The sequence below is a fragment of the Sphingobacterium sp. IITKGP-BTPF85 genome, from assembly GCF_001006065.1.
GTDB classification, from domain to species: domain Bacteria; phylum Bacteroidota; class Bacteroidia; order Sphingobacteriales; family Sphingobacteriaceae; genus Sphingobacterium; species Sphingobacterium anhuiense.
In genome coordinates this window covers 1-57,671 of sequence record NZ_ASZT02000010.1, presented here as the reverse complement: position 1 = coordinate 57,671, position 57,671 = coordinate 1, and the positions used below count along the sequence as shown (strand labels likewise).

The window sequence follows — 57,671 nt, the reverse complement described above, 5'->3', positions numbered from 1 at the left end:
AAACATACCGCTATGGCGTTGAGAAGAAGTTGGATGAGAAACAAAGAAACCAGGACAACTTTATCATCGCCACTTCGCAAAACCCGATCGTGGGAAGAACGGATGCTGAAGCGCATCAGAAATATATGGAGTTGGCTGTATTGAATCGGTATCAGCGAATTGCACCACCGCTTTTTTTAGGTTCTGCCGAAAGTGTAGCTGATGAAATTCAAGAATGGTACGAACAGGGAATAATGGATATGCTGATCATTAAACAGGATCATCCCTACGGTCTCCGAGATTTTATCGAACTGGTTGTTCCTATTTTACAAGAACGCGGAATTTTCCATACGGACTACGAAGAAACAACGCTGCGCGGAAACCTTGAGCTTCCAAAACCAGCATTCAGAAATTTTTAAAAGCATCAAGGGATTCAATTAAATCAAAAATTCAAAAACATGAAAAAACATATCGCTCATTCCATTTTAGAACTCGCCATCGTTTCAGAAGGCAGTACATTTGGGGAGACCTTACAGCATTCGCTAGAACTGGCTAAAGTGGCAGAAGCAAATAATTATAAACGTTATTGGTTTGCGGAACATCATAATTCGGCTTCGGTAGGCAGCAGTGCCACTTCGCTGCTCATACTTTATGTTGCCGAAAACACCAGTAAAATAAGAGTAGGGTCGGGTGGCATTATGCTCCCAAATCATTCGCCTTTGATCATCGCAGAGCAATTTGGGACATTGGCGCATCTTTATCCAAACCGGATTGATTTAGGTCTGGGAAGAGCTCCAGGTACAGATACGCTGACGGCTCAGGAGATCCGATCGGATTTTATGAAAGCTGCGCACTCATTTCCTGCAGAAATTGAGAAAATTGAACATTATTTTTCAAATTCCAACAGCACAGGTAAGGTTAGAGCACCGATCGCAGAAGGTGCGGATGTTCCCATTTACATTTTAGGATCGAGTACAGATAGCGCGCATCTAGCTGCTCGAAAAGGATTGCCTTATGCTTTTGCAAGCCATTTTGCCACCGATCATTTAATGTCGGCATTAAAATCTATCGGGAAGAGTTCCAACCTTCTGATATGATGGAAAAACCTTATTCGATTGCAGGTGTTAATGTGATTATTGCTGATACGGATGAAGAAGCACAAAAATTGTTTACATCACTGATCAGAATGTTTTTGGGTATTTTGACCGGGAATTCTCAACCGTTGCATCCACCAACAGAAATGACGGAGGATTTGGAAGACATTTTCCATCATCCAAGTGTACATCAGATGCTGAAATACTCATTTGTGGGCACTAAGGAAAGGGTAAAAGAACAGACGAAAGCATTTCTTGAACAAACGCAAGTGGATGAACTGATCGTCGTATCGACAATCTATGATTTCAAGGATCGAATCAAATCGACCGAATTGTTTGCTGAAGTCATGAGCGAAATCAATGCCGATGATAGCACGGATTAACATTAACCTAATCCGCTTTTCATTATATTTAAAACTAAAACAATGGCACAAAAAAAAGTTCACTGTGACTGTCTAGAAACCATAAGACCGGTGCGCGACACGTTGGATGTTATCAATGGTAAATGGAAAATACCTATTATTATATCCATCGGTGTCGGTAACGATCGTTTCACGGATATCCAGGAGAGTATTCCTGGGATCTCGCCCAAAGTTTTGGCTAAAGAACTGAAAGATCTTGAGCAGCATAAACTGCTCCGGAGAATTATTATTGAGGAGTATCCTGTAAAGATCTCGTACCAGCTGGAGGAATATGCAGATACGTTGACCCCAGTCATCTATGCACTGAAAGATTGGGGCATTAACCATAAGAAAAAGGTGTTGGAGTAAGTTGATTCTGAAGTCAAAAACGCTCAGGGCTATATTTCCGTTTTTAACAGGATTATAAAATTATAGTTTTACATTTGGAACTTGTACTTCAAACCTTACTATATGAACTCTAATTTATTGGCTTTGCTTTGCTGCTTTGCGCTGACCATCTTTATTCATCCTGCATTTTCTCAGGTTTCTGATCAGGATATCAAGAAAGAACAGCAAAATAAAAGTCTTAAGATCTTAGTGATATCGGATTTAAATGATAGCTATGGATCTACGACTTACAGTCAGGAAGTGTTGGATCTAGTGGGAAATGTTTCAACATTAAAGCCAGATCTTATTTTGTGCGGGGGAGACATGGTAGCAGGACAAAAGAAGACTTTAACGCGAGAGGCTATTCAGGCTATGTGGAAGGGATTTGATCAGGCTGTTCTGCAACCTATAAAGGCTTCTGGAGTACCATTTGGATTTACCATGGGCAATCATGATGCATCTCCCAATTTTGTGCTGGATCGTGAAGTTTCGGCATCATTTTGGGCCAATCATAAAGCTGATGTCAATCTTACTTTCATCGAAAGCAGTCATTTTCCGTATTACTTTTCTTATATAAAAAATAATGTGTTCATGATCTCCTGGGATGCATCATCATCTCAAATCCCAGCTGAAGTGAAAAGTTGGATGAAGGAGCAGTTGGATAGCCCTTTGGCTAAAGAGTCGAGATTTAAAATCGTATTAGGCCACCTGCCTTTATATGCACTCGTTGAAAGTAAAAATAAACCAGGAGAAGTTCTGGAGCATGCTGATGAGACCTTGCAGTTTTTGAAAGAAAATCAGGTAGACCTGTATTTATCGGGTCATCAACATGTGTATTACCCTGCTAAAAAGGACTCGGTGATTTTATATCACAGCGGTTGCCTGGGTGGAGGGCCTCGTTCTTTATTGGGGCATCATGAGGCTCCATATAAGTCCTATGGCTTTATTGAAATCCCGAAAAACATAAAAAATAAGGATGCGGTAAAAGTAAGTGCGATAAGAGCGGATGATAAGCATGAAGTTAAACTGGAAGATTTACCTGCTCAGGTTTCGGGGTTTAATGGAAACGTGCATAGAATCGATCTCGCGAAGTAGCCATGATCCATGTTTTTTATGCTGTTATTGTTTTAAGGGATTTTTTCGATAAGATGAAGGACTAATGCCTCTGGTGTTCTTATAAAAATGAGAGAAATGGCTTTCATCGTTGAATCCAAATTCGTTAGCAATCTGTCTAAAGGTAAATTGCCCTGACTCCAATCTTTTTTCAATCAATATCACTCTGTATTCATTGATATATTCGCGATAACCCATTTCAAAGTTTCGCTTAAAGTAACTGCTAAAATAAGTCGTAGCAATATTGAAATGTGATGCGATATGTTTAATTTTTAGTTGATTAGGCTGATAGATGTGTTGATGGATATAGGAAATCAAGTGCTCTTTTGCGGGGAATTGGTCTTTTCCAATTAAAGATATACCTCTCATCGATTCCTTGATCATGCCGAAGATGGAAAGAATCTGATGAAAAATTATCGGTGAAGATGCTATTTGTTTCGTGCTGTTGTACAGTAGCATGTTATCTATGGTCTGCCGTAAAATTTTTCGGATATCTGGAGCGAAATTCAATTTTAATTCTTTTAGAATCTTATTGTTCATGATATCCACTGGATCATTCGTCATATAATCCAATAACTTCCAGTGATTTTTACTACTGAAATAATCATCTGTGAATTTGATGGCGATAACTCTAGTTCGTTTTCCTATCTTAAAATTATGTTCGTCTTGTGGTGATATCACAAAAAGATCTCCTGAAGTATATGGAAAGCTATTGTGATTAATCTGATGGATACCCGAACCTTTATAGATGTATACGAGCTCATAATAGTTTTGCCCATGGACCGTTAGATGAAAATCCGATTCTTCAAAATCTAGTAATTGCAATGCGTCAAATTGCTTCAGTTTGGTCATATGCTAGCGATGAATTATTGTTTTTATGCGAAACCTTTTGATGCTTATATGTTAATCTGGCTATTCATGAGTAGAATCCAGTAATCGTTAGAAGCTTAGTTTTATGTTTTTATGACGTAAATATACATATTAATGTTGTTATTATACATGTGGTGAAATTGTGCATCAGGGTAATTTTGTCTGTATAAACAACAATGAACATGGACAATTTTGTCATGATAGCTTTTTGTATAGCTATGGGTATGATCTTCCGTTATGCAAAACTAATCCCTCAAGATGCACATAAGGGAATAAATACTTGGATCCTGTATCTTGCACTACCTGCGGTATCTTTTAAATATATCCCTCATATTGAATGGAGTAATCAGATGTTATTCCCTGCAATTTCCCCTATAATCGTATGGGCAGGAAGTTGGATATTTATGGAACTTATTGCCGATATAAAAATACGGACAGCGTACCCGAAGTACATTGGAATTGTCTAGTGCATATAGTAATACCTCTTTTATTGGTTTTCCATTGATTATAGCCTATTTTGGAGAGCAAAATTTGAGTATAGCCATTATTTGTGATCAGGTGATGTTTGTGCTTTTATCTACTATTGGTATCATTGCTGCGGTTAAAGGAAATCGTGCCGACACTGCTGGTATTAAGGCTTCTATGTTGGTAAAACGGCTGTTTACTTTTCCACCTTTTATTGGATGTGCCGGTGCACTTATCCTTTCCAGTTTCATGGATCTTAGTGTAGCGGAACCATTTTTCTCTAAAATGGCAGGCACAGTAGGTCCATTGGCATTGTTCTCGGTAGGTTTACAACTCAAATTTAAAGGATGGAAACAGGAAATCGCTCAACTTTCGATGACTATGTTATATAAATTGATGATCGCACCTCTTTTAGTTTTGCTTGTTGCCGTGCTCATCGGGATAAAAGGAGATATCGTGCGAATCAGTATTTTTGAAGCAGCAATGCCAACATTGATAACCTCCAGTATTATTGCAGAACAGTTTAAACTCAATGCTAGATTGACCAACTTGATTATCGGTATCAGCATTTTGGTGGGGTTCATTACAACTGCATTTTGGAAAGTTATCATGGATTATCTGGTGATTTAAGGGCGCACGCTGACCTTCCATGAAGCAGTTGTACTTTGACGTATATCTATAATGAACTTTTCTGGTATTGTTTACCTTGGTATTCTGATGATGATTGAAGTTAAAGTTTTTTTAAGGTTAACACACTTTTGTTTTTAATGTAACTGTGTCTAAATTGTGCTGACGATTTACATTTATTATAATAACATAAAAAACCTTTTCAGATGCTACTTGAAAAGGTTTTTTAATTAGCAATAATAGGTTTTATATGTTCTATTATAGCTATATAGCTGATGATATCTAAGGTAATAGTTCATATACACGAACGTAATCGATTTCAAAGACGTTCGGGAATATCTTTTCATCAACCCCATGTTTACCACCCCAATTTCCGCCGATGGCTAAATTGAGTATCCAGTGAAATTTTTGATCAAAGGGCCATTCTGCAAAGGTTTTATGCTCATTTTCAACGGAAAAAATCTCCTGATCATCGATAAATCCTTTGATATATTCCGGTGTCCAATCCACACGGTACAAATGAAAATCATCTGAAACACCTGCTACTTTTGTTGTTGCAGTTTTTTGGGTATTGATATTATGGTTATAAGCTTTGGTATGGGTCGAGATGTGGAGTACATCCTGATCGTAACCCACATGTTCCAAGATATCGATCTCACCCGAATTAGGCCAATTGCCATATTTGGATGCTGTCGGTAACATCCAGATCGCAGGCCAATTGCCGCGTCCCCGTGGTAATTTTGCACGGGCTTCAAAGCGACCGTAAAGGAAATCACCTTTGTCTTTGCTTACCAATCGGGCAGAAGTGTAAGGTTTACCGCCTTTGCTTTCCTTTAAAGCTTTGATTTTTAAGACCCCTTTACCGACAACGGAGTTTTTTAACGAAGATGCAACATAATACTGATCCTCATTATTGCCCCAGCCGTTATATTTTGAACCTACATCATACGACCATTTGGTCGTGTCGGGTAAGCCCTCGTAATTAAATTCGTCGGCCCAGACAGGTTCAGTCGAAAAGCGGTAAGCTTTTTTTGCGGCTGCGGCGCTGGTATTTGACTTATTAGTCGTTACATAAAAAGGGATATTGGCGGTAGCTACATTGTTGTGACCATCGGAAACGTAGACAAACAGGCGGTATGCGCCTTCTTCCGTAGGAGCTGTGAGCTGTGTGTGCTGTTCACCTTCAGCTGCAATACGTCCTAGAATAGCCTTCGGTCTTTCTTCACGGTCACCACCTTCTTTGAGGTCGGTACTTTCGTGCAGAAGTTCCCAGCGTGTCGTTAATGTGTCGCCATCCGGATCGTTTACAGACACGGCAATGGGATAAGTTTTCCCAGGTTCGACATAAACAAAGTCAGCCGCTTTTTTTCCATCTAACAGCAAAGACGTTACATGTGGAGACCGGTTTGCAGGCCATTTTTTTGACCAGAGGTATTCCATCACATCGACCACTTCGTTTTCTTCACCCGCTTCGGTGAACAGTCCGTACCAGGTCGGGGTGCGTTCTTGTTTCTGTCCCCATAAGAAGACATAAGACCCTAAGCAGTTCTTATCTGTGCCGATAGAGGCTTCATAACGGCTTTTGTAGACCGCCGCTTTTTCACTGCTGTTCTCCTCTATGGAAGCAGACCAGGGCGTCTGTGTGACTTCCCAGTGCCCTGTAGGACCCCATTCGGTCACGATATACGGTTTGGTCCAACCCACACTTTTAATCTGCTGGGGCACGGAAGCGAGTCCTCCATATACCTGAACAGCGATCAGATCGATAGCCGGGCATTTTTCCTGAATATAATCAAATTCCTTTTGGTTGATACCGGCCAACATGGTCGTCACCAAGTGATTGGGGTCAAGTTCATGAATCATTACTGCAATAGCATTGACCGCATCCCATACCTTTGGGTTACTGTAATGGAGGTTCAGTTCATTGCCGATTCCCCAGGCCAAGAGTGCAGGATGGTTACGGTATTGCAATACCGTTTTACGGATGCCCTCCAATTGTTGTGCTACCTGTTCGGGATTGTTGTAATCAAATCCATGCCTTTCGGCACGGACATCCAGTCCTAAGGTAACGGTGAGTCCCAAGCGATGGGCATCGTCCAATATTTTGCCTGCATTTTGTGGACTCCAAGTGCGTATGGAGTTGCCCCCATACGCTTTTAGACGATCCATATAATTGGTTCCACCAGCGCCTTTGATAAAATACGGCTGACCGTCACGCTTGATGGTATAACCACCATTTTCTTTAGCAATGACTGTTTTAACGGGTTTGTTATCTTGCGATACCGCCAGCTGTACGTTGAAAAGGAGGAGGGAACATAAAATTCCTGTTTTTATACGACTCATAATCTATCTGAAATTAGGGTTAGCATCGATTTGCGTTTGCGGTATAGGCAAAGATTCACTCACACCAGGAATAAATTTAGCACCAAATACTTCTTTTGCTTTACCGGTACGTACCAAGTCATTGAAACGCTCGCCCCACCACTCACAGGCAAATTCTGCTCTGCGCTCGTCCAAAATCTGGTTTAAAGTTACGTTTGCAATAGCACCCAATTTAGCCCTTTCGCGCACCAATCGGAACGGTTCGTCGCCATTTTGTCCTTTCCGTACTTTTGCTTCCGCATTTAAAAGCAAAACATCTGCATACCGTAAGATACGAACATTATTGTTTGCGCCATATTCCATACGTCCTTCGGTCATCTGTGCTTTTGGAAGGTAAGCTTTTCCATTGAAATATTTGATGCCGAATGGATTGCCATAGACCACATCACCGCTAGGAGTGGTTACGGAAGTCGCAGGATTTCCGTTTATGCCACAGTACTGAATGGTGTTTTTCAAGCGTTCATTATCGCCACGGTTCGTTAGGAAATCGACAATATTCTGAGATGGGGGTACCCAACCAGCTCCAGAAATAGCACTTCCTTTTTGATCGCCTGACGGTCCCTGCCATTTAAAGAACGTTCCCCAGTCTACTCCGGGACGAACAATATCGCCTGTACCTACACCAAAATCAGAATACTGCAATTCAAATAAAGATTCGTTGGCCAGTTTTCCGGGGAGCTTAAAGAGCTCATACAGGTTTGGATATAAGGAGAATTTATTGCTCGCAATGATCTTATTGGTCGCATCTAAGACTTCTTCCCAATGCGGACTGCTGTTGTCATTACCGGCAAGGTCTGCTGCTGCTTTGGCTTTTAGAAGCAGTGCAGTATACTTGGTCACGGCACCGATATGAATGGACTGATTCGGGCGTGCATCTTCCAGTGCTTCGATACATTCATTCATTTCGGCAATGATAAACTGTCTTACCTCCGCTGCTGTGCTCTTTTCGATGGTAGCCAGGCGTCCGATATTTTCACTGTCGATCAAGATAGGGACGTTTCCGAACAGGCGGGAAGCCATCAGGTGGGCGTATGCGCGCAGAAAACGCACCTCAGCTTTGTACTGCTTATTGAGATTGAGGTCTTTGCTGTTGCCAGCCGGTATTTTTGCAGCGAAGTTATCCAGTTCGATCAGGGCATTGTTGGCCGCGATGACCAGACTGTAGTAACTGATCCAAGATTGGTTCAGCCCCCAATACGACTGCACGGTTACATCATTCTGGAAGTTTTTGATGGCCATGAGTTCCGGATTATCATTGGGGCTGGGAGCAGCCTGCAGGTAATCATCATCACGCATACAGCGGATGGATAGATCGATCCAATGGACAAGATTGTCATCGGCTGCCGAACGGTATACGCCAGAAACGGGGCCATACATAAGCGCAGGGTTGCTGTAGTCAATTTCTTCCGAACGCTGCTGGTTTTCCAGTGGCTTGTCCAAAAACTTTTTGCAGCTCGTCATGGATAACGGTACTGCTATACAGCTTGCTATGAGGATATATTTAAAGGTATTCATAAGATTAAAAAGTAAGGGTTAAAAATTAAAAGGAAACTTTGACTCCTAGGCTGTACGTCGATGCAATTGGATACACATTGGCATCAAATCCCATTTCACCTACTTCCGGTGTAAAACCATTGTATTTGGTAAACATAAAAGGTCGATCTGCTGTGACGAAGATGCGTGTAGGCATTTTCGGGAAGTCAAAACTATAACCTAACTGTATGTTTTGTACGCGGAGGTAAGCGCCACTTTCAACAAAGAATGAACTTGCCTGAAGATTCCAGGAAGCCACCGAACCTGCTGCCGATGGATGGGTGTTGCTTGTTCCTTCTCCTGTCCACAGTTTATCAGCAAAGGCCGCATCCACATTCATCTGATTATATTTTCTGCGCATGGCCCGGTTGAGGTTATGGATTTTATTGCCGCTCACCCCTTGAAAGGCGACACTCAGGTCAAACTTTTTGTAATCAAATGCCAGGTTGAAACCATAGGTGATCTTTGGTAGGTAGTTTCCGAGGTTGATACGGTCGTTCTCATCCAGTTCGCCGTTATTATTCTGATCCTTATATTGGAGATAACCCGGTAAAATAGGGGCGTTTGGATTTTGCTGATTGTAAGCCTTTGCTATCGGATCGGCATCGATCTGCGCCTGATTTTGATAAACACCTGCTACTTCATAGCCATAGTAATAGTTGATGGGCTCGTTGATCTGGATTCTGGCCGGAAATTCCGCGGACCATTCCGGATAACCGTTCATGATGTTCTCGAGTCCACCCAGATTTTTAACGGTATTTTTCAATGTGGTTACATTTCCTGCAATGGAATAGCCCAATGCACCGACTTTATCTTTCCATTGAAGGGAAAGCTCCCATCCGCTGTTGGCTACACTGCCCCAGTTTCCGTATACGCGATCCCAAGAAAATGGAATTGGTCTGCTGAAAGCTAAATCATGCGTTGTCCTGTGGTAATAGTCTAATGTACCGCTCAGACGGTTGTTCAATAAGGCAAAATCTATACCGCCATCCCATTCTTCCACCACTTCCCAACGGACCTGTGAAAAGAACCTGCCGACACGGTATCCTGGGATCCGCGTTCCGTTTGTAGTGCCTTCACTGCCAAAGATACCCGAGAAATTATTGCCGGAATACACGGTTGCGTATCCTGCATTGGGCTGGATACCGTCATTCCCGAGTTTACCCCAGCTTCCACGGAGTTTCAGTTGATTGAAAAGCTTTTGGTTTTCCATAAACTTTTCTCTCGTCAGCACCCATCCTAAACCCACAGATGGGAAGTAACCCCATTTGGTCTGGTATTTGGAACTTCCGTCGGCACGGAAAGTAGCGGTCAATAGGTATTTGTTGTCATAATCGTACGTTCCTCTCGTAAAATAGGATATTCCTGCATTTCGGGAGCCTCTTTCACCATAACCTGTTGCCGAACCGATTCCTTGCGCACCAACGCCTACATACCAGAACTCTTCGGATTCAGGTACATCGTTGGCCTGCACCCAGGTCTCACGCCAGCGTTCCTCACGTGTAGACTGCCCCAATAGGACCGACCAGTGGTGTTTGCCCGCTTGATCTTTATAGGTCAGTAAATTATCTAAGATGTAGTTGTTGTTACGTGCCTGTGCCGAACGCAGAAAAGAGCGATCGTTTCGCTGGTCGTTATCGATGTAATAAATGGGATTATAGCCGATATTATGTGTTGATTGATAGCGCTGACTAAGCTGTGATTTGAATGTAATTTTATCTTTCCATAGTTCTGCTTCTACGTAAAAACTTGGCAGGATCTGAAATCCTTTTGTTTGATTGTTGTTATAAAAGGCTGTTGCGATTGGATTGTTATACCAGAATCCCGACTGCATACCAATTGCGGTACTGGAACCGAATTTTTCAGGTTTTGAAAGTTCGATCGACGGATCGTAAACAGGGTATAAAGGCGATGCAAAATAGGCCTGACGGAAAGCGGCATTATTAGGGTGGTAGGATTTAAAATTATTTAAATGTGCCATAAATCCAACTTTCAGCCAATCTGTAACCTTAGCATCGGCCTGCATGCGCATGTTAAACTTTTGGTTGTTGTTTTTAGCATCCATGATGCCTTCTTGTTTGACATAGTTGAGGCCAAAAGCATAGGTTATTTTTTCACTACCGCCCATGATATCCACATTGTGGTTGGTGATGAGTGCTTTTGATCGTAATAGTTCATCGAACCAGTCGGTATCCATAGCTGGATTGGTTTCGGTACCACCATACTTTTCAACTGATTTTTTCACAAAGGCACCATTTCCGGTGGCATTGGCATAATTGGCATACTGCTGCGCATTGGCCATCTTTAAGCTATTGGTCGGGGTCTGAAAACCTGCAAATCCATTGTAGGTGACACGCGATTTCATATTGATGCTTCCTTTTTTCGTTGTGACGAGGATGACCCCATTTGCGGCCCGAACCCCGTAGATGGCTGCTCCGGAGGCATCTTTTAAGATGGAGATATCGGCGATGTCGTTGGGGTTTAAGAAATCAATATTGTCCATAAACATCCCATCGACAACATACAGCGGACTTTCATTGTTGAATGAACCTACACCGCGGACGCGCACGGATGGTGTTGATCCCGGAGCTCCTGAGCTGACGACCTGTACACCTGCAACGGCACCCTGAAGGGCATCCATGGAATTGGAAACCGTACGCTTGGCCATATCCTGCATATTGACCGTAGCAATAGGGGCTGTAAGATCACCTTTTCGTTGTGTACCGTAACCGACGACCACGACTTCATCCAGATTAAAATCGGCATTAGCCTTTAATTGGATGTTGAAGGAATTGCCGGTGATGGTGACCGTTTTGGTTTCATAGCCCAAAGAAGAGACCGTTAAATAACTGGTGTTCTGGGGAATAGAGAGGGAGAAGTCTCCCTGCTCGTTGCTACTTGTTCCAATTTTGGAACCTCCTGATAAGGTAATACTTGCCACTAGCGGAATCCCCAGTTCATTTGTGACTTTACCTGTAATCGTTCTGTTCTGTGCATTTACCGTATGGGTAAGACAAGACAGAAGAGCAACACTTGCAATGATGCTGACATTATTTTTCATGCTTGATGAATTAAAAAATTTAGGAATGTTTATAATTAGCTCAAAATTAGATTTAGATGGGCATAAGTTAAATTTAAACACTACTTCATTACTACGTCATGTTGCGTTAATGCGGTTAAAATCGCTATATTTGGGGTACGTCAATTGTACGTCAACCATTATAAATAGTGTATATGAAGTATTTCGCAGTCCTTTATTTTTTCGTTTTTTTTATAATACCTATTGCATTATGTGGGCAAAATTTATTGGGATTACCACTGGTCAATAATTATAATAAAACCGTATATGGTGGCGGAAGCCGGACCTGGGATATTAAGCAAGATAGCAGGGGAATCTTGTATTTTGGAAACAGTGAAGGGCTGATTACTTTTGATGGCCGGTATTGGAAATCGTATGCGTTGCCCAACCATACCATTATCCGTTCGCTATGGATTGATCAGCATGACCGGATCTATGTGGGCGGTCAGGGAGATTTCGGATATTTCGAACCATCTGAACGGGGTGGTCTGACATATACATCACTGAAAACATTGATTCCAGAAGAGTACCGCAATTTTGCTGACATCTGGAATACCTTATCTTTTGGGCAGTCAGTTTTTTTTAGGGCGACCAATGTGATTTTGAGCTCAAAGGGCAAAAAATAACGGTACATCCCGCTGCTGCGGAATGGTATTTTATGGGTAAAGTGGGTGAATCGCTCTTTGCGCAAGATAAAAAAAATGGCTTATTGGTTTACCGTAATAACCACTGGTTACCTGTGCTGGCAACGTTGCCTTATCGCGAAATGAAAATCGCATCGATGCTTCCTTTGGGTAAAGACCGGATCGTTGTATCTACTTTAAATAACCAGAACTACTTCCTGAAAGACAGGGTGTTATTGCAGTTAAATAAGGAGCGATGGGATGATAGTTATACACCATCTGCCGCGCGTATCGATGACTCCACCTTTGTTGTCGGCAATGCAAAAGAGGGCTGTCATATCCGTGATCGCGATGGGAAAACGATTCAACGCATCGGCATTCGGGAAGGTTTGGTGAACAAGAATATTTCATCGGTATTTGTAGACCAGCAAAAAATATCTGGGTGGCCAGTGACAATGGGATTTCGGTGATTTCGTACGGATCTGCTGTACGGTATCTGCGTCCCAATCTTGAAAATGAGGTGACTGGGCTATCGTCGCTGATCTTTGATCATAAGCTTTATTTATCTTCATCCAACGGGGTATATGTGGCACCAATCAGCAAAGGACTGAAAGATCAGAGCCGTTCATTGAGTTCTTTTTCACTTTTTCCGAAAAGTGATGGTGGCGAGGCCTGGTTGCTGGAGGAACTGAACGGACGCTTATTACTGGGGCACAATAAAGGATTGTTTCAGATTCAGGATCAAGCTTTACTGCCACTGTCCAATCGCACAGGCACCTGGAATGTATTGCCGTTAAGTTCCGTTTATCCGGTAGAACAGGCTCTGGTGGGTACTTATCAGGGTTTAGAGCTGTTAAATTATCAAAACGGTATTTTTCAGTCCGGCGGTCAGTTGCGCGGGTTTGTGGATTCTTATCGCTTTTTAGAATTGGATGAGAAAAATACAATTTGGGCTTCACATCCTTATCGCGGTATTTACCGCATGCGACTGGCGGCAAACCGCCATGCTTACGATGCTGTTCTCTTAACGAAGAAGAATGGTTTACCATCAGACTATCAGAATTTTTTGTTCAAGATTAAGGATCAGATCGTTTTTGCCACAGAAAAGGGCCTGTACACCTACGATTATGCCAAAAATGCGTTTGTCAAGTCTGCTGATTATAAGGAATTTGATGGTCTGACGATTCGCTATTTAAAGGAGGATAAAGAGGGCAATATCTGGTACTGTACAGATAAATACGTCGGGGTAGCACAATATGACGCAAAAAATAAGACCTATCAGCTTATTAAATTTCCGGAAATTGAAGGCATGAATACTTCGGGATTTGATCATATCAATACGTTTGATAAAAATAATATCTATATCGGTGCTGAAAAAGGGATCATCCATATCAACTATGAAAAATATATTCAGGAAGCGCGGAAACCACTTGTGCTATTGTCGCAGGTAACGGCAAAATCAGCGCAGGACAGTATTCTATTTGCCGGGTATTTCACGAAAAACTCCACGGGCGCTTATGAACAGCTCCGTGCGGACCGGTTGGAGCTGGCTTCCAAATTCAATTCTTTTCAGTTTGCTTTCTCTTCGCCAAGTTTTGGTATCCATGAACATATGGAGTTCAGCTATCAACTGGTCGGTTATGATGAGAACTGGTCCACATGGGAGAATATTGCTGAAAAATCATATACCAACCTGCCAAGTGGAAAGTATCGTTTTCAGATTCGGGTTCGAAACAATTTAAACCAGATCTCCGAAACCGTTAGCTATGATTTTACGATTCTACCACCTTGGTATCTGAGTATCTGGGCAAAGCTGGTCTATATTCTATTGGGAGCATTGAGCATCTATCTCTTTTTTAAGGTGCAAAAGCAGGTCTGGAAAAAGCAACAGCTTCAATATGAGAAGAAAATGGCACAGCTCCGCTACATCCATCAGCTGGAAATCGAAAAGAGCGAAAAGGAAATTGTCAAGCTCAATAATGAAAAGCTGGAACAGGAAGTCCTGGTGAAAACGAAAGAGCTGGCCAGTGCGAGTATGCAGCTTTTGGAAAATTCGGGAACGCTTGTTAAAGTCCGTGATGAACTGGCAAAAATAGAAGGGAGTGAGGAAGAGGCTTCGGAATTAAAACGGATCAACAATTTACTGAAAGATGTGGAGAAAAATAGTGCCAACTGGGATCAGTTTGCGCTGCATTTTGATGAACTGAATGATGGCTTTTTGAATAAGCTGAAGTCCAATCATGAAGGGTTATCGCGGAATGATTTGAAAGTATGCGCTTACTTGAAATTGAATTTCACCACGAAGCAGATTGCGCAGTTGCAGAATATTACGGTCAGAGGAGTTGAAATACACCGGTACCGTTTACGTAAAAAACTACCAGTAGGAAAAGATCAGTCTTTAAGTGATTTTTTGAATGAAATTTGATAAACGATATGTTTAATGTTTATAAATGAAAACCGCTACTGCGCCGGGTGCTTAAAACTTTTTAGCATTGGTAAATTATATTTCACTGATTTTTTTTGGCGTCTTCATTTTTTTTGTGTTTGCTGTTTGTTTTCTTTGATTAAAACATAGGATAAGGTTAATAATGGGCGCTTTACCTAAATAGTAATACAAATTTTTACTTAAAAATTGTTCGTGAATACTGTATGATGAAGACAATTTATAGTATTAACTTTCTTTTGAGTAGTAGTGCGGGAAACAAATTATGATTTGTGCTGTTTATAGCAGTAGTGTCGTTTGTGCTTTTACAGGCTGACATCTTTTCAATTTCCTCAATAACTACTATAAACATGGCGAAGCAACAAGAAAACAAAAAGTGCAACAGATTCAAGAGCATACGATTGATAATGCCAATCGGGTTTTGACAACGAATGATGGAGTTCCGATCAATGATAACAACAACATGCTCAAAGCTGGAGAACGTGGTCCTGCACTCATAGAAGATTTTATTTTTCAAGATAAGCTGGCTCACTTTGACCGGGAGCGGATTCCGGAACGTGTGGTACATGCGAGAGGTTCTGGTGCTCACGGTGTTTTTGAAACGAAAGTGGATGTTTCCAAATATACACGTGCCGCTTTTTTAAAGAAGGGTACGGTAACACCTTTGTTTATCCGCTTTTCTACTGTTGCGGGCTTCAAAGGATCGACTGATCTGGCGCGCGATGTAAGGGGATTCTCGGTGAAGTTTTATACGGAGGAGGGTAATTATGACTTAGTGGGCAACAATATTCCGGTGTTTTTTATCCAGGATTCGATGAATTTCCCGGATCTGGTTCATGCGGTTAAGCCTGAACCGAATAACGAGATGCCTCAGGCAGCATCGGCTCATGATACATTTTGGGATTTTATTTCTTTGATGCCTGAATCTGCACATATGTTGATGTGGGCGATGTCGGACCGTGCTATTCCACGTTCTTTTAGAATGATGGAAGGTTTTGGTGTTCATACCTTCAAATTTGTCAACGCCGAAGGGAAAGGTACTTTTGTGAAGTTCCATTGGAAACCAAAATTAGGGGTGCACTCCGTGGCATGGAACGAGGCACAAAAATTATCGGGTTTTGATTCTGATTTCTTACGCCGCGACCTGTGGGAGAATATCGAAAAGGGTAATTTTCCGCAATGGGATCTGGGTGTACAGCTTGTACCGGAAGAGGATGAGCAGAAATATTCGTTCGATCTATTGGATGCAACGAAGATCATTCCGGAAGAATTGATCCCCGTGACGATCATCGGAACGATGACATTGAACCGCAATCCGGAGAATTTCTTTGCGGAAACAGAGCAGGTAGCCTTTGATCCTGGACGTTTGGTACCCGGTATTGACCTGACCAATGATCCTTTATTGCAGGGACGTATATTCTCTTACGCAGATACACAGAATTACCGATTGGGTGGTCCTAATTTTCATGAACTTCCGATCAATAGACCGGTGAACGGTAAATACAACAATCAAAAAGACGGCTTCGGAAGACAGGATATCCTGAAAGGAAACGTCAGCTATTTCCCAAATAGCTTGGGTGGCGGTTGCCCATACCAAGCGATGTTAAAAGGGGAAACGGGTTTTAAAAGCCATGAGGAAAAGGTGGATGGTTACAAGGTAAGACGCAGGTCTTCATCTTTTGCGGATCACTTCACGCAAGCGCGCTTGTTTTTTAATTCGCAGACAACGCCTGAGAAAGAACATATCATCAATGGTTATAGCTTTGAGTTGTCGAAAGTAAATTCGGTTGCTATCCGTAAACGGGAGCTGGCGATCTTAAATCAGATCGATCAAGTACTTGCAACAAGGGTAGGTGCCAACCTGGATTGACGCCGCCGGAGCAGCTGGATGAATTGACGTTACAGTTTGCGCGTCAGAACCACCCTGAATACCCTGTTAAAGCGGCTAAACCAGAGGTTGAAAAGTCTGCAGCATTGAGTATGGCTACAGCTCCGGGTGAAGGAACGATTGAAACTCGGAAAGTTGCTTTTCTGGTTGCAGATGGTGTGAGCAAAGCATCGGTCGATGTGATGAAAAAGCATTGGTGGCAGAGGGTGCTGAGGCAGTTCTGATCTCCACGCATACGGGTAGCGTGAAATTTAAGGAAGGTGGAGAGGCGGAAATCCAACATACCTATCTGACGGAGGCTTCGGTCTGTTATGATGCATTCTATACTCCAGATGGCGATTCGGTTGCAACATTGGAGGATGAGCCGGATTATATCCATTTCATCAACGAGGGATTTAGACATTGTAAGGCTTTGGCTTTTGCTAAGGGTGCTGAAAAATTAATCGCAGGATCGTATATCGCCAAGCAGGAAAAAGATGCCGGTGTGGTAATCGAATCAAAAAATAACCTGACGGCGGACTTTATCAAAGCGATGAAAGGTCACCGGGTATGGGATCGGGAGAAAGGACGAAAAGTTCCTGCTTAGTGCGGGAACTATCGATCTCATGCATATACAAAAAAAGTCATGCTTCTGATGGGAGCATGACTTTTTTATAAGGGTATATGTTGCTTATTTCGTCACAATGAACTGAAAATCTGCTTGGAATTTTACTTCGTCGCTCACCATCAATCCACCTGTTTCTAAAGCCGCGTTCCAAGTTAATCCGAAATCCTGACGGTTGATTTTACCGGTAGCGGTATAACCGATTTTTTCATTACCCCAAGGATCTTTTGCTACACCACCAAACTCCACGTCGAATGTAACGGATTTGGTAATGCCTTTGATCGTTAGATCGCCTGTTAATTTAATATCATCACCGTCTTTTTTACTGCTCGTAGCATGAAATGTAATGGTCGGGTTGGCCGCAACATCAAAAAAGTCTGCACTTTTCAAATGCTCGTCACGTTGTTCGTTTTTCGTGTTGATAGACGCTGTCTGAATGGTCAGGTCTATTTTGGCATTTTCTAAATGGTTTGAATCACTATCTACCGTAACGTCGAAATCTTGAAATTGACCTTTTACGTTAGTAATCATCATGTGTTTTACTTTAAACTCTATTTCACTGTGTGCTTTGTCTAAACTCCAATTTGCCATAACTTTAATGTTTAAATTTGTTTATAAATTTTTTTATTTTCTTCTCTAATATGATGCTACAAAAATAAAGATTAACACCGTTATAATTCTTGACCTAGATCAATATCGTACATGCGCTTTGCCTTCTGACATTAGGTAAACAAAGAGGCGCTCTATTGGTTTTGATTTATTTTTGCACATGGGTTCAGATCTAGTAAGGAACATTGAATTTTGTCAATCTCAGTACCACCTGCTGCATTTTGGGTAGAAAGATCAGGAGCATAATGACCAGTACGACTCCGGTAAGCATCAGGTCATAGTAATCGCGGCTTGCGCGGGCGAGGATCTGTTCTTTGAGCATGGTATTGAAAAAGGCATTGGCAGCCACCTGCGATTTTACACCATCATTACCTGCATTTTGATAGGTCTGTTCGATCTGCTGCAAGGTGAGGGGCAACTGCGGATTGATCTGGTTAACCGCATGGCGTACCTGATCCTGAACCGCGGCCCGGGTAAATAACTGCAGTTCGTTGTTAACCGCCATACTGCTGCAAAATCCTATAAATCGAGCCAGAATACCGATCATGGAGGCATTTATTGCGATTTTGGCTGGTGCATCAGATACAGTAAATGTGACAATAGGCACAAATAAAACTCCGGTCGCAATACCATAGATAAACATAGGCAGAATAAAGTCTGCTGTCGATCCGGTCACGGAAATAAAGAGCAGCATATAGGTATAATACAAGCCCATGATGATAAATCCGACGATGATCATCCGAATCAGATGGGTTCCCAATAGTATAAAGCGCGCTGTTATATACATACTGAGTACTGTTCCGGATATGACAGCCAACCAGATGGGGATGGTATGTAAAGGATCGGTTTTTAAGATCGTTTCCAGATGGCTGTAGGTCAGTCCTGTACTGCCTTTGAAGAGGTAAAATACAAAAAGCAGTAAAAGACCGATAACAAAGTTTTTCGCTTTGAAAATCCGCAGATTAATCAACGGACGTTTTAACCGCATTTCCCTGATGATAAAAAGTATAAGGATGCATACTGCGGCCAGAACCAGCTGGCAGATCACGGTACTGCTGAACCAGCCCAGCTGCCTGCCGTAAATGAGGATATAGCCCAAGAGCAGTACAAAACTGGTATAGAAGAGGTAGCCGATCCAGTCCACCTGATAGAGCGGTATCTTTTGATGCAATCTTGCTTTGGCATCCATCGTGATCAATACGGTAGCGGTGAGCAGCAGCAGTAAGATATTGGCTCCGTAAAACAACCAGTTGAAATCCAGATAATGAAGCACCATGCTGCAGTAGATGGAATAAAGTGGAATAGAAATCTGAATGCCGGCATAGAGGATGGTGTACCCGATGACTCTGGCCCGGGTGCTATGCAGTCTGGGAAACACCAGATGGAGTACAATACCCGATAGCAGTGCGCAGGTGATGCCCTGTGCAAATTGACAGACGAGAAAGAGGGGCCAGCTTTTACTATGGAAGCAGATCAGTGTACAGATACCATTGGTCGCTAATCCGATCAAGAGGTATTTGCGTGAGGTGAAGTATTTCACAATACGGGAATCGAGGGCCAGAAATGTGACCGTCGATCCATAGATGAGTACCATGGCATATTGTACATCTGTGGGTGCTACACCATAATAGCCCATCACGGTTACAGGACTGCTGTAGAGGGCAAAACTGAATAAGCAGGTCATCAGGATGGCGAAGATAACCGATCTGGCCAGCCACTCGGATACCCAGTGTTTAAATAAAGGAATTTTATGTGCTTGCATCTTTAGTTTTTTACCACATATACATGTGCGTTCATGCCGGCAGCGAGTTTGGCTAGCCCTTGGCTTTCGTTTAGTTTAATGCGGACAGGCATGCGCTGGATGATCTTCACGAAATTACCGGTGGCATTATCGGGAGGTAACAGGGAGTAGCGCGATCCGGTAGTGGGGGAAATGGACTGGATGGTTCCGGTGAATTGCTCTCCGGGAAAGGCATCGACTTCAATATTGACCGTATTTCCGATATGTAGGTTGCGGATCTGGGTTTCCATAAAATTGGCCACGACCCATTTCTCTTCGGTATCATTGGTGAGAAATGCTAAGGTTTGTCCCGGTTGTACCAATTGTCCTTCCTGAATGTTTTTTTTACCCAGTTGCCCATCAAAAGGTGCGGTGATCACGGTGTAGCGGACATCCAATTCCTGTCTTTTGAGCAGGGCTTCTTTGATCCGGATTTCGGCCTCAATCGCCGATCGCTGGGCTTTGAAATCTTGCAGTTTGGATTGCGCAACCTGCAGATTAGCCTGCGATTCATCATAGTCCGCTTGATTGATGGCCAAGTTTGCCTCCACATGATCAAATTTCTGCTGTGTGGTGGATTGTTCAGCTAGCAGGTTCTGATAGCGGTTAAATTCTTTTTGTTGCTGTGTTAGTTTTGCCTTTGATCCGGACAGATGTGCTTTGATCACTTCGATGGTCTTGAGCTGGGTATCTTCATGGGCGCTGAGGATCGGGAGTTTTGCACGTGAACTCATCAGTTCGGCCAATGCGGCTTCCTGTTTCAGTCCGTATTCACTTTCCTCGATGAGCAATAAGGTATCGCCTTTTTTTACCTGTTGGTTATCCTGGAAATAAATCTTGCTGATGTATCCACCGACTTTTGCGTTTACGGGTGAGAGGTAGGCATCGATCTGCGCATCGTTGGTTTGCTCGTATTGATATCCTTTCCAGAAATAGACGACACACCAGGTGCTGATACCGACCAATAATAAGATGCCTAACCATTTGGTGATTGCGACTACAATTTTATCTGTTTTATTTTTGTCCATGGTGTTTACAATTAAAGTGCTCCTGTAATCAGCAGAAGCTTGATATGGCTTAATTTTAGATTGACCTGTGCTTGTGTTAAATTAAATTTTGATTCCAGCAGGATGTTCTCTGCATTGAGCAGATCGGTGAGCAGGGATTCCTGATTGAGGTAGCTGTTTCGGATGACCCGCACAGTTTCGGTCGTCTGGATGATATTGTCGGTTGCTGTTGTGACGCTTTCGAGTGCCTGTTGCTGTTGCAGGAATGCTTCCTTGACCCTGACCGAAATTTCATCTTTTTTGATGTTTGCTTTTTCTTTCTGCTGTTCGCTGAGATTGCGTGCGTGTGCGATGGTATGTTTGCTTTTGTAGAGGTTTTCTAGCGCAAACTGCATCTTGATACCGGTCTGTCCATAGCCCCAGGGATCGTTGGAGTAGGGATAAAAGGATACCTGCGGATACGTGTAGTTGTAATGTGAATACAAGGAGATCTTAGGCTGCAAGGTGGATTTTGCCTGTTTGATCTGAAGCTCGCTGATTTTGATATCACTTTGGGTGATTTTAAATTCCGGCGATTGACTGATGGCCTCTGCCTGATAGCTTGCATAAGCTACCCTATTGCCTGCATCTAAGTTCACGATTTCCTGAATAGGAATTTCCAGTGGTTCGGTTTCGTTTCTTCCGACGAGTATATTGAGACGCTGTTTGGCCAGCACTACTTTTTTCTCCACGTCCGACAAACTGAGTTCCAATTGCGAGAGCTTGACCGAAGTACGTAAGACGTCACTTTTGAGGACGACACCATTTTTATGTAGGCTTTGGATGCTGCTGAGCTGCTGTTTTTCAGTTTTAATTTCTGTCTGCAGAAATTCATGGTATCGTAGATACTTATACAGTTCGTAATAGACCATGGCGATGGCAAACTTGATGTTGTCATGTTGCAGTTCAAATTCAACTTGTTTGCGCTGTTGCTCTTCTTGTTTGATGTGGATATTTCGTTTATCCCTACCACCATTGTAAATATTGAAATCCAGGTTGTAACCAAAGCCATAGCCATAACTGGAAACAGGAACATCCTGCGGTTTTGAAAAGAGACCGTTGTCGTAAATTAGAAATTTGGAGTTAAGGGCGTAATTTCCGGATACTGCCAGATCGGGAAGCAGTTTGTCCCGTGCTTCCTGGGTACTGGTCCTGCTTTCCTGTACACTTAAATCCGCCAGATGCAGATGCCGGTTCTGCTTTGCGGCGAGATCCCATATCTTTTCCAATGTCCAGGTACTATCAGGAGCTTGTGCGAAAGAAGCCTGTGTGAGGAAAGATTGGCGATCAATGCGGTGATTAAAAAGGGGTACTGTTTCATTTTTGTATGCTGTGTAATAATCTTTGTGCAAAATTATTGGAAGAAAAGAGGAGGTGTTTTATATAATTAGCCTAAAGTTTGTTAAATTGGGCCATATGGATCTTTTGGAGCAGCTCATTAAGAATATCGATCAGAATCCCGATTCGATTTTGGTGATTCGTCAACAGACGGAACAGCAATTGCTCGCCCATCAGCATGATAAGGGGCAGCTTTTACTGGTTTACGGTGGGATTGCTTACCTGCAGACGCAGGAAAGGGACTATTATATTCCTTCTAATCATTATATCTGGATCCCGGGCCATTTTTCCCATAATCTGATGTTCAATACCAAGGATTTACAAATTATCAATTTTTACTACCCCAGTCAGGGTTATGCTGGTTTTTACGATGAACTGGGGATTTATCCGGTGAGTAAGCTCTTGTCCGAAATGCTCGTCTTCAGTGAAAAATGGCAGGGTGATTTTTTTCAGGGGTCCTGGGAATTTGAGTTTTTGAATACGGTGAAAAATCTGTTGCCGAAGGAGCATCTGAAGAAATTTGCAATTCAGCTTCCGGTTACTGATGACACCCGTCTGAATGCTATCACGAACTATTTACGTTCGAAAATAAGTGAATCTTTGGCGCTGGAGGACATTGCCAGAACTTTTGGCTATAGTGTAAGGACCTTAACGCGGTTGTTCAAAAGCAAATTGCATATTTCTATTGTGCAGTATGTGAAAATGCTCCGGGTGATCCGTGCGATGGAATTGATGAAGGACACGGATCTTACGATTACCGAAATTGCCTATGAAGTGGGCTATTCGAATATTTCGGCATTCAGTAATACATTTTCCCAGCTGACCAATATGCGTCCGAGTGATTTTAAAACGATGTAGGTTTCGCTCTAATATGTGGACAGCTAGGCAATTCGTTTTTTGAGTTGAGCTGCGACGATATTCAGGTTAGCAGGAAACAACATCCCAAGTTAACTGTTTTATAAGAGTATGACCTTAGCCGGTCGGAAAACTGAAGTGAAAAATATGATCAAGTGAATTAGAATTTTAGAACATAAAATATAAAAAACAATGGAATACAGGAAATTAGGAGATAGTGATTTAGAGATTTCAGCGATTACTTTCGGTGCGTGGGCCGCTGGAGGTTGGATGTGGGGCAGTACGGATCGAAACGATGCAATCGAAGCGATCAAAGCTTCTTATGATGTCGGTGTAACGGCTATCGATACTGCACCGATCTATGGTCAGGGAACGAGTGAAGAAATCGTCGGTGAGGCGATTAAGGGAATTTCGCGGGATAAGGTCCAGCTATTGACCAAATTTGGCATGCGTTGGGATCTGGCAGAGGGGAATTTAGCAATGCATAGTAAAAACAATGCGGGTGAAGCGATCGATATCTACAAGTTTGCGGGGAAGGACAGTATTATTTACGAATGTGAACAGAGTTTACGCCGTCTAGGGACAGATTATATTGATCTGTATCAAATTCACTGGCCCGATACGACAACTGCAATAAGTGAAACGTTTGAAGCCGTTGGCCGGTTGATTGAACAGGGCAAGGTGCGCTATGCCGGTGTCTGTAATTATAGTGCCTCACAAATGGAGGAAGCTGAAAAAACGTTGAAATTGGTATCCAATCAAGTTCCGTTCAGTATGGTGAATCGGGGTATTGAAGAGGAAACCGTTTCTTACAGTGTGGTGAACAATAAATCGATTTTAGCTTATAGCCCATTACAAAGAGGGTTACTGACAGGTAAGATAACAACGGATTATCAATTTCAACCAGGAGACCACCGTGCAAATTTACCGCATTTTCAGCCTGAATTTATTGCTAAGACCAATGACTTACTGGCAAAAATAAAACCGATTGCTGATGAGCATCATGCTACCTTAGCCCAATTGGTACTGCGATGGACCATCGAAAGGGCGGGAATTACTGTTGCTTTGGCAGGAGCAAGAAATGCAGATCAAGCGGTTCAAAATGCGCAGGCAATTGCGATCCATTTAAGTCAAGAAGAAATAGATACCATTAATGAATTTGTTAGTAATTTTTAGAGAGCTATGGAAAAAAGAAATAATGCTTATCAATTAGAATTAAAAGAAGTTAGTCTGAAGAATGGGGATGCGGGAACAAAATCTTTACATTTAAATTTTGATAATCATGATGATCTGTTCAACATTTTTGAGGTGATCAGTTCGAAACAGATTTTTGATAATAAGGAAACAGCGACTGAATTTGCTTTGGGACTGAAATTGTTTACGGAAGTTATGTTGAAAAACAAAGAAAATCCTTTGTTTGAGGATTTACGTCCAGCAATTTTAGAATTTATGAAGAAATTGAAAAGTAGTTAAAAGGATAGCGGAATGGCCATAGCAAAGTAGTGATCACATGCCTTTCAGCTTGCGCGATACCAATTGTATAAAATAGGAAAAGATGTGCTTAGCACAGGTTCTTGATTTTATGGAATAGCTATTTGCTATCAGTGGAAATTAAATGTTGGAAGTTGCTTTGCTATCGCTTTTTTGCATTACGCACGGTTGTAATGTTTATTGGACCGTACTTAAACTAAAATAGATTAAAATAATGAAATGGATCAATAACATGGTCTTTGTACTGACTTTATTTGGAATTATGGATCATACTTTAGCTCAGCAATACCACAGCGATGCGCTGATAGAAGCCGCTTCTTTTGGGAAATATCGGGCCATTGGCGTAAGTGTAAACACTGCTAATCGGCTATTTGTGGCTTTTCCGAAACAAAATACCGATTATCAGTACGGATTAACAGAAATTGTGAACGGCGAGCGTGTTCCTTATCCGAATGAAGAATGGAATAAACCGGGCGAAGAAGCCGGGCATTTTGTGAGCGTTCAGGATTTGTATGTTGATGCGAATGATTTTCTTTGGGTATTGGATTCGAAACCTGCACCATCAGGTTCTATTTTTGGCGATAATGGCGAAGCTGCAGAAGGGCAGTTCAAATTATTAAAAATCAATACCCGGACAAATCAAGTTGAGAAGCGCTATAGCTTTGATGATCTGGATAAATCTAAATCGGGTTTGAACGATGTGCGTGTTGATGTCCAAAAGAATAAAGCCTATCTATCAGATCCTGGTCAAGCAGCAATTATTGTACTGGATTTAGCAACAGGGAAAACACGTCAAGTTTTAGAAATGACATCTTTTACTTTAGCCGATCCTGATCTGATACTTGTGTATGATGGAGTGGAAATGCGGGATAAAAACGGTAAACCGTTTATGTCAAATGTGAATGGTATTGCTTTAACGCATGATTTTAAATATTTTTATTTTAAACCGATTAATAAAACACATTTATATCGCATCGAAACGAAATATTTGACAGATGAATCTTTGACCGAGAAAGAATTGGAGTCGAAAGTTGAAGATATGGGGGATGTGGGTGTAACACATGGACTGATTGCCGATAAAAAGGGCAATATTTATTTAACCAATTCCTTGGACTATACCATTAAGTATTTAAGTCCAGATGGTCAGCTGCATACTTTAGTACAGGATTCAAGGTTACTCTGGCCAGATTCACTAGGCATCGGAACAGATGGCTTTCTGTATTTTTCTTGTGCTCAACTTCCACAGGATCCAAATTGGAGCAATGGAAAGAACAGAACGGAATTACCGTATCGTGTCTTCAAAGTACAATTACCTTAAATCTGGAGTCAATCTTATTTGAAAATCCGACTAAATTTGCCACAACAAGATTGATTCCTGCTTTCTTGCTGTGGATATCGATTTGTACGGATACGGTATTACGTAAAAGCAGCTTATGCAGGTGAACATTATGCGAGAATAACAGTTTGTAGCGCTCCAAAGATAACTGTACAATGTTTACATAAATGTATTGATAATAGAGACAAGGCCGATTATGATCAATCCGATGTACACGTATATAAAGAATTTTTTATGTTCGATCCGGTGGTTTAACCATCTGCCGATATAGATAGCCGGAATCATAACGGGAATTGATTTTAAGAAATAGAGGACAACTTCTTCTGTGATGAGATCTTTAAAATAATAACCGACTACGCTGATGAAGCTGACAGGTAAAAAATAACCTTGTAAGGTTGCTCTAAATTCGCTGGGATTCCAGCCTTTGATTTTTCCGTATACAACGAGCGGAGGACCGTTGATGCCGAAGGCTCCACCCAATACACCTGATGCTATACCACAGGTCCAGAGCCATAAGCTGTTATGATCTGCTGTTTTAGCCTGTGTGTTTTTAGCAGTTAAGGCATAGGCTGAATATGCAATTAGTAATATTCCCAATCCGATTTTAATCCATTTATCATTACCATACAGCAGCATACCCAAACCGGCTGGCAGGCCGATCAATGCGGCAAGTACGAGGTATTTGGCACTTTTAACATCTATTTTTTTGTGATCCTGAACGACGACCAATAAGGCAATGGCGACAGATAACATGACGGACATGGGAACTGCGATATCGAGCGGCAGAATAAAACTTAATAACGGAACTGCGATTAAGGCTTCGCCGAATCCAAACGTCGATCTGACTAATGTTGCAATAAAATTTATACCCAGTACTTTGATCAGTATGATATCCATCTGTATGTTGTTTTTAAATTAGTGGCGTATGTGCACAGCTTATGATGTTTTATTCTTTAAGAAATGTATCCTGCGAATAGGGTCTATTGACAAGTAAGCGTTCTTATTTTTAATTTTTTGGCAGCCGTGTTCATGTACTGCTTTGGATCAAAATATACCCTTATTTTTCAGGTTATCGCAACAGTATTTTTTTGCGTCTGCAAATAATCTACAAGGATAAAAAAAACGCAGTGAAAACAGCCTGCAAATAGGGGGTGTAGGTTGTTTAAATGTCTATTTTGAGAGCCTCAAGATGCATTATTCTTAAACGATAAATATACGAAATAATAGCCGGTTTTGAGGTGTTAATTGAGGGCTAAATGTCGTTAATTTGTTTATTTTCTTCATCTTTTCGGTTTAATAAAAAGATGAAGAAAAATGCGAACAAATTTTATCGCATAACCATGATCGAATAGCTGGATGGTGGGATTTATTAAGGATTTAGCTCAGGTTGCTTTGCTGTGGTTTATTGTTATTTTGATAGGCATCAATCTGTTCTAAAAGTTCCATTGACTTTAATAGGGGCGTCCAATCATTGCCGTTGAAAATAAAGCGAAACCATTTCTTATCTCTATTTTCAAAATTGATATTGATGAAAAGCCAAATGGACAGATATGTGCATGCAAAGGTTATGCTGCCTTGTAAAAACCATAACAGCCAGCTTCCATTGTCCAGCATGCTATCATTCCAATAAAAGGTGGTCCAGACCGGTAACTGTAAGAAAAGTAGACGGGTGACCCATAAGGTGGTTGATTTTAGATGAGCTATTTTCTTTTGTGTCTCTAAGATGGGGCCGCTGATATCGACCTGATAAATGGTGATAAGCTGGTAGCTATAGGTGATCAATGCAATGGCCGACAGCATGACTTGAACCGTAGCTGAAAACAGAAAAAAGAGATTTGTTTTAGGGAAAGCGTATAAGAATAAGTAAACGACTACTGTTCCTAAAAAACCGACCCATACGATCCCCACTAAGATCGTGAAAAGCTTGATCGGCTTCATTGATGATAGAAAATGCGCCACTTTTATATGCGTAATAGCTGCTGTATTTTGTGTGCTGATAGCCAGGTTAGTATCCAACTTTTCCTGTGCCGTTTGCCAAAGCTTTTTTAATTCTAACTCGTTCATTTCTTTATGGTTTTATTGTGAAAACTTTGTTTTTAATTTATCCTTGATGCGTCCTATTTTTGTTCCTATGTTGCTGACGGATAGCCCTAAAATCTCTGCCATCTCGTGGTGGCTTTTGTCTTCCAGATACATCAATATAAGGGCTTTGTCCAATTCTCTCAATTCGCTGATAAACTGTTCTAATAAGTCAAGCTGCTGTTCTGTTTCTACTTTTTCCTCCTTGTATACATCTGATGTCTGCTCATTGAGAACCGTGAATCGGTTTGTCCTCGTTGTGTTTTTCCGATAAAAGGAAATCGCGACATTGAGTGAGATACGGTATAACCAGGTTGATATTTTAAACTGCTCTTTATATCTCGGAACAGATTGCCAGATCTGTATCATCATTTCCTGCATCAGATCATCCCTATCATGCTCGTCATGGCAATACACACGGGCAACTTTGAACAAAATTCCTTTGTGCTGTTCAATTATTTGCTGAAAGAATTCTTTTTGTTCCTGCTTGTTCATGATAAGTGCGCATGCCAACTCTTAATTTTATGTAAAGTTGTTGGGTTATACCTGATGTGTTTATCTCTTGCTTTATCCATAATAAGGCTTTGCGCAGAAATGTTTGCTAAAACGAACTTTGCTATGCGCGACCAGAAAAGCTGGATGTTAGTAGCCTGAAAGTACGGTTTCCAATGATGGAAAACAGGTGCTATCCGCTTCGGTAGCATACGATTTAAAGTGGCAGCAGTTATTGAAAATTCCATTGTTAAAAATATTAATTAAACTTATTTCCTTAATTATTCGCAGTGGGTGTCAAAAAATCACAGTTTTACACCAAATATTTTTTTTTCGGCTGGTTTTTGACTGTAGATTGTATAAAACACTTCAATCGCAGCCTCATAGGGTGACCAATCGGGTGTTTGGGTAGGAATGATCAGCGAATGGATTAGTTGATTTTAGGATGTTATTGCCGCTGAAATGCTGTGATTTACGTAGGAAAATAAGCTGAAGACATTTGGAGTACTGGATGAGGAATGTTGATCATGCATCTTTTTTATTGAAAAATAATATGGAATATGATTGATGCTGGCATCTTAAAGATGAGTATTAACCAATTCTATCATTTAATCTAGAACATCATGGCAGAGCTAAATCAAAAACAACCGGAAGCAGGAAAAAAGAAAATCAGAAGTAAAAAACTGGCTCCTAAAGTCGATCTGACAGCAATGGTGGATCTTGCATTCTTATTGATCACCTTTTTTATGCTGACGACAACATTAAATAAACCTCATCGTCTAGATATCGCAATGCCTGATAAATCTGGGCATGAACCGATATTATTGGACGAAAGACGTGTGGTATCGCTTCTGTTAACTGATAAAGGATTGATGTGGTATCATGGCGATTTTAACCATCCGATCTCGAAACCGGAGTTCACTGACCTCAGTAAGAATGGGATAAGAAAAGTATTGGATCGCATGAAATTGGAGATCCCTGCAAAGGCGGATGGCAAGGACATGATTGTATTGATCAAACCAAGTAAGGAAGCACGGGCGGTGGATGTGGTACAGGCCCTGGACGAAATGAAGCATGTCGATATTAAACGCTATACCATCAGTAAAATAGGGGCAGATGAAGAAAAGATGGTCTTAGCTTCTCTATAATTTATTTTTGAAATTTCCGCATAGCGCTTCGTCCGATACAGACGAAGCGCTATGTTTTTAATCCTTATCTAGTTTTTCCCAGAATTGTGTTACCTGTGCTTTGATCACTTCAGGCAACTGACTGTAATTATCCGAGTATGTCGTCTTTTGGTACCCATCTGCTTGATCTGCCTGTAACCTGTAAAACTGTTTGTTGTAGAGTACAAGTGCGATGCAGCTAAGCTGTTTGTCCATATCACCTTTTGGGTGTCGTGAATAGACAAAAATAGCATCTAGTTTTCCATCTTTATCGGCATCAAAAAAAGCTTTCCGGGCATCCCAGACGGAAGTGACGATATCTTTTTCTGAAACATGGTCTTCGGCAACAACAGTCCATTTGTCGTTATTTTTTTGAAACTGCTGGATATAGAGGTGATCGGGATCTGCATTCCGTTGTTCTTTCGAGAATACGATAAAATTATCTTCATTTGCTGTGGTGATATGCTCTACCTGTAGCACTCTTTTTCCTTTGAAGGGAAAACCAGATTGTTCGAAATTGGCTTTATTGACCGAAATGCTGGTAATCTGTGCATCGGCTGCACCCATACTGAATCCTAGTATAAGGAGTATAGCTAGTTGTTTCATCATATTTTTATTGTAAACGGGCTCTATTTGATTTAATCTTTCTTGAAGGTAGTTATTTATAGTGAAATATGTTAATTTTAGCACAGCAATTAACTATTTGATGTTCTACTAAAGAACTTAAAGGATCGTTATATAGTAAACCTTAATGAAGTTGATCATTAACATGAAATATTCGAAATTAACCACCATATTACTTGCATTAGTGTTCTTTTCTGCCTGTAACCAGCATGGGAATGCTGGGGCATCAAAAGAAAAAGAACAGGAAACAGCCCGGAAAAGTAACGTGATCGACTTGATAGGGGACTTACATAATAAGGTAAAAGAACTGTATAAATGGAATGAAACCAACAGTTCGCAAGTGGATTTTGAACCATTACTACTAAAAGAAGCGGATAGTGTTTACGCGGGACTTGATCTGGAAAGACATAAAATGAGAATCAACGAACTGCGAGAAACAAATCTATTCACGGATCAGTTTATTTCCAATTATGATAATATAGGCTTGATCATCGACGAGAAACTCCGAAACAAATCGTGGGTATGGTATGTGGGTGAACTTCCGCCATTTGGTAACGGAGCAAATCCCTGGTGCAACTGTCAGGATAATCCAGATAATTTCTGGGAAAAGATCATATTAAGAGATGTGAATTTTGCTAACAATATGGCCACTTTCAACTGGTCGTGGGGAGATGGCTTTAATTACAAAGCGAAGGCTGTGTTAGCTAACGGTATCTGGAAAATTGATTATCTGGAAGGTTTTGATCCGAAGGTGTTTCTTCCATCAGAATAAATGGATTACCTTTGTTAAATTATCTATTGAGATTATGCAGCTTTATCCGTCATTGATGCTTTCCGCTATTGTAAAACACTACCTCATCATCAAGCATGATCATGATGGGTATGCCGATTATCGCTTGTTTTCGGATGGCAATCCGGGTTTGGTCTTTCACTTTAAAGATCCTTTCTTACAGGTTAATGCTTGTGAATCGGGAAGTAAACAGCCGCATAGTTTTCTTTATGGACAGATGACACATTTTAATGATATCAAGTCGGTCGGAAAATTGGATATGTTGATTGTGGTTCTCCATCCACATGGTCTGCATGCGCTGACGAACTTATCGGCTTATGAATTGAACAATACCATTACACCTTTGCGTACTGTTTTTGGTCAGGAGGGAAGTGATATGGAGGAGCAGGTATTGAGTTCTAAAAGCCCTTCTGAAGCGATAAAAGCGATCGAAAAGCTGTTGATATGCCGCGTGAATCGGTTTCAAAAGCAAGATGGTCTTATGCATGGGGCTTTAGATTTGATTTATCAAGCAAACGGAATGATTGCTGTTGCTGACCTGATCCAAAAACTGCCGGTAACGGAACGGCAATTGGAGCGCAAGTTTAAAGAGCAGGTCGGAATCGCTCCTAAGAAATTTATAGACGTCATCAAGTTCCAGCATTTTCTCAAATCATTGCAAAAATCTTCTTCAGATGTTAACCTTTCTCAGGTTGTATATGCCTGTGGCTATTATGATCAGGCGCATCTGAATAATTGTTTCAAGCGTCAGGCAGGGGTTACCCCGATGCAATATCGCCATCATGATCATCTTCTTGCAATCAACCTGATGCAGGTGCTGTAAAACGATATTGTCGGTTTTTTCCAATTTATTGCGTGGTCATCCCACTAATTTTGAATCATTAATGGTTTTAAAAAATTAGAAATCAATGGAAAACTTAAAAATTGCCAGTGTACAGTTTGAAAATCGAAGTGGAGATAAGGCTTATAATCTTGACCTGATCAAAAAGCTTACTGCTGAAGCGGCAGAACAGGGAGCTGATGTGGTTGCTTTTCATGAATGTTCAATTACCGGTTATACCTTTGCCCGCAACCTTTCCCGTGAGGAAATGCTGGAGCTCGCGGAGCTGATCCCTGATGGTCCATCAGTAAACGCATTAACAGCAATCGCTAAAGAATATAAAATGACCATCTTGGCCGGCCTTTTTGAAAAAGATATTGCCGGTAATCTTTTTAAAGCGTATATCTGTGTTGATGAAACAGGTCTGATCGCGAAACACCGAAAGCTGCATCCGTTTATCAATCCGCATCTTTCTCCGGGAACAGCTTATACCGTTTTTGAGATCAAGGGCTGGAAATGTGGGGTCTTAATCTGTTATGATAATAATATAATTGAAAATGTTCGAGCGACGACTTTACTTGGTGCGCAGGTGATCTTTATGCCGCATGTAACCATGTGTACACCTTCAACACGTCCAGGTGCTGGATTTGTAGATGCCAAATTATGGGAAAATAAAGAAGAAAATGCTACGTTACTTCGGGAAGAGTTTGACGGGTTGAAAGGCCGCAGCTGGCTGATGAAATGGTTACCTGCACGTGCCTATGACAATGCCATATATGCTGTTTTTTCAAATCCTATCGGTATGGATGACGATCAGTTGAAGAATGGCTGTGCGATGATTATCGATCCTTATGGTGATATCATGGCGGAATGCCGTTCATTGGATAATGAAATCTGTGTAGCGGAACTAACTGCCGATAAGTTGGTGAAAGCGGGCGGATACCGATATATCAAGGCAAGGAAGCCTGGCCTGTATCGAGATATTTTAGGAAAAGAACATGTGAGTGAGCAAAAGGTGGTGTGGCTGGATAAGTAGCTGGGCTATTCGCAATTAAGAAATTGTCAGTGACACCTATTTTTAAGACTGGCTGATTAAGGGACGGTATCCAGGATGTTTAAAACATGCTCGGGTACCGTTTTTTGCGATTTTGAAATCAAGAGGAGTTGTGTATATTTGAGTACTGGCTATTGCCGCTAATACCAATTTATATTTAAGACTTTAATCTTTCAATACCGCTCATCAAGATAAGAACAGCATGACTTTAATACACCTCCATAAAATCCTGCTAATAGCTGGTGCGCTTACGGGCTTTGGTTTTTTGTTTTATCTCTTTCTGGGAGATGGTGTTGCATTTGAAACGCATGGTATATGGGCTAGTTTTGCCAACCTGTTAGGGGTTGTGATTCTACTGTCTCAGTTTATACTCCACTTTATTGTGCTGCTGATCATTTGTGGCACCGGTACAAAGGGCCAAGAATTGACCGTCAAGCAAATGTGGATCATCGGTATCTACTGTTTGATTGCCGTGGTTGCGAATATCGTACTTATTCTAAAGCATACGACGGTTTCCCGGTCTGAAATGACGGTTGAGCGGAAATGGCGCAATTCTGAAAAATACGAATGGGAACCTGCAATATCCAATCCTGAAGGCTATCCGGTACGTGTGGTGGAAGGTCGTTTTTTTATTGAATCGTGGAGTAGAAATAATGCTTTTCCGGATATTGACAATAAATTTTACGATAGTCGCTGGGGGATAGGTACGTCTACTTTTATGAGTTCGGATCAGGGTGCTCTGGTGATGCCGGACAGCTTGCGTCTTTCCTGGTATTCTGTTGTGGAAGATTGTTATTATAAACTCAATGTGGCTCTGGATAAAGAAAAAATAAGTGGCCTGTTTAAGAAGGGTTTTGAAGCGAAGAATCATAATGGCGTATTCCACCGGACTTATGATGAAATTATTGTCGGATTGGCACCGGGAGGAGATGCGGCATTATGGGTTGGCGGAAATTGGGGAAATGCTGTCGAAGTGAGTTTTTATCAGGCACAAAAAATAGATAGTACGGAGATTGAACTTGGTCAACGTCAGATGATCCAGGAGGAATTGGGAAGACTTCGTGCATCAAAAGACTGGCTTGAGCAGACACATAATGCTGATAATCTTCATGCATATGATAAATGGCGCAAAAAATATCGCAAACCCTATGCCTGGCGTCTTCAGTTTGTGAAGGATGCCGATTTGGTTAATCCGGAGGTGGAAGTTGAATTTTTCAATGGTGAGCAGGTGACCATCATCGACAGTCTATTGCCGGAACAGGATTTTCCAGTGCATGCTGTACCTTCTTCTTTGTTTTTAACTTCGACTGGACCTGATGGTAAAACAAAGCGTGATTATGTTGTTTTAGATGAGGGAAATACGTTTAATGTGTTTGAGAAGCTTACGATGAGTAAACAGAAAATAACAGTATTTGTTACCTGTAAAATTAATAAGCAAGGTGAAATAGAAAAGATAACGGCTAAAAATAATTTGGAAGAGCTTCCGTTAAAATTAAAAGCGGACTAAAATTTGATCGTATTAACGGTAATGATTAAAACTAAAAAATGGACGATAAATTAATTGAACAGCTCAATTTATGGCATGAGAAAAGTAAGCACCGTCAAATTATTGAGACGCTTGAACAACTGCCGGCATCGGAATTAACCTATACGTTGAAAAACATGCTGGGACGGGCCTATAATAATGTTTCGGATTACGGAAAAGCGCTTGACATTTTACTGTCGGAAAGTACAGCAGGAGCGGAAGATCCCTTGTGGAATTTTAGGGTGGGCTATGCTTACTACTATGGTAAGGAATATGAAAAGGCATTGCCTTATTTTCAAAAAAGTGCCGCGTTAGGGGATAGCACGGCTAAGAATTTTGAGGAATGGTGTGTTCAGGAGCTGAAAAATAAAATGGAGCAACCTCCAACAAATGATGGTGCTGATCTGGATAAAAAATGGTTTGATTTTACCTCACAATTTGTTGATAAGCTCAGCAATAATGAGAATGATTGGAATGCCCTTTCAGAGCACGAACAGGAATTGGCGGCGCTTTGGAAACTTGAAATGGATATGTATAATGGCGGTTTTCTGCAGTTTTTCTGTAATTGGGGAACGGCATGTTATGGCCATGCGGTAAGGGCGTTGATGCGCTTAAAAGCAACGGAGTCATTATCTATTATACAAAAGCAATATGAAATTATTGAACATCTGGAGGATAATAAAGAAATAGAGAAGTTGTGGGATATTCCGAATTATCTAACGGATGCTGAACAGCATGAAATTTCTGAGGTCCTGGATCTACAGTACTGGGATAATAAAGATCAGATTATTGAAAAGACTTTTACAGTTTACGCGGATTTAATGGATAATAATGAAGGAAATACGGAACGTAAATCGACTTTAAATCAGATTGCCTGGTCTTTTTCATCGGAAGCGTACACAGATGCAGCACTATTTAATGAGGAGCTGACGCAATACCAAAAAGATATTTTTGGTACTGCCGAACGATGGAATCCGAATGAGATTTTGCTGAACGCCCCAGCGGTACAGATCCAATATGAAGCCTGGATCATGAAACCGTCGGACTTGCTGGAGAATGAACGTCTATTTTCGGAAGATGAGGATATTTTTGATGGGGAGGCCGATGATGAAGGATATCAGGTCGAAATTGTAGCTCAGTTTAAAGCAGATAATGGTGAGAATTTCAGTGCTTTGGAATTTTTGATGAAGGCACATAATCAACAGACAAATAAGGAACTTGGCGACCATGTATTTTTCGAGGGTATTGCTGAAGAACCTACTGAAGTGGATGGTGTGCCGACGTATTATATTGCTTGCGGCAGCTAAGTAATCCGATAATTTTATACTTCGTAATCGTTAATAGAAATTGAAATCATGGAGCTATGGTGAGAAATATAACTGGTTGGGACTGTTTGTTTTGTTATCTGGTATAACGTTGACGGTGTGCAGTTGCCAAAATAGAGCTACAGATACCGTACAAAATAGAAGTGCGGATCAGGACAGCAATTTCGTTATACGTGATTCTCTGGTTATGCAGGCAGATAAAAGAACGGTATTGCCTGATACCATCGTGATTTCTAAAAAATATGATCCCAATGTTGTTGTCTGTGATATGGATGGCGACAGCCGGTTGGATACGGTGCATATCGTTCAAAATACGATGAACAATAAATATGGTCTTAAAGTGTCTTTCGGCAACAAAAAAACTACCTATCTAGGAATGGGACAGGATATTTTAGGTCAGGGATTTGATGATATTGACTGGGTCGGTATTTTTGAAAAAGTGCCGAGAGGAGAGATCTATTATAATAATGTTAGTGATGAAGGTGAAATTATGACAGAAGATGAGGTTGATGAAAAGGATAAAATTAAATTACCGCATGATGGTGTTTTTATCCACCAGGCAGAGGCTTGTGGTGGTGGGATCATTTACATGAATAACGGTAAATTTGAGTGGATTCAACAGGAGTAACTTTTGACCAATGTCATGTGCATAGACAGAAAATGAATTATTTTTGATGCTCGATCAGCTGAATCTGTAGTTATCATAATGATCACTCTGACCAAATCCGTTCGGGATAGGGTAAGAAATAAAACGGCCAATCTCCTATAGTGAGATTGGCCGTTTTACTTTTTATAAGCTGCGATTAATTAGCAGGATAAACGAATGGTTTACCATCAATCGTATTATTTTTGATATTGGCATTGATAACGCGCTCAAACAAAATTTCCTTTTTGTTCCAGTGAAATGCCGGATACTCCTTATTTGTCTTAATCGTATTGTTATTGAAAGTAATGCCATCTACAGATTTCGCATATAGAATCGGCTTATCAAAAGTTTCAAAATAGTTGTTTTCGATCTTGATACCGCTATGGAAGTATTTCTGCTGGTTTTTCAAGTCTGGAATCTCTGGATAGATGGAGATCACCGCATTGGTGAACTGGAACATGTTGGTCAAAGCATTGATAAACTTATTGTTTTTGATCGTGATATCACGGCATGTACTGTTTCGTACCAGCCGTTGCTATCGCCACATAAAAGAATGGCTGTTCCTGAGGTATGATCAAATAGATTATTTTCCACTACGGTCTTTTGAGGAGTACTGAACAGTGCACCCCGTGCTCTGTTGTTTCGTACAGTATTGCCTTTAAACTCTACTTTTGGTGTCCACGTCAGGTTTTCAATACCGATGTCCAATTTGGTTGGATCGATGTAATCATCTAAGGGTTTTGTGAATACAATTTTGAAATCCTCGATCGGATCGCTATCTTTTTTACGGATTACTTCGATGGATTGAATACTGTTTTTATTGTCCCAGAGCTCCATTGTTTTGGATTGGATAAACTGTACTGAATCGGTCGCATAGCCCCAGTCAAAACCATAGGACTGTTCGTGCATGTATTTTGCAAGTACGGTTTTATTGTCCAGTTTTTGTGTGATTTTGAGATAGGTACCATGAATATTGATCGCATCGTCCATCATGTTTTCATATAGTCCATTATTGGATATGATCACACCTTTACAGCCTGAGAAATGGGTTGCATCTGCCTGTGCTGTAAAATAACGGGGATCGTTTTTCCCTCTTAATGAGACATTGAATTTTTCTAAATAAATATTTTCAGTCAGCTGTGCCAACAGACCCATTCCTTCGGAATAGTGAACCGATATATTCTCTAATTTGGTGTCTTTACCTTTGTGCACGAAAATACCGGGATTAGGTCTATGCCAGCTTCTCATGGCAACGACTGTTCCGGGTATTAATTTTGAATTCTTCCACTTGAAGGCTTTGATGATTCCTTTTGATATTTCTGCTACATGTGCTGTGCCCACTGCGATATCACTGGTATTGTACACGATATGCTTTGTTTTTTCTTCAAAAGCTATACCGGAGGTGGGTTTCATTTCCCAACCTTCACCAGTATTGTAAAAGGTGCTGTCTTTGATGGTATAAGTGACCCAGGGAGCAGTCTGGTACGTGATTGTACCTGCTTGGGTATCGTTTTCTAAGATTTTAACCTGACAGATCTGGGGTTGCTCGAAGTCGATATGCAGATTTTTAAGGCTGAGGTTTTGATTTTCAACCAATGAAAGGGGTAACATACGTCCATGAAAGATCAGGTCTGACCCTTGTCCGTCTATGGTGATGTTGCTGAGGTTTTCTAAGGTAATACCAACGGTCTTAGGATTGTCCTGATCATGGTTGGAGATGTAATAGGTTCTTTTTTGTGCTCCTTCTTCATGGAAATCGTAACGTCCTTTTTTGAATTTGATTACTATAGGATTACCTTTTCCCGCCTCAGTAACTATTTTCTGAATCGCTTGATTGAGGGTTGCACTGCTGTTTTTCCCCGTATTGGGTTAATGCCATACTTTGTTAAGTCGTAGACTTTGGGCGTAGAATTTGCCTGTGTCTGAAAGCTGATGAAAGCGATCATAACGACCGACATGTTTTTTCTGAACCAATTTGTCATTTTAATAAATTAGTAAGTTCGGTTTTTAAAAGATTTAAGGTTTTATATTGGGGGCTTTATGTCCGATATATTATGTACAAACATAGTTTAATAGATCAGGATTTCAAAGTGGCTATTGGCTTAAAAATGCATTTACGGCCATTGTAATCAGATTAATACGTGTTCTCAAAGCAATGCAGCTGATCGACAGAGCTGTCCTTATTTCTGTTTTTTCGAAGTAAAACGGTCATGCAAACGTTTGTCATTGCAGATATTTTTGAGTCCTTCATCAAGAGGATGAATATAACTTTTTTGATTTGGGGCATATTTTGTAATTTGACAAAAAACTAAAGAATAGATGCCTTTTACATTTTCTCATCCTGCATTGGTATTGCCATTGACATATTTACCAAGACATTGGTTTTCGCTGACGGGACTTGTTATCGGCAGTTTGACGCCTGATTTTGAATACTTTTTGAGAATGAAGATTAGGAGCGATTATAGTCATACAATCGCAGGTCTATTATGGTTTGATCTACCATTAGGACTAGTACTTGCTTTTATTTTTCACAATATAGTTCGTAATAGCTTAGTTGATAATATGCCTATCCTCCTCAAATCAAGGTGTTTTGTATTTAAACAGTTTGACTGGAATCGTTATTTTAGAAAGAATTGGACAATCGTTATTATTTCAGTGCTTATCGGTGCGCTATCACATGTGTTATGGGACAGTTTTACACACGATGATGGTTATTTTGTTCGGCGATTTTCTGAGCTGGCAACTTCGATTAATCTTCTGGGTATACAAGTGCCTATTGTAAAGATATTGCAACATGTTTCTAGTTTTATTGGTGCGATCGTTATTGCTTTTGCTATTTATAAACTACCTGTTCAAAAGGAAAATTTAACTTCTGCTCGTTTAATGTACTGGTTACTGCTGTTGGGGCTGATGTTGTTTATTGTTGCTTTGAGATTTTTATCAGGACTTCAGTTTCAGCAATTTGGCAATGTAATCGTCAGTGCAATAGCTGCCGGACTTATTGCCTTTATTATTGTTCCTCTGGTTATTGAGACAAAAAGTGATTAATATTGGATTGGTATCGTTGATCTGAAAACAGAAAAAGCAACACCTTGGTGTTGCTTTTTCTGTTTTTCTAAAGATGAATTCTTTATTTAAAATAGATGCTCGTTACCAGGACTTTACCTTTGGCCTGCTTCGATTTTTTCTCTATTATTGATTCACGAGTTTCATAGACCCTTCGTTGTAACGTTCTCCCAAGATGGGGTATCTTTGGATCAGGGAATTAATTTCTGTTAAATGTTCAGGTGTTAGCTGAACATCAATTGCACCTACATTTTCTTCCAGGTACTTTCTTTTTTTAGTTCCGGGAATCGGGATAATGTCTTCTCCCTGTGCTAAGACCCAAGCTAAAGCAAGTTGTGCTGGTGTACAATTTATATGATTGGCTAATGCCGCAAATCCGGCCACCAGTTTATTGTTATTGACGATGTTTTCCTCTTGATAGCGTGGTAAAGATTTTCGAAAATCATCGGCTGCAAGGGTATTCATCTGGAGCTTATTGGTTACTAAACCACGAGCCAGAGGTGAATAGGGCACTAGTGAAATCCCAAGTTCACGTGTTGTCTGCAAAATCTCGCTTTCTACATCTCTGGTTAGCAAGGAGTATTCGCTTTGGAGTGCAGAAATGGGATGTACTGCATGTGCTTTTCTTAATGATGCCGGCGAAGCTTCACTCAGTCCAAGGTATCGTATTTTTCCTTCTTTAACGAGATCGGCCATTGCACCGACAGTTTCTTCAATAGGGATATTGGCATCGACACGATGTGCATAATACAGATCGATGGTATCAATTTTAAGTCGCTTGAGACTTTGTTCAACGGCAATTTTCATCCATGCGGGCGAAGCGTCAAAATAAGTTCCGGCGGCATTGCTTGGTCCTGCAATCTCATCTTTAAAGCGAAATCCAAATTTAGTAGCAATAAAGATCTTTTCCCGATTGGGGACTAAAATTTTAGCGATCAGTTCTTCATTTGCTCCATTTGCGTACATGTCGGCGGTATCCCAGAAATTGATGCCCAGGTCAAGGGATTTTTCTAATGTGGCTAAGCTCTCTTTATCGTCCGTAGGTCCATAAGCAAAGCTCATACCCATGCAGCCCAATCCTAATGCGGATAGCTGTTCGTTTGTTGTTCCGAGTTTTCTGTATTTCATGATGTTCTCATTTTGTTTATACAAATGTAGCGCACGGTCTCAAAAACTGACTTATAACGATCAAACAGATTGTTATAATAATCAAACAATCTACCGCAGCTGTGTGGGTGCCATGCCGGTGTGTTTTTTAAAGTATAGTGTAAAGTAAGAGGGGTATTCAAAACCTAAACTGTAGGCGATATCGGAAATATTCCAATCGGTATGCTGCAGTAAAGCTTTTGCTTCTTTGATGATGCGTGCGGCGATATGTGCTGTAGTGGTTTTACCCGTTATTTCTTTGACCGACCGGTTAAGATGATTGATGTGCAGGGATAGTACAGTGGCATAATCTGCAGGGTTCTTCAATTTGAGTACGAGTGCTGGAGAATCTATCGGAAATTGTCTTTCCAGTAGTTCGAGAAATAAGGCGGATATTCTAGAAGTAGCATTTACATACTTATGAAAGTTGGTCGTCGGATTGTTTTTCATTGCCTCATGAATGATCAAGTGCAGATAACTGCGCAATACATCGTATTTGTGAGCGTATGTGGAAGACATCTCGGCCTGCATTTTCTGGAAAATAAAGGACAATTCCGCTAATTGGGCTTCGTTTGGGAAGAAAATGGGATTAGATCCGATCTGAAATAAAGGCGTGTCGTGTAACTGACTTGTGCGTTCACTATGTTGAATGAAATCTTCTGTGAAGAGGCAGTACCAACCGGACTGTTGTTCGGATTCAGCTTCCCAAGAATAGGGGACAATGGGATTCGAAAAAAGCAGTGCTGGACGATCAATCTGGATCCATTTATCGGCATAATAAATCTTTCCTTTGCCAATGATCAGGGAAACTTTATAAAAATCACGTCTGCTATAGGGACTTACAACTGCGCAGGTCTCTCGACTGAAAACATTGATATGACCGATGCCTGCATTGTCCAATGGCACATGAGTGGGTGCATGACTTGGCAAGCGGCTGTAAAAATCATTGACACTTTCTGCTTGTTTCATGGTGTAAATGTATAAAATTCAAACAAATTAAGTGTCATCCTTTTGTGCGGATATGAAAGGTTTAAGGAGGTGATGTGATTTACTTGTCCTGAGAAGTAGAATAGAATTTGATTTGCTTAATTTTATAATAGATATAAAAGATAGTAGCGTATGAATCCAAAAAAGATATGGTCTAATTTGGCAGTGACCGATTTAGACCGGACAACAAAATTTTATACTGCGTTGGGTTTTCAACCGAATGGGCGATCAGCAGATCTGACAAGTTTTCTGTTTGGTGAAGATCATTTTGTAATCCATTTTTTCTTAAAGCACATCCTTCGCGAGGCGATGTTAGGGGTTATGGCAGATACATCCAAATCTAATGAAATCATTTTTACGCTTGCCGCATCAAGTACAGAAGAGGCGGATCGTTGGGCTACTGAGGTGGAAGATGCTGGTGGAACATTGATTTCTAAGCCTGCAGCTTTTGGAAAGGGATATTATGGTTTTGTATTTGCGGACCCCGATGGCCATCGGTTTAATGTTTTTCATATGTAAAGAAACATGAATTTCGATAACATTTATTTGAAATTATGATTGTTGTATCGGACTATAAATAATTTATTTTCTTTACAGTCCGTTGCTACTTATTATTTTTAGTGCGTTATTTTCTGCCTACCCACCATTGTTTAAATTGCTGTTGATCGTCTTTTAGCAATACCTCTTCCCCGATCATAGGTGTTATCAATGGAATATGCGCTTCTTTATTTAATTCGGTAATCTGAATTAATGGCGTATCCCAAGAATGATTGGCGATATCAAACTTGGAGTTATGCACCGGGAATAGACGCTTCGTTTTCAGATCCTTTGCTGCTTTTAATACTTCTTCAGGGAGATGGTGGATATAACGCCAAGTGCTGTCAAATTGCCCATTATCTAGAATAGCTAGATCAATAGGACCAAATTTTTCACCAATAGCCGCATAATGGGTGTCATAGCCACTGTCTCCGCCGATAAAGATTTTCATCGTTGGCGTCTGTACTACATAGGACATCCATAGCGTCTTGCTGCTTTGAAGAGACCGACTTGAAAAATGTCTTGCAGGAGTTGTGTATACGGTAAATCCACTGTCGAGTGAAATGCTGTCATGCCAATCTTTTTCAATTATATCTTGAGGATTGTAACCCCAGTATTCCAGATGTGAACCCACACCAAGTCCGCAGATTACTTTCTTGGTTTTTGTTTTTAATTTGATAATGGTTTCATAATCCAGGTGATCATAATGATCGTGGGTAATAAATAAATAGTCAATCTCCGGTAGGTCTTCTACTGTATAAATGTCTGTTCCTTTAAATGATTTATTGGTTCCGGGAACAGGAGAGACACTTCCGCTGAATACGGGATCGACCAACATGCGTTTTCCGTCTATTTGCATAAAATAAGAGGAGTGCCCAAACCAGACCAATACGTCTTCCTTGCGGGACAAGTTCTGCAGATCTGTTTTTATGGTCGGTATATTTTCCAGTGGACTCTTCCGGTCTATTTTTTTGAAAAAGTAATCATAGAGTACGCTCGCATAGCTTGCATCTTCAACGATTTGAGGGGTATGGCTAAAGTTAACAAATTTACCGTCTTTGTAATTGGGTGATTTCTTAATTAATTCAAGCCGAGCGCCACTTGGTACTTTACCAATTTGGGCTGTTGCATGTACAGGACTATAATCGCAACGAATACGATGATAAGGATGAGGATGATGAGCATAGTTTTATAAAATATTTTCATGTATGGGGTGCTGAATGGTTAGGCTTAATTACATGCTGTTGAAAGAAGCGGTATTGACCGGGCTATATCGATTCATGATTTTTGAAGGAGCCTCGCCAAATGCTTTTTTAAAGGCAAATGAAAAATGGGAAAGGTCTTCGAATCCCAATTCCAAATAAATGTCTGAGGCTGCCTTACCTTTTTCTTTTAAAAGGTAATATGCTTCTTGTAGTCTTTTGTGCAGCAACCAGCGTCCAGGTGTGGTATTGAATGTTTTTTCAAAATCTCTTTTAAAGGTTGCCAGACTTCTACCTGTTAAATAGGCAAATCGTTCTAAATGAACATTAAAGTGGTAATTTTTGTTCATAAAGTTTTCTAAATCTATTTTATGCGGTTCGGTAAAATCAAACAATACATTTTTGAGTTCAGGATTGATCTGTAGGAGGAGTAATAACGCTTCTTTCATTTTAATCTGAACGAGTTTGGGATTGTCAAAACTGTGGGTCTGGTGATACGTCATCAAAGATTGAAAATAGCTATGCAACAGTACATGATCTTCGATATCCAAGACAGGTTGATCATATTGTTTTTGTTCCGCATTAATGCCGTATTCGAGACTGAAATCTTTTAATGTCTGCTGGTCAAGAAAAATAGTCAAAGATCGGAACTCGCCATTTTCAGGCGGTTCCTTTATAAATTTTAACAATTGATTTCTCCTGACCAGACGAAATGCTCCCGCATTGGAAATGTAGGTTTGATTTCCATCATTCAGCACCAGGGAACCAGCTATCTGATAGGTGAAGGTGCATTCTTGGACGAAGTGTTCTCCTTCTCTGCTTTTTGTCGCATAACACGAATAAGCAATGCCCGATGCCTGAATGTTGTCTTTTTTTGTTTCCATCTTTGATACAAATTTAAGATAAGGATGTTGAATTTTAGCTATTTAGCTTAAAATTGCTTTGGGTTCTAAATATGCGTCTAATCCATAAGTTCCGAACTCTCGGCCGATACCTGACTGCTTGAATCCTCCGAAAGGAGCCTGTGGATCGTGTTTAAAGCCATTGATACAGATTCTTCCTGCATCAATCTGTGATGCGATGCGATTGGCACGTGCAAGATCTGGTGAGCTGATATATGCCGTTAGCCCGTAAGTGGTGTCATTTGCAATGGAAATAGCGTCTTCGTCATTCTGGTACGGAATGATGGAGAGGACTGGACCGAATATTTCTTCTTGTGCGATACGCATATCATTACGAACGTTTGTAAAGATGGTGGCTTGAACAAAGTTACCTTTTTCCAAACCTGCTGGCTTACCCAGACCTCCTGTTAGTAACGTTGCTCCTTCATCAAGTCCAATCTGAATGAACTGTTGAACTCTTTCATATTGCTTATGGCTTACCATGGGGCCTACATGGGTATCTGGATCTGCAGGATTACCGACTTTTACATGTGCGATGGTGGCTTGTGCTAAAGCATTGATCTGATCTAATTTGCTCGCAGGGACTAGCAGTCGGGTAGGAGCAATACAGGCTTGGCCACTATTCATATAAGCGCCATAGATAGCCATGGGGATAACGGTTTCTAAATCGGCATCTTCTAAAATAATATTCGGGGATTTACCACCAAGCTCCAAAGTGACACGTTTCATCGTATCTACTGCACCTTTAGCAATTGTTTTGCCAACCGCAGTTGAACCTGTGAAGGATATTTTGGCAATATCGGGGTGATTGGTTATTGCGGCGCCTACAACATTTCCTAGACCATTTACGATATTGAATAAGCCTTTAGGTAAACCCGCCTCATGGAAACATGTGGCAATAAGCTGTGTCTGTTGGGCACTCATTTCGCTAGGCTTGATGACGACGGTACATCCGGCAGCAATAGCTGTGGCAAGCTTACTGCAGATAAAACCATTGCTGGCGTTCCAGGGGGTGATGATGCCGACAACCCCTAATGACTCCATACGGACTTGTGATTGTCCAACAGTTTTTTCAAAGTCATAGTTTTGAAGTGTTTCGATCATTGTTGGGAATGACGCGATCGCAATCTGCACACTGGCTTGGCAAATTGGTAAGTTCCGCCATATTCTTCGACCATAATGGCAATCAGTTCTTCTTCGCGCTTACTGACAGCTTGATGCAGTTTTTGCAGATAAGCAATACGTTCTTCTTTACTTGTTTTAGAGAATGTTTTGAATGCTTCTTTGGCGGCCTGGACCGCAATATGGGTATCCATTTCGTCCCCAAGGGTAACTTCACCCAATTTTTCATTAGTAGTGGGGCTGATGAGATCAAAAGTTTCTGTCCCATGAGGTGTGATAAAGGCACCGTTTACATAAATCTGATTTATCTTTTTCATGTTCTGCTGATTTGTTTATTCAAAGGTAGCGGGATTATAAAGAGGCTGTTTTGCTCAAAAGCTCAATGTTGCTTTGTTGAAAAGCTCATTAATAAATGTATCAAGATGACATAAAGACAACAAATATGGAGCGCTTAATTGTTATGTTTGTTTCGAGATTATTAGATATATAGATATGGTTGATATTTTTAAGATTTTAGCAAATGAACATCGGTTACAGATATTGCAGTGGTTGAAGAATCCGCATGCTAATTTTATCGCCGAAGATATTGAACCGGAGGTATCGGATTATGGTGTTTGTATGAGCGTCATCCAAAAGAAGGCAGGTTTGTCCCAATCAACGATATCATCTTATTTGACATCGATGGTGAATTGTGGTTTGTTGAAATCTGTACGGGAGGGACAGTGGACTTATTATAAGAGAAATGAGGAAAAACTTCAGGAATTGGCTTCTTATATCAAGAATACGCTGTAGTTACTCATTATTTATTTGATGGATGGAGATATAAATATCTTCATTTTTTTTACTCAAGTATATCTATAAATCTAGATATGTCGAAATATTTTATTGAATAAACTATTGACCTGATTTAGATCTGTACATACCACTCATTTTATTTGATAATCCATTTCAGAAGGTAAGAAGCCTTCCTTTTTTTAATCCAATATATCTATAAATCTAGATATATCGAAATTGTATAATGCTTTACATTAAAATTTTAGAACATGACAAGAAACTTTGAAAACCACTATGCATTTAACCGTGTATTTGCTCCAGATGTGTTGACTATAGGCCTATTTCTTCCCTTAGAAGTATATAGCCGAAAGCTTCCCCTAGTTGAGGAGCATATGGCATATATAAAACAGATCGATCGCTTAGATTTTGCGTCGATATGGGTTCGTGATATTCCGATGTTTGATCCGAGTTTTGGTGATGCTGGTCAAGTGTATGATGCTTTTAGTTATTTATCTTTTATCGCCGGAAAGACAAGCAGGGTTGCATTAGGAACAGGAAGTATTGTTTTACCTTTCTGGCACCCGATTTCTTTAGCAAAGACAGCCGCATCTTTAGATCAGCTATCCAATAACAGATTATTGCTAGGAGTAGGATCGGGGGATAGATCGATTGAATTTCCTGCATTTGGATTAGATTTTGAGCATCGAGGTGAACGTTTTAGACAGGTTTTACAGGATTTTCGACGCTTAAATAAGGAACATTATCCAAAAATTAAGTCTGAGCTGACCCACATTGACGGATTGGATCTTATCCCTAAACCCGTTCAAGAATATATTCCGAGTTTAATAACCGGTGGCAGTCAACAGCCTCTTTCTTGGATTGCTGAACATGGGGATGGCTGGATTACTTATCCGGGAGCAACAACGTCGAAATTACATGTTAGGCCGTTGGGAGAAAAGATAAAAGCTTGGCGCGACTTAATTCCCGATCAGATTTTTAAGCCTCATATGACCAATGAATGGATTGAACTAACGGAAGATCCCAATTTTCCGCGAACGCCATTGCAGGGTGGATTTGTGCTTAAAACAGGAAGGAATGGTTTATTGGAACTTTTACATGAATGGCAGGAAGCGGGTGTCAATCATGCAGCCTTAGGGATTCAATTCAGTACGAGACCTATTGCCGATGTTATTGATGAGCTGGGAGCAGAAGTGTTGCCGTATTTTCCTTCCTTAGTGAAGGCAAGTCATATTAATATGACCCCATAGTTTAATTTCAGAAGAATAATTCTATTTTAGCCGTTAATGAAGTTGTCGTTAAGTTATCTAATGGAGTTATGCAAAAAGTGACAGGTAGAAAAAAGTTTTATATCGCTTATATGCTGATCTCACTGATCATGTTGGTCGATATTACGGTTATACTGACGTGGCAGATCAGTTTGGCGGGATATTGGAGTGACCGCTTGGTCTTTTGGATATGGTTACTCACGACGCTTCCATTTCTAATTATTTTCTGGAAAAGTATTTATACGAAAATATACTGTATCGTATTAGTATTGGGGCTATTGTTTAGCATAGCCGCGATGATGTTGCCTTTTTTTGGTATTCTATTTTCAAGTACGGGCATGGAAAGACGATCGTACTATACACCAGATACCGGGAAATATAGAGTACAGCTTATTCAAAGTGTGATGGCCCGTCCGCGGTTACAGATTATTGAAAATAAAGGAATTGTTGAGAAGGTGATTTTGTTTACCGATGCCGATTTCCTGAAAAATGATCATCTTAAGGTGGGATATGAAAGTGTGATCGGCCTGGATGTCATAAAGGATACACCAGATAGCCTGGTTTTGGAGTTTCATATGCCTGGTCAGAAAATTGTAAAAGGTTTTAAACTAAGCGACGAGAAGGATTAAATTTCGTGGCACGTTTTGTCTTGAATGAACAGTTAATACTAATCCCATAGCAGATCTATCATTGGGTAAGTCTGCTATGGGATTAATTTGTTCTGTCATTTTAGTTTTGTAACTGATCTGCATGAAAAATTTCGCTCTACTGCGGCATAACTTGCGTTTACATCTTTTTGCTGTCTTCGTAAGTAGGACCATACAGTCCAGGCACTTTATTTCCGGTTGCTCTTAGGTAGACAATCAATTCTCCGCGATGATGATAAATATGATTAAAAAGGAATCCTCGTGCCACAATGCCTCTTTCCATTGGGCCTAAGAGTATGCGTTCACCTGCTTTCATTGTCCAGTGATCGCGTAGTTTTTCTTCTGTAAGTGTTGATAGAGCGGTTCTGGCTCGTGCTACATTTTTTTCAAATAGTTCGAGCGTGGCTTTGATATCATCAGGTGCACCGCGCTCAAGATGATCGGTGGCCATATCATAAACATCTTCTGTAAATGTGCCTACGTACCAATAATAAATAGTTGCGATATGTTGTGCCAGTTCTCCCATTGTCCAGGAAATATCTGCTGGCTTGTAGTGTATGTCTTTTTCAGGCACTGCCTGCAGTAATTTACGGGTGTTGTTGACCTCTTGTTCGAATTCGGTTGTCAAATATTGAATGATCATGTCTTTGGGTTTAATGTTTTTATATCGGGTATAAACAGATGCATGCGTGAATATGTTTGGTGTTTAGGAGGTTTTTCTGGGGTAAATAAAACAAATTTATTTAAGTTTGAAGACGCTATAAATGAAAATTCATGTTAGAAGTATTATTTTCTCATATTGAAAAAAAAGTGACGCTCTCTCGTGGTGACAAAGAGGCGATAGCTTCTTTTTTTACATTCAAAAAAATCAGAAAGAAGCAATATATCTTGGAAGAAGGGACTGTTTGTACGCATCTTTCATTTGTGAAAAAAGGTCTTATCAAATCGTACCGTTTGGATGAGAAAGGAAATGAGCATATCAGCCTTTTTGGATGGGAAGGCTGGTGGGTGTCTGATTTTAAGAGTTTTATTAATCAGCAACCGGCAATGCTCTATATAGATGCTATTGAAGATACAGAGTTACTGCTTTTATCGCGGGCAGATTATGAACAATTGATGGAAGAGGTCCCGGTGATGGAGCGGTATTTTAGAATACTCTATCAAAATAGTTTGGTTACAAAAGATGAACGCCTGATCAGTTCGAACAGCTATACTGCTGAAGAAAAATTTCAGCGTATGCTACAGGCTAGTCCTGAAATTATGCAACGTGTGCCGCAACATCTGGTGGCATCTTATCTGGGATTGGCTCCTGAAACCCTGAGTAGAATCCGTAAGAAAATTGCATCTACAGATTAATTCCATTGATCTGGATCAATGGAATTTCTTGATCTGTATCATCTCTTTCAGTTTTTAATGCAGCGAACTTTGTTGTAGAAATTTAAAGAGATATAACAATGGATAAAATTGCATTAGTAGTTGGCGCAACAGGGATCACGGGAAGTCGTTTGGCTGAGGAGCTTGTTGGTCATGGATGGCAAACTTATGGTCTGGCACGTCATCCCGGTCAAACTGATAACGGCGTAATTCCGGTAAAAGCTGATCTTATGGATGTTGAAAATCTGAAGATCGCACTTGAAAATGTTTACCCAACACATGTGTTTTTTACAACATGGATGCGGAAAGACAATGAGGCAGAAAATATTATTGTAAATAGTGCTCTTGTCCGTAATCTTCTCGATGTTCTGTCTGAAAAGAAAACTGTTGCACATGTGGCTTTGGTAACGGGGTTAAAGCATTATTTAGGTCCTTTTGAGTCATACGTAGCTACGGGTGTGTTTCCTGATACACCTATTCGGGCAGAACAGCCTAGACTAAGTCATCCCAATTTTTACTACGCTCAGGAAGATGCGGTATATGAAGCTTCGGCTAGAGATGGATTTACGTGGAGTATACATAGGCCGCATACGGTTATCGGGCATGCGATCGGTAATTTGATGAATCTTGGGGTGACGCTTGCCGTATATGCCAGTATTTGTAAACAAAAAGGGGCGAAATTGATCTGGCCGGGTTCGGAAGCGCAATGGAACGGAATTTCGGATGTAACGGATACTGGTGCTCTGGCGAAGCAGTTAATCTGGGCTTCGACGACTGAGGAAGCTAAAAATATGGCTTTTAATATTGTGAACGGCGATGTCTTTCGGTGGAGTTGGTTATGGGAGCGCATAGCGTCATATTTCGGCATTGAGGCTGAAGGATTTCATGGAGAGCCGAGGCCTCTTGCCGAACAACTTAAAAATGATGGACAATTGTGGTCTGATATGGTAAAGGAGTATGGACTGGAACAGCATGAGCTTTTTCAATTGGCTTCACCATGGCATACAGATCTTGATCTGGGCAGACCTATCGAAGTGATGGTGGATATGGCCAATAGCCGAAAACTGGGATTTACGGCTTACCAGAATACCGAAGAAGCATTTATCCACTTGTTTGAACGTCTTCGTGCAGAGAATGTGATACCGCAATAATTAGATTGATGTGGTGGTAAGGGATAGTAAAACCGGGCTTCTTTATTTTGTGATAGAAGGCTCGGTTTTACTGGCCTTTAATCATCAATCCCTTTGCCGTCCAGGATCTGCTGATAATATTTTTCAATTCGATTTTGCCGTGTTTTGGATTGTTTCGCCTGATTAAAATAAAATAGATATCCCTTTTGTCGTCCAGGTGTTAGGGAATAGAATGCTGTATTTAATTCTTGATCTTGTGCCAGTGCCTGTTGGAATTCTTCAGAAATAGGGTAGTCGTTCACTTTTTTCATTTCCACCTTTAATCCTGCTTTTTCGATCTCAATGGCTTCCCGTATGTAAGCTTGGATAACTGGTCTTAGCGTGATAATCTCTGCTATATGTTTAAATCTGATCTGTCTGCCTGCCTGTACATTTTCTGTTTGCTGGATCAATATACCTTCAGGATCTTTGAGTAAAGCTCCCTTATGAAACAGGAGCGCGCAATATTCTTTAAATCCATGAATAAGAACGATGTTTTTTCCATCGAGCGTGTAGCATGGATGCATCCATTTGTATTCTTCTTCTAAGGATTTGTTTTCAGTAATGATATCACGAAGTAAATTGAACTCTTCGGACCATTGTTGTGTTTTTTCAAAGAAATGTTCTACCTGTGTGTTCATAATGGTTGTTTTTTAGGTATAAGGCCTGATTTATTGTCTGGAACAGCTAGAAGTAATTCATAGACAAAGAAACGGTCTGTTAATAGATTGAGTTGTCCTAATCTTGTTTCTGTGTATTTAAGATCTCCTGTAACCGGTTGTGCGCCATATTGATGCCTTGTGCAAAAGGCATCTTGAGCAGCTGGTCTCTAAAAGCAACAGATTTAAAAATAATCTGGATAGTAAGTTTACTGCTTGCATCTGTATAGGGTTCAAATGTGAGGTATTCAAGCTGAACAGGGAATGGACTATCTTCCATCTCGAATGTTCTTGTGATTTTTTCGTTTGGTACAAATTCATGGATTGTTCCGTTTGCCCGAAATACAACAGTGCCATCGTGTGATGTTTCAAATGCATAGGCACCATGTTTCTTGTTTTCCAGTTTCAGTACTTTTGTACCCATCCATTGTTCAAAGAGATAGGCATCTTCATATGCCTTAAAAAGCAATTCTAGAGGAAGATCAAATTCGCGTGTGATGATGATTTCTTGTTTGTCATGTTCGGCACTGATTTTTGTTTTCTGTTCCATGATTATTTGGCTATATAGTTTTTCATTACGGCTTCTAATTTATTGAATCTGTCATCCCACATCTGGCGGAACGGTTCGATAAATCTGCAATTTCTTTCATTTTTTGCGGATTGAGATGGTAATAGATTTCCCGACCATTTTGCTCAGGTTTTAGGAGTTCGCATTCGGTCAAAATCTGCAGGTGCTTGGAAACGGTGGGTCTGGATGTGTCAAAATTGGAAGCAATGGCTCCAGCAGGCATCGCATGTGAGGCTACCAGTAGCAATATTGCTCTTCTTGTCGGATCGGCAAGGGCTTGAAAAACGTCTCTTCTTAAATTCATTGTTATGCTCTTATTCGCTTTAACACTTCAATCTATTTTGATCTGTCCTGTCATTGCTTGATGTGTTTATGATCATGTTTTATTAACGCTATTTGGAACTCTATTTATCGTTTAATCCTATACCGTTTAAAATTTGTTGTCGGTATTTTTCAATTCTTCCAATTCTTGTCTGTGCTACTTTGGGTTGGGAAAAATAAATGATGTATCCTCTTTGCCGCCCCGGTGTCAATGCGTAAAATGCTGTTTTTAACTTAGAGTCTTGTTCGAATACCTGTAGGAGTTCTTCGGGGACAGGTTCTGGATTTTTTTGAAATTTTACCTTTTGACCACTTTCTTCTATCGCTATGGCCTCGGATATATACGATTTTAAGGTATTTTCTAATCTTTTGATTTCTGCTATATTGGTAAATTTGATGATCCTGTCCGATTGTAAATTACCTTGTTGGGTTAAGATTTTATGATCGTCGGATAATAATACACCTTTAAAAAAAACAATATTGGCGGATTGTTTTAATGCAGCAACGGAAACTATATTTTTTCCTTTGGAGGTATATACAGGTGCACCCCATTTTATTTCTTCCTTCAAACCCGCTTCCAGTACAATTTGGCGGAGCATTTCTAACTCTTCTCTCCAGTTATTGACTTTGCATAATGGTGTACCGCCATATTTGCAACGCATATAGCCATCTATCAAATATTTGTCAACTCCTGGATTCAGTTCTATTTTCATCTGGTCTAGACTTTACGTTCAACTGGTCTGAAATACCACGAAATAATCGTGAGCAGGAGTAACAGCGCAGGACCAAAATAGGTGACTGCTTTATCAGCAACTGCAAGGTGGGTGAAAATTGCGCCCGACATTAGAAAGAAAAATCCTGCATATGCCCATTCTTTTACTACTGGGAGTTTTGGAAGGAGAATGGCAATTACTCCTAGTAGCTTCCAAATACCGATAATGGTGAGAAAATAGGAGGGATAGCCTAGATCTTTCATTTTATTAACTTCTTCATCCATGTGGATGATCTGAACAATTCCAGTTGACACCATTCCTAAACTTAGCCAAATGGTAGAAAACCAATAGATGATTTTATCTCTCTTTTTCATACTGTGTTTTTTAATCGGTACAATTCGTATGTTGATCTGTTTATACTTGAGCGGTTACTTAATACCTTATTTATCGCATGTTAGTTTTCGATCCATTGTTTGATCTTTACGGTTCGGGTATTAAAAAGTACAACGCTATACGATTTCTTCAATTATATATCGGTTTTTTATGTTCCAAATCTCCATAGTACTGGTTAGTTTTAAATTATGAAGTCATTTGACTACAAATGTAAGTGTAGTTATTTGACTACGCAAATTTTTTCCAAGAATTTTAGATTATTTTGATCACGTGCGGTTGGATATTGGTGAATTTTTATTAATTAATGGTGTTGATCACGAGGTTGGTAGTTTTTTGAGGTTATGAAATGTTTAATAATTAACGAATAGGGTTTAAAGTTGTTTTCTTTGGTCCGAAAGCTAAAAAGCCCAATCTTTCGATTGGGCTTTGCTGTTTATTCCTGATGATTATTTTTGAACCAACTTTTGGGCTGTTGTTTTTAAATTTAGCTTGCTTGTATATCAATCAATATCTTAACTTCAGTAGGATCGTTAACTAAGGCTTCAAATCCGTTCGTGACGATTTCATCTAAAACAATCTTGCGTGTAACCAATTTCTCTACCGGCATCCTACCGCTATCGATCAGTGCAATGACTTGCGGGAAAATATTGCGATAGGCAATAATTCCTTTAATGGTGATTTCACGAAGTACTTGATCGAGCGCATCAGTTGTAACAGGTTTTCCAAATAGTGCTACTAATACAGCGGTTCCTCCATTTTTTAAACTCGTGATACCCGTTGTATAGGAGGCTTGTACACCTGCGCAATCAAGGAAAACATCTACTCCGAGACCTGTTATGGTCTTAATTTTTTCGGGTATACCTTCATCTTTCGCATTGATAATATGGGTAGCACCTATAGATTTTGCTTTTTCAAGACGTTTGTCAGCGATATCGGTTACGATAACTGTACTAGCTCCGGCTGCCAGGGCCGCCTGAACACATAATAAACCAATTGGACCGGCTCCGGAAACTAGAACAGTCCCGCCGATTTTTAGATTACTTTGCATGACCGCATAAACTGCTACTGCTGCGGGTTCTACCAATGCACCTTTCTCGAAGGACATAGTGTCTGGTATTTTGTGCACCATATAATCCTCTACTACAACGTAAGAAGCAAATCCGCCATTGCTAGATAGGCCAACAAAGCCTAATGGTTCTGACAGGTTGTATTCTCCGTTTGCAATAAAGGGGCTATCAAAGTTTTTAAAGATTGGTTCTACGACTACCCGGTCGCCAACTTTTAAATGATGTACACCTTCGCCCACGGCATCAATAATTCCGGAGAATTCATGTCCTAATGTGGTTGTACCTGGTGTCCATTGAGCGGATAGGGTGCGGCCACCGGGATGAGCTGTGGACCATGGACGTATTCATGTAAGTCGGAGCCGCAGATTCCTGCAAACTGAACTGAAATTTTAACTTGTTTCGCTTTTGGAGCTGGGATCTCCGTTGATTCTACCCTGATATCTTTTGCGGCATACCATCGTGCTGCTTTCATTGTATTATCCATATTGTTATGCTTTTTAATTTCATACTAAGTTACTTAAATACTGCCGGCGTGCCAAGATGTTTGAGGTGATAGATGTCACATAAATTGATGAATGTCATCATTTTCATTTGTTGAATAATAACTTATTAATCTGTGGCATCAGATATGCTCGGTAACATGATGATAATCTAAAAGCGATGATACTTAAAGAAACATTTGTGGGGCTATTGAAAAATTATACGAAAGATGAGCAATTGATCGCTTCCTTATGGAGGGAGGTAGAAGCCTATTATGGTGATACTCTCAGACATTACCATACTTTAGATCATCTTGAAAATCTGCTGCTTGAACTTACGGCTGTAAAAGAGAAAATCAAGAATTGGGAAGCTCTATTGTTTACACTTTATTATCATGATATTATCTACGATGCGTCAAAACAGAATAATGAAGATGAAAGTGCTCATTTGCCGTAAAACGGATGAAAGAGATTGCTGTTTCCGAAGCAATTATCTTGACATGCACCGAACAGATCCTGGCGACAAAATCGCACTTAATTTCTAACGATCAGGACACAAATTATTTTACTGATGCTGATCTTTCTATTTTGGGACAACCATGGGAGAAATATGCAAAATACTATACAAATATCCGCTTGGAATATCAGATTTATCCAGATGTACAGTACCACTCTGGTCGCAAGAAAGCATTAACTCATTTTCTGTCCATGGACCGGATTTTTAAAACAGATTATTTTTATAACCGTTTTGAAGTACGGGCAAAAGAAAACCTGAAAAAAGAAATGGAATTGCTGCAGGACTAGGTATTGTTAATAACGGCCAGCATATACGGCGTTGTTCCTCAGCAGTACCGTGATAAAAGGTTGACTGGCTTTAGTTGAAAGCTGGTTTATTGGTGTTTGTTAGTTATTGATCATATTACCGATTCTAGGGTCTTTATTACGAAGGTCGAGACCTCCTTCGTATACTGATTTCAAATTATGTAAATAGAATGCCCAACCATTAGAGCATCCCAGACGAATGTATTGCTTTGAGTGATCGTCCTGTGGAATATGGTGATGCCGTAATTCTACGATAACATACTCATGAAGTGTACTTAATGTCACATCAACCAAACTGGTACCTTCAAATGTAAACTGGAGAAAATCTTTTCCATTTGCTTTAAGGATTTCTCCATGCATGGGCGTCGGATCCAGGTACCAATACCAATCGTACTGCATGCCGCTTTCTTCTGGGTTGATCTGTTCAAGCTGATTTCCTACCGCATCACGAAAAATGACACGTTCCAAAAACCATCTTTCTAAATTCGCCACAACAGACCAAGCTTCATAAATCTCGGAAAGAGAGGCTTTAATCGCGATACGTTTTGTAAATGATGTCCAATCGAAATTATTCATGGTAATCAATTTAGATTTTGAGTGACGATATGATGTCGATAATAAAGATAAAATAATATATCCGTTTATTTTAACGGATTTTCATTGATTTTATTTCTTTTAGTTTATGGTCGATTTGTTTCTATAACTTATTTCTTATTCGATTGACATAAAAAAGCGCTATCGGGAGATAGCGCTTTTGTGATATTGTTCGTATGTAGGATAGATCGTTCTTAATTATTCTTCAATCTGTTGTTTCGTTTTACTGAAAATAGTAGCGCCCATACTTGCACTTATAACGCAAGCAACGGAAATCCATTGTAACGGTGTAAGACGTTCTGATAAGAATATCATACCTGATAGGGCGGCAAATGCCGGTTGCAAACTTGTTAAAATACTAAATGTTTTTGCTGGAAGTCTTTTTAAAGCCACTAAATCTAGTGAAAATGGTACTGCGCTAGAAAGTACAGCGACGCCCAGTCCTTTTAAAAACAGCATTGGGGTAAGATTAAAAATACCACCATCCCATAGGGCAAAGGGTATAATAATTAGGGTTGCAAATAGCATTCCCGTGCTTACAGCGTCTTTTCCTGGCATAATGCCGGTCACTTTGCTTCCCATAACAATGTAGACTGCCCAAAATATACCGCTAGAAATGCGAGAAGAAGTCCGATTAAGTCAATGTTGTTACTTTGCCATGGAACGATAAATAGAATGCCAGCACAAGCGATTAATCCCCAAAGGATGTCTAGCCATTTTCGGGATAAAGATAAGGCTAGAAAAAGTGGACCTATAAATTCTACCGTTACAGCCAGCCCTAAGGGGATGCGTTGGATGGCTAAATAAAAAATAAGATTCATTGCGGCAATTCCTATTCCATAAATAGCGCAATATAACCATTGTTGTTTCGTGAATTGAAAGAATTTAGGACGATTTATAATATTTAGCAATACGGTTGACAGGCCAATTCTCAACATACTTGTTCCTGTTGCTCCTATGGCAGGAAAAAGCTGTTTAGCGATAGAGGCACCACCTTGGACACTAACCATAGATAGTAATGCCGCTGATATGGCCTTATTTGATTTTTTCATTAGAATAAATTATTTGTCAGGAAAGTTTTCACTTGTACTTAATGAATTCTTTACGCTTCGTTTGTTTTAATAATGAGCATTGGAATTACTCGTATGATTATGCACTCTTGATATTTATATCTTATTTCTACATAATAGCAATCAACAGATGACTGCATCAAGTTCATTTTTATTGTAAATGGTATAGCTGATGATCGTATCATTTATAGCATTACAAGTTCCAATGATTGATTGATAGAAGCAGGGAGTGATATTCGAATTTAACTGTTTTATACAAAAGAAAAGCTAATCTTATGATTAGCTTTTCTTTTGTGAACCCACTGGTAC

Annotated in this window: 63 protein-coding genes and 1 pseudogene (1 of these 64 running past the window's edge); 34 read left to right on the top strand and 30 right to left on the bottom strand. The window is 40.4% G+C overall.

Translation table 11 applies throughout. The features are described 5' to 3' along the window. From L950_RS03650 to L950_RS03635, 6 genes are all read left to right on the top strand, one after another. On the top strand, nucleotides 1–144 hold the 3' portion of the coding sequence (locus L950_RS03650; protein ID WP_197086219.1) for an LLM class flavin-dependent oxidoreductase. Its footprint begins 726 nt before the window's first position; the window shows 144 of its 870 coding nt (coding positions 727–870); its start codon lies beyond the left edge, outside the window; its stop codon occupies nucleotides 142–144. Next, nucleotides 90–398, top strand: a complete 309-nt coding sequence (locus L950_RS29350; RefSeq protein WP_197086218.1) for a hypothetical protein — start codon at nucleotides 90–92, stop codon at nucleotides 396–398. Before L950_RS03650 ends, L950_RS29350 begins: the two co-directional genes overlap by 55 nt. A 39-nt stretch (nucleotides 399–437) precedes the next feature. Continuing rightward, nucleotides 438–1,076, top strand: a complete 639-nt coding sequence (locus L950_RS31820) for an MsnO8 family LLM class oxidoreductase (protein WP_231576828.1) — start codon at nucleotides 438–440, stop codon at nucleotides 1,074–1,076. Further along, complete coding sequence (locus L950_RS31815; RefSeq protein WP_231576827.1) at nucleotides 1,073–1,456, top strand: hypothetical protein; 384 nt, start codon at nucleotides 1,073–1,075, stop codon at nucleotides 1,454–1,456. Before L950_RS31820 ends, L950_RS31815 begins: the two co-directional genes overlap by 4 nt. A 42-nt stretch (nucleotides 1,457–1,498) precedes the next feature. Beyond that, entirely contained in the window at nucleotides 1,499–1,843 is a 345-nt protein-coding gene (locus L950_RS03640) for a winged helix-turn-helix transcriptional regulator (protein WP_021191624.1), read from the top strand. Between the two features lie 102 nt (nucleotides 1,844–1,945). Beyond that, complete coding sequence (locus L950_RS03635) at nucleotides 1,946–2,956, top strand: metallophosphoesterase family protein (protein WP_021191623.1); 1,011 nt, start codon at nucleotides 1,946–1,948, stop codon at nucleotides 2,954–2,956. 24 nt (nucleotides 2,957–2,980) lie between these two features. On the opposite strand, the gene L950_RS03630 is transcribed toward L950_RS03635, so the two are convergent. Beyond that, nucleotides 2,981–3,826 carry an AraC family transcriptional regulator gene (locus L950_RS03630; RefSeq protein WP_021191622.1) on the bottom strand — a complete coding sequence of 282 codons (846 nt, stop codon included), beginning with the start codon at nucleotides 3,824–3,826 and terminating at the stop codon, nucleotides 2,981–2,983. A gap of 194 nt (nucleotides 3,827–4,020) precedes the next feature. Here L950_RS03630 and L950_RS31810 point away from each other — a divergent pair, with 194 nt between their 5' ends. Both L950_RS31810 and L950_RS03625 read left to right on the top strand, forming a co-directional pair. Further along, a complete protein-coding gene (locus L950_RS31810; RefSeq protein ID WP_231576826.1) occupies nucleotides 4,021–4,311 on the top strand; it encodes a hypothetical protein in 291 nt (96 codons plus the stop codon). Next, complete coding sequence (locus L950_RS03625) at nucleotides 4,298–4,939, top strand: AEC family transporter (RefSeq protein WP_231576825.1); 642 nt, start codon at nucleotides 4,298–4,300, stop codon at nucleotides 4,937–4,939. The genes L950_RS31810 and L950_RS03625 overlap by 14 nt, the downstream gene beginning before the upstream one ends. Before the next feature lie 279 nt (nucleotides 4,940–5,218). Here the strand turns inward: L950_RS03625 and L950_RS28380 are convergent, their stop codons facing one another. The 3 genes from L950_RS28380 to L950_RS03610 form a co-directional block, all read right to left on the bottom strand. Next, nucleotides 5,219–7,279, bottom strand: coding sequence for a glycoside hydrolase family 16 protein (locus tag L950_RS28380; RefSeq protein ID WP_021191621.1), 2,061 nt, complete (start codon nucleotides 7,277–7,279; stop codon nucleotides 5,219–5,221). 3 nt (nucleotides 7,280–7,282) lie between these two features. Next, on the bottom strand, nucleotides 7,283–8,758 hold the full coding sequence (locus tag L950_RS03615) for a RagB/SusD family nutrient uptake outer membrane protein (RefSeq protein WP_231576824.1): 1,476 nt from the start codon (nucleotides 8,756–8,758) through the stop codon (nucleotides 7,283–7,285). A gap of 100 nt (nucleotides 8,759–8,858) precedes the next feature. After that, nucleotides 8,859–11,912 carry a SusC/RagA family TonB-linked outer membrane protein gene (locus L950_RS03610; RefSeq protein ID WP_021191619.1) on the bottom strand — a complete coding sequence of 1,018 codons (3,054 nt, stop codon included), beginning with the start codon at nucleotides 11,910–11,912 and terminating at the stop codon, nucleotides 8,859–8,861. Nucleotides 11,913–12,085: 173 nt separating this feature from the next. Between L950_RS03610 and L950_RS03605 the strand changes: the two genes are divergently transcribed. From L950_RS03605 to L950_RS37040, 6 genes are all read left to right on the top strand, one after another. After that, nucleotides 12,086–12,556 carry a hypothetical protein gene (locus tag L950_RS03605; RefSeq protein ID WP_031289251.1) on the top strand — a complete coding sequence of 157 codons (471 nt, stop codon included), beginning with the start codon at nucleotides 12,086–12,088 and terminating at the stop codon, nucleotides 12,554–12,556. Nucleotides 12,557–12,588: 32 nt separating this feature from the next. Continuing rightward, nucleotides 12,589–13,023 (top strand): hypothetical protein, encoded by a 435-nt coding sequence (locus L950_RS03600; protein WP_031289250.1) that lies wholly within the window; start codon nucleotides 12,589–12,591, stop codon nucleotides 13,021–13,023. Further along, nucleotides 12,996–14,978: a triple tyrosine motif-containing protein gene (locus L950_RS03595; protein ID WP_031289249.1), complete on the top strand. Its 1,983-nt coding sequence runs from the start codon at nucleotides 12,996–12,998 to the stop codon at nucleotides 14,976–14,978. Before L950_RS03600 ends, L950_RS03595 begins: the two co-directional genes overlap by 28 nt. Nucleotides 14,979–15,372: 394 nt before the next feature. Further along, nucleotides 15,373–16,866, top strand: coding sequence for a catalase (locus L950_RS03590; protein WP_410528088.1), 1,494 nt, complete (start codon nucleotides 15,373–15,375; stop codon nucleotides 16,864–16,866). A gap of 23 nt (nucleotides 16,867–16,889) precedes the next feature. After that, entirely contained in the window at nucleotides 16,890–17,108 is a 219-nt protein-coding gene (locus tag L950_RS37045) for a hypothetical protein (protein ID WP_410528087.1), read from the top strand. Then, a complete protein-coding gene (locus L950_RS37040; protein WP_410528086.1) occupies nucleotides 17,081–17,470 on the top strand; it encodes a hypothetical protein in 390 nt (129 codons plus the stop codon). The genes L950_RS37045 and L950_RS37040 overlap by 28 nt, the downstream gene beginning before the upstream one ends. Before the next feature lie 84 nt (nucleotides 17,471–17,554). Here the strand turns inward: L950_RS37040 and L950_RS03585 are convergent, their stop codons facing one another. The 4 genes from L950_RS03585 to L950_RS03570 form a co-directional block, all read right to left on the bottom strand. Then, nucleotides 17,555–18,079: a YceI family protein gene (locus L950_RS03585; RefSeq protein WP_021191618.1), complete on the bottom strand. Its 525-nt coding sequence runs from the start codon at nucleotides 18,077–18,079 to the stop codon at nucleotides 17,555–17,557. Between the two features lie 190 nt (nucleotides 18,080–18,269). After that, nucleotides 18,270–19,859: an MFS transporter gene (locus L950_RS03580; protein WP_031289248.1), complete on the bottom strand. Its 1,590-nt coding sequence runs from the start codon at nucleotides 19,857–19,859 to the stop codon at nucleotides 18,270–18,272. Nucleotides 19,860–19,861: 2 nt separating this feature from the next. Next, the gene (locus L950_RS03575) at nucleotides 19,862–20,905 is read right to left on the bottom strand and encodes an HlyD family secretion protein (protein ID WP_021191616.1); all 1,044 of its coding nucleotides are present in this window, start codon (nucleotides 20,903–20,905) and stop codon (nucleotides 19,862–19,864) included. A gap of 11 nt (nucleotides 20,906–20,916) precedes the next feature. Then, nucleotides 20,917–22,275, bottom strand: coding sequence for a TolC family protein (locus tag L950_RS03570; RefSeq protein WP_021191615.1), 1,359 nt, complete (start codon nucleotides 22,273–22,275; stop codon nucleotides 20,917–20,919). Nucleotides 22,276–22,339: 64 nt separating this feature from the next. Between L950_RS03570 and L950_RS03565 the strand changes: the two genes are divergently transcribed. The 4 genes from L950_RS03565 to L950_RS03550 all read left to right on the top strand — a co-directional run bounded on the left by L950_RS03565 (nucleotide 22,340) and on the right by L950_RS03550 (nucleotide 25,925). Next, nucleotides 22,340–23,119 carry a helix-turn-helix domain-containing protein gene (locus tag L950_RS03565; protein WP_031289246.1) on the top strand — a complete coding sequence of 260 codons (780 nt, stop codon included), beginning with the start codon at nucleotides 22,340–22,342 and terminating at the stop codon, nucleotides 23,117–23,119. 189 nt (nucleotides 23,120–23,308) lie between these two features. Beyond that, complete coding sequence (locus L950_RS03560) at nucleotides 23,309–24,292, top strand: aldo/keto reductase (protein WP_021191613.1); 984 nt, start codon at nucleotides 23,309–23,311, stop codon at nucleotides 24,290–24,292. Nucleotides 24,293–24,298: 6 nt separating this feature from the next. Then, nucleotides 24,299–24,589, top strand: a complete 291-nt coding sequence (locus tag L950_RS03555) for a DUF3861 domain-containing protein (RefSeq protein WP_021191612.1) — start codon at nucleotides 24,299–24,301, stop codon at nucleotides 24,587–24,589. Between the two features lie 232 nt (nucleotides 24,590–24,821). Next, nucleotides 24,822–25,925, top strand: a complete 1,104-nt coding sequence (locus L950_RS03550; protein WP_021191611.1) for an L-dopachrome tautomerase-related protein — start codon at nucleotides 24,822–24,824, stop codon at nucleotides 25,923–25,925. Nucleotides 25,926–26,102: 177 nt separating this feature from the next. On the opposite strand, the gene L950_RS03540 is transcribed toward L950_RS03550, so the two are convergent. The 3 genes from L950_RS03540 to L950_RS03530 form a co-directional block, all read right to left on the bottom strand. Further along, on the bottom strand, nucleotides 26,103–26,840 hold the full coding sequence (locus L950_RS03540) for a sulfite exporter TauE/SafE family protein (protein ID WP_021191609.1): 738 nt from the start codon (nucleotides 26,838–26,840) through the stop codon (nucleotides 26,103–26,105). 480 nt (nucleotides 26,841–27,320) lie between these two features. After that, nucleotides 27,321–28,007: a hypothetical protein gene (locus L950_RS03535; RefSeq protein ID WP_021191608.1), complete on the bottom strand. Its 687-nt coding sequence runs from the start codon at nucleotides 28,005–28,007 to the stop codon at nucleotides 27,321–27,323. Between the two features lie 12 nt (nucleotides 28,008–28,019). After that, nucleotides 28,020–28,535 carry an RNA polymerase sigma factor gene (locus tag L950_RS03530; RefSeq protein WP_197086216.1) on the bottom strand — a complete coding sequence of 172 codons (516 nt, stop codon included), beginning with the start codon at nucleotides 28,533–28,535 and terminating at the stop codon, nucleotides 28,020–28,022. 602 nt (nucleotides 28,536–29,137) lie between these two features. Between L950_RS03530 and L950_RS03520 the strand changes: the two genes are divergently transcribed. Beyond that, nucleotides 29,138–29,662, top strand: a complete 525-nt coding sequence (locus tag L950_RS03520; protein WP_021191605.1) for an ExbD/TolR family protein — start codon at nucleotides 29,138–29,140, stop codon at nucleotides 29,660–29,662. A gap of 57 nt (nucleotides 29,663–29,719) precedes the next feature. On the opposite strand, the gene L950_RS03515 is transcribed toward L950_RS03520, so the two are convergent. Further along, nucleotides 29,720–30,289, bottom strand: a complete 570-nt coding sequence (locus L950_RS03515) for a hypothetical protein (RefSeq protein ID WP_156169510.1) — start codon at nucleotides 30,287–30,289, stop codon at nucleotides 29,720–29,722. A gap of 160 nt (nucleotides 30,290–30,449) precedes the next feature. Here L950_RS03515 and L950_RS03510 point away from each other — a divergent pair, with 160 nt between their 5' ends. From L950_RS03510 to L950_RS03480, 6 genes are all read left to right on the top strand, one after another. Beyond that, nucleotides 30,450–31,076 (top strand): hypothetical protein, encoded by a 627-nt coding sequence (locus tag L950_RS03510; protein ID WP_031289244.1) that lies wholly within the window; start codon nucleotides 30,450–30,452, stop codon nucleotides 31,074–31,076. A gap of 34 nt (nucleotides 31,077–31,110) precedes the next feature. Continuing rightward, a complete protein-coding gene (locus L950_RS03505) occupies nucleotides 31,111–31,917 on the top strand; it encodes a helix-turn-helix transcriptional regulator (RefSeq protein WP_021191602.1) in 807 nt (268 codons plus the stop codon). Between the two features lie 85 nt (nucleotides 31,918–32,002). Continuing rightward, nucleotides 32,003–32,950: a nitrilase family protein gene (locus tag L950_RS03500; RefSeq protein ID WP_021191601.1), complete on the top strand. Its 948-nt coding sequence runs from the start codon at nucleotides 32,003–32,005 to the stop codon at nucleotides 32,948–32,950. Between the two features lie 220 nt (nucleotides 32,951–33,170). Continuing rightward, on the top strand, nucleotides 33,171–34,475 hold the full coding sequence (locus L950_RS25730) for a DUF2931 family protein (RefSeq protein WP_021191600.1): 1,305 nt from the start codon (nucleotides 33,171–33,173) through the stop codon (nucleotides 34,473–34,475). 38 nt (nucleotides 34,476–34,513) lie between these two features. Then, the gene (locus tag L950_RS27540; RefSeq protein ID WP_021191599.1) at nucleotides 34,514–35,800 is read left to right on the top strand and encodes a DUF4375 domain-containing protein; all 1,287 of its coding nucleotides are present in this window, start codon (nucleotides 34,514–34,516) and stop codon (nucleotides 35,798–35,800) included. A gap of 40 nt (nucleotides 35,801–35,840) precedes the next feature. Continuing rightward, nucleotides 35,841–36,446, top strand: a complete 606-nt coding sequence (locus tag L950_RS03480) for a hypothetical protein (RefSeq protein ID WP_021191598.1) — start codon at nucleotides 35,841–35,843, stop codon at nucleotides 36,444–36,446. A gap of 175 nt (nucleotides 36,447–36,621) precedes the next feature. On the opposite strand, the gene L950_RS36235 is transcribed toward L950_RS03480, so the two are convergent. Then, the gene (locus tag L950_RS36235) at nucleotides 36,622–36,924 is read right to left on the bottom strand and encodes a hypothetical protein (RefSeq protein WP_316930521.1); all 303 of its coding nucleotides are present in this window, start codon (nucleotides 36,922–36,924) and stop codon (nucleotides 36,622–36,624) included. Between the two features lie 5 nt (nucleotides 36,925–36,929). Further along, a complete protein-coding gene (locus L950_RS29340) occupies nucleotides 36,930–38,075 on the bottom strand; it encodes a hypothetical protein (protein ID WP_197086214.1) in 1,146 nt (381 codons plus the stop codon). A gap of 708 nt (nucleotides 38,076–38,783) precedes the next feature. On the opposite strand from L950_RS29340, the gene L950_RS03470 reads away from it, so the two are divergent. Further along, complete coding sequence (locus L950_RS03470; RefSeq protein WP_021191597.1) at nucleotides 38,784–39,512, top strand: DUF4184 family protein; 729 nt, start codon at nucleotides 38,784–38,786, stop codon at nucleotides 39,510–39,512. Between the two features lie 144 nt (nucleotides 39,513–39,656). On the opposite strand, the gene L950_RS03465 is transcribed toward L950_RS03470, so the two are convergent. Together L950_RS03465 and L950_RS03460 are read right to left on the bottom strand one after the other, a co-directional pair. After that, complete coding sequence (locus tag L950_RS03465; RefSeq protein ID WP_262506971.1) at nucleotides 39,657–40,607, bottom strand: aldo/keto reductase; 951 nt, start codon at nucleotides 40,605–40,607, stop codon at nucleotides 39,657–39,659. Nucleotides 40,608–40,748: 141 nt separating this feature from the next. After that, entirely contained in the window at nucleotides 40,749–41,645 is an 897-nt protein-coding gene (locus L950_RS03460) for a helix-turn-helix domain-containing protein (protein WP_021191595.1), read from the bottom strand. A gap of 150 nt (nucleotides 41,646–41,795) precedes the next feature. Between L950_RS03460 and L950_RS03455 the strand changes: the two genes are divergently transcribed. Further along, entirely contained in the window at nucleotides 41,796–42,182 is a 387-nt protein-coding gene (locus tag L950_RS03455; protein WP_021191594.1) for a VOC family protein, read from the top strand. 106 nt (nucleotides 42,183–42,288) lie between these two features. Here the strand turns inward: L950_RS03455 and L950_RS03450 are convergent, their stop codons facing one another. The 4 genes from L950_RS03450 to L950_RS34915 form a co-directional block, all read right to left on the bottom strand. Further along, nucleotides 42,289–43,110 carry an MBL fold metallo-hydrolase gene (locus L950_RS03450; protein ID WP_231576823.1) on the bottom strand — a complete coding sequence of 274 codons (822 nt, stop codon included), beginning with the start codon at nucleotides 43,108–43,110 and terminating at the stop codon, nucleotides 42,289–42,291. Between the two features lie 324 nt (nucleotides 43,111–43,434). After that, nucleotides 43,435–44,286, bottom strand: coding sequence for a helix-turn-helix domain-containing protein (locus L950_RS03445; RefSeq protein ID WP_021191591.1), 852 nt, complete (start codon nucleotides 44,284–44,286; stop codon nucleotides 43,435–43,437). A 42-nt stretch (nucleotides 44,287–44,328) separates the two neighbouring features. After that, a complete protein-coding gene (locus L950_RS03440) occupies nucleotides 44,329–45,408 on the bottom strand; it encodes an aldehyde dehydrogenase family protein (protein WP_197086213.1) in 1,080 nt (359 codons plus the stop codon). After that, nucleotides 45,405–45,743 carry an aldehyde dehydrogenase family protein gene (locus L950_RS34915; protein ID WP_197086212.1) on the bottom strand — a complete coding sequence of 113 codons (339 nt, stop codon included), beginning with the start codon at nucleotides 45,741–45,743 and terminating at the stop codon, nucleotides 45,405–45,407. Before L950_RS34915 ends, L950_RS03440 begins: the two co-directional genes overlap by 4 nt. Before the next feature lie 175 nt (nucleotides 45,744–45,918). Between L950_RS34915 and L950_RS03435 the strand changes: the two genes are divergently transcribed. From L950_RS03435 to L950_RS03425, 3 genes are all read left to right on the top strand, one after another. After that, nucleotides 45,919–46,218 carry an ArsR/SmtB family transcription factor gene (locus tag L950_RS03435; protein WP_021191590.1) on the top strand — a complete coding sequence of 100 codons (300 nt, stop codon included), beginning with the start codon at nucleotides 45,919–45,921 and terminating at the stop codon, nucleotides 46,216–46,218. A 251-nt stretch (nucleotides 46,219–46,469) separates the two neighbouring features. Next, nucleotides 46,470–47,468: an LLM class oxidoreductase gene (locus L950_RS03430; protein WP_021191589.1), complete on the top strand. Its 999-nt coding sequence runs from the start codon at nucleotides 46,470–46,472 to the stop codon at nucleotides 47,466–47,468. A 68-nt stretch (nucleotides 47,469–47,536) separates the two neighbouring features. Continuing rightward, nucleotides 47,537–48,115 carry a hypothetical protein gene (locus tag L950_RS03425; RefSeq protein WP_021191588.1) on the top strand — a complete coding sequence of 193 codons (579 nt, stop codon included), beginning with the start codon at nucleotides 47,537–47,539 and terminating at the stop codon, nucleotides 48,113–48,115. 157 nt (nucleotides 48,116–48,272) lie between these two features. Here the strand turns inward: L950_RS03425 and L950_RS03420 are convergent, their stop codons facing one another. After that, nucleotides 48,273–48,761, bottom strand: a complete 489-nt coding sequence (locus tag L950_RS03420) for a DinB family protein (RefSeq protein WP_231576822.1) — start codon at nucleotides 48,759–48,761, stop codon at nucleotides 48,273–48,275. Nucleotides 48,762–48,907: 146 nt separating this feature from the next. Between L950_RS03420 and L950_RS03415 the strand changes: the two genes are divergently transcribed. Further along, nucleotides 48,908–49,489, top strand: a complete 582-nt coding sequence (locus L950_RS03415) for a Crp/Fnr family transcriptional regulator (protein ID WP_021191586.1) — start codon at nucleotides 48,908–48,910, stop codon at nucleotides 49,487–49,489. A gap of 98 nt (nucleotides 49,490–49,587) precedes the next feature. Next, on the top strand, nucleotides 49,588–50,658 hold the full coding sequence (locus tag L950_RS03410) for an SDR family oxidoreductase (RefSeq protein WP_021191585.1): 1,071 nt from the start codon (nucleotides 49,588–49,590) through the stop codon (nucleotides 50,656–50,658). Between the two features lie 77 nt (nucleotides 50,659–50,735). Here the strand turns inward: L950_RS03410 and L950_RS03405 are convergent, their stop codons facing one another. From L950_RS03405 to L950_RS31805, 6 genes and pseudogenes are all read right to left on the bottom strand, one after another. Further along, nucleotides 50,736–51,317, bottom strand: a complete 582-nt coding sequence (locus L950_RS03405) for a YdeI/OmpD-associated family protein (protein ID WP_021191584.1) — start codon at nucleotides 51,315–51,317, stop codon at nucleotides 50,736–50,738. A gap of 97 nt (nucleotides 51,318–51,414) precedes the next feature. Next, nucleotides 51,415–51,885 (bottom strand): SRPBCC domain-containing protein, encoded by a 471-nt coding sequence (locus L950_RS03400; protein WP_021191583.1) that lies wholly within the window; start codon nucleotides 51,883–51,885, stop codon nucleotides 51,415–51,417. A 2-nt stretch (nucleotides 51,886–51,887) separates the two neighbouring features. Next, a pseudogene (locus L950_RS03395) lies at nucleotides 51,888–52,207 on the bottom strand (ArsR/SmtB family transcription factor). A gap of 100 nt (nucleotides 52,208–52,307) precedes the next feature. Further along, on the bottom strand, nucleotides 52,308–52,937 hold the full coding sequence (locus tag L950_RS03390; RefSeq protein ID WP_021191582.1) for a YdeI/OmpD-associated family protein: 630 nt from the start codon (nucleotides 52,935–52,937) through the stop codon (nucleotides 52,308–52,310). A gap of 5 nt (nucleotides 52,938–52,942) precedes the next feature. Beyond that, a complete protein-coding gene (locus L950_RS03385) occupies nucleotides 52,943–53,311 on the bottom strand; it encodes a DoxX family protein (protein WP_021191581.1) in 369 nt (122 codons plus the stop codon). A gap of 503 nt (nucleotides 53,312–53,814) precedes the next feature. Then, nucleotides 53,815–54,636, bottom strand: a complete 822-nt coding sequence (locus tag L950_RS31805; RefSeq protein ID WP_262506969.1) for a zinc-binding dehydrogenase — start codon at nucleotides 54,634–54,636, stop codon at nucleotides 53,815–53,817. Between the two features lie 421 nt (nucleotides 54,637–55,057). Between L950_RS31805 and L950_RS29330 the strand changes: the two genes are divergently transcribed. Together L950_RS29330 and L950_RS29325 are read left to right on the top strand one after the other, a co-directional pair. Further along, nucleotides 55,058–55,333, top strand: a complete 276-nt coding sequence (locus L950_RS29330) for a hypothetical protein (RefSeq protein WP_197086211.1) — start codon at nucleotides 55,058–55,060, stop codon at nucleotides 55,331–55,333. 5 nt (nucleotides 55,334–55,338) lie between these two features. Continuing rightward, nucleotides 55,339–55,680 carry a hypothetical protein gene (locus L950_RS29325; protein WP_197086210.1) on the top strand — a complete coding sequence of 114 codons (342 nt, stop codon included), beginning with the start codon at nucleotides 55,339–55,341 and terminating at the stop codon, nucleotides 55,678–55,680. A 99-nt stretch (nucleotides 55,681–55,779) separates the two neighbouring features. On the opposite strand, the gene L950_RS03370 is transcribed toward L950_RS29325, so the two are convergent. The 3 genes from L950_RS03370 to L950_RS31790 form a co-directional block, all read right to left on the bottom strand. Next, entirely contained in the window at nucleotides 55,780–56,274 is a 495-nt protein-coding gene (locus tag L950_RS03370; RefSeq protein ID WP_021191580.1) for an SRPBCC domain-containing protein, read from the bottom strand. A 216-nt stretch (nucleotides 56,275–56,490) separates the two neighbouring features. Then, complete coding sequence (locus tag L950_RS31795) at nucleotides 56,491–56,874, bottom strand: EamA family transporter (RefSeq protein ID WP_231576821.1); 384 nt, start codon at nucleotides 56,872–56,874, stop codon at nucleotides 56,491–56,493. Further along, on the bottom strand, nucleotides 56,859–57,344 hold the full coding sequence (locus tag L950_RS31790) for an EamA family transporter (protein ID WP_231576820.1): 486 nt from the start codon (nucleotides 57,342–57,344) through the stop codon (nucleotides 56,859–56,861). The genes L950_RS31795 and L950_RS31790 overlap by 16 nt, the downstream gene beginning before the upstream one ends. Between the last annotated feature and the right edge of the window lie 327 nt (nucleotides 57,345–57,671).

Coding starts and splice junctions, on each gene's coding strand:
- L950_RS03455 (WP_021191594.1), top strand. CDS start 41,796: ATGAATCCAAAAAAGATATGGTCTAATTTGGCAGTGACCGATTTAGAC.
- L950_RS31815 (WP_231576827.1), top strand. CDS start 1,073: ATGATGGAAAAACCTTATTCGATTGCAGGTGTTAATGTGATTATTGCT.
- L950_RS03535 (WP_021191608.1), bottom strand. CDS start 28,007: ATGAACGAGTTAGAATTAAAAAAGCTTTGGCAAACGGCACAGGAAAAG.
- L950_RS29340 (WP_197086214.1), bottom strand. CDS start 38,075: ATGTTACCCCTTTCATTGGTTGAAAATCAAAACCTCAGCCTTAAAAAT.
- L950_RS03550 (WP_021191611.1), top strand. CDS start 24,822: ATGAAATGGATCAATAACATGGTCTTTGTACTGACTTTATTTGGAATT.
- L950_RS03580 (WP_031289248.1), bottom strand. CDS start 19,859: ATGCAAGCACATAAAATTCCTTTATTTAAACACTGGGTATCCGAGTGG.
- L950_RS03605 (WP_031289251.1), top strand. CDS start 12,086: ATGAAGTATTTCGCAGTCCTTTATTTTTTCGTTTTTTTTATAATACCT.
- L950_RS03440 (WP_197086213.1), bottom strand. CDS start 45,408: ATGATCGAAACACTTCAAAACTATGACTTTGAAAAAACTGTTGGACAA.
- L950_RS31795 (WP_231576821.1), bottom strand. CDS start 56,874: ATGGGAAGCAAAGTGACCGGCATTATGCCAGGAAAAGACGCTGTAAGC.
- L950_RS03460 (WP_021191595.1), bottom strand. CDS start 41,645: ATGAAACAAGCAGAAAGTGTCAATGATTTTTACAGCCGCTTGCCAAGT.
- L950_RS03635 (WP_021191623.1), top strand. CDS start 1,946: ATGAACTCTAATTTATTGGCTTTGCTTTGCTGCTTTGCGCTGACCATC.
- L950_RS03435 (WP_021191590.1), top strand. CDS start 45,919: ATGGTTGATATTTTTAAGATTTTAGCAAATGAACATCGGTTACAGATA.
- L950_RS31820 (WP_231576828.1), top strand. CDS start 438: ATGAAAAAACATATCGCTCATTCCATTTTAGAACTCGCCATCGTTTCA.
- L950_RS03410 (WP_021191585.1), top strand. CDS start 49,588: ATGGATAAAATTGCATTAGTAGTTGGCGCAACAGGGATCACGGGAAGT.
- L950_RS03445 (WP_021191591.1), bottom strand. CDS start 44,286: ATGGAAACAAAAAAAGACAACATTCAGGCATCGGGCATTGCTTATTCG.
- L950_RS28380 (WP_021191621.1), bottom strand. CDS start 7,279: ATGAGTCGTATAAAAACAGGAATTTTATGTTCCCTCCTCCTTTTCAAC.
- L950_RS03425 (WP_021191588.1), top strand. CDS start 47,537: ATGCAAAAAGTGACAGGTAGAAAAAAGTTTTATATCGCTTATATGCTG.
- L950_RS03600 (WP_031289250.1), top strand. CDS start 12,589: ATGGGTAAAGTGGGTGAATCGCTCTTTGCGCAAGATAAAAAAAATGGC.
- L950_RS03470 (WP_021191597.1), top strand. CDS start 38,784: ATGCCTTTTACATTTTCTCATCCTGCATTGGTATTGCCATTGACATAT.
- L950_RS31790 (WP_231576820.1), bottom strand. CDS start 57,344: ATGAAAAAATCAAATAAGGCCATATCAGCGGCATTACTATCTATGGTT.
- L950_RS36235 (WP_316930521.1), bottom strand. CDS start 36,924: ATGTTCCAGTTCACCAATGCGGTGATCTCCATCTATCCAGAGATTCCA.
- L950_RS34915 (WP_197086212.1), bottom strand. CDS start 45,743: ATGAAAAAGATAAATCAGATTTATGTAAACGGTGCCTTTATCACACCT.
- L950_RS31810 (WP_231576826.1), top strand. CDS start 4,021: ATGAACATGGACAATTTTGTCATGATAGCTTTTTGTATAGCTATGGGT.
- L950_RS03510 (WP_031289244.1), top strand. CDS start 30,450: ATGAAATATTCGAAATTAACCACCATATTACTTGCATTAGTGTTCTTT.
- L950_RS03500 (WP_021191601.1), top strand. CDS start 32,003: ATGGAAAACTTAAAAATTGCCAGTGTACAGTTTGAAAATCGAAGTGGA.
- L950_RS03385 (WP_021191581.1), bottom strand. CDS start 53,311: ATGAAAAAGAGAGATAAAATCATCTATTGGTTTTCTACCATTTGGCTA.
- L950_RS03515 (WP_156169510.1), bottom strand. CDS start 30,289: ATGATGAAACAACTAGCTATACTCCTTATACTAGGATTCAGTATGGGT.
- L950_RS03585 (WP_021191618.1), bottom strand. CDS start 18,079: ATGGCAAATTGGAGTTTAGACAAAGCACACAGTGAAATAGAGTTTAAA.
- L950_RS29325 (WP_197086210.1), top strand. CDS start 55,339: ATGAAAGAGATTGCTGTTTCCGAAGCAATTATCTTGACATGCACCGAA.
- L950_RS03565 (WP_031289246.1), top strand. CDS start 22,340: ATGGATCTTTTGGAGCAGCTCATTAAGAATATCGATCAGAATCCCGAT.
- L950_RS03415 (WP_021191586.1), top strand. CDS start 48,908: ATGTTAGAAGTATTATTTTCTCATATTGAAAAAAAAGTGACGCTCTCT.
- L950_RS03430 (WP_021191589.1), top strand. CDS start 46,470: ATGACAAGAAACTTTGAAAACCACTATGCATTTAACCGTGTATTTGCT.
- L950_RS03560 (WP_021191613.1), top strand. CDS start 23,309: ATGGAATACAGGAAATTAGGAGATAGTGATTTAGAGATTTCAGCGATT.
- L950_RS03630 (WP_021191622.1), bottom strand. CDS start 3,826: ATGACCAAACTGAAGCAATTTGACGCATTGCAATTACTAGATTTTGAA.
- L950_RS29330 (WP_197086211.1), top strand. CDS start 55,058: ATGATACTTAAAGAAACATTTGTGGGGCTATTGAAAAATTATACGAAA.
- L950_RS27540 (WP_021191599.1), top strand. CDS start 34,514: ATGGACGATAAATTAATTGAACAGCTCAATTTATGGCATGAGAAAAGT.
- L950_RS03520 (WP_021191605.1), top strand. CDS start 29,138: ATGGCAGAGCTAAATCAAAAACAACCGGAAGCAGGAAAAAAGAAAATC.
- L950_RS03540 (WP_021191609.1), bottom strand. CDS start 26,840: ATGGATATCATACTGATCAAAGTACTGGGTATAAATTTTATTGCAACA.
- L950_RS03575 (WP_021191616.1), bottom strand. CDS start 20,905: ATGGACAAAAATAAAACAGATAAAATTGTAGTCGCAATCACCAAATGG.
- L950_RS03640 (WP_021191624.1), top strand. CDS start 1,499: ATGGCACAAAAAAAAGTTCACTGTGACTGTCTAGAAACCATAAGACCG.
- L950_RS03610 (WP_021191619.1), bottom strand. CDS start 11,912: ATGAAAAATAATGTCAGCATCATTGCAAGTGTTGCTCTTCTGTCTTGT.
- L950_RS03405 (WP_021191584.1), bottom strand. CDS start 51,317: ATGAACACACAGGTAGAACATTTCTTTGAAAAAACACAACAATGGTCC.
- L950_RS03400 (WP_021191583.1), bottom strand. CDS start 51,885: ATGGAACAGAAAACAAAAATCAGTGCCGAACATGACAAACAAGAAATC.
- L950_RS25730 (WP_021191600.1), top strand. CDS start 33,171: ATGACTTTAATACACCTCCATAAAATCCTGCTAATAGCTGGTGCGCTT.
- L950_RS03390 (WP_021191582.1), bottom strand. CDS start 52,937: ATGAAAATAGAACTGAATCCAGGAGTTGACAAATATTTGATAGATGGC.
- L950_RS03505 (WP_021191602.1), top strand. CDS start 31,111: ATGCAGCTTTATCCGTCATTGATGCTTTCCGCTATTGTAAAACACTAC.
- L950_RS03370 (WP_021191580.1), bottom strand. CDS start 56,274: ATGAATAATTTCGATTGGACATCATTTACAAAACGTATCGCGATTAAA.
- L950_RS03555 (WP_021191612.1), top strand. CDS start 24,299: ATGGAAAAAAGAAATAATGCTTATCAATTAGAATTAAAAGAAGTTAGT.